Below are 55,565 nucleotides of genomic sequence, written 5' to 3'. Positions count from 1 at the left end.
GCGTCGTTCCCCGAGCTGAGGAAGACCCCGTTCCAGAGGTCCGACACCCGGTACGTGTACCCCTCCTTGACCCCCACCAGGCTGCTTCCCGCCCCGATGCCGGTCAGTTCGGAGTCGGCCACCGTGTGCCGTGCCCCGGGATCGTGGCGGGGCAGCGCGGTCAGCGCGAACAGCGCCTTGAGGGTGCTGGCCGGCGGCAGCCGCCGGTGCGCGTCCCGGGCGCCCAGGACCTCACCGGTCGAGGCGTCGGCCACCACCCACGCCAGGGCGGAGACCCACGGCACCGCCGGCGCCCCGGGCAGCGGCTGCACCTGCGTGCCCTGCCGGTGCAACCGGGCCGGATCGACGCCGGCCCCGCGGGCAGGCGGAGTCGGCTCGGCGGGCGCCGCCGCCGGGACGGGGGACGCGAACGCGGCGGGCAGGGCCACCGGGGGACGGGCGGCGGCCGGAGCGGCCGGAGCGGCGGCCGCCGGACCGGGCAGCACGAACAGCAGCGCCGCGGTCCCCGCGGCGGCATGACGAACAGCTGACGTGACGATCATTCAGTCACCGTAGGAAGCGGGCGCGGGCCCCGCAGATCGGAGTGCGCCGACCGGCGTAGCGGGTGCTTCCGCCGGGCGGCGCGTCGCTGGCCCGAGCGGGTGGAGCCGCCGCCCACCGGCCCGCGCGGACCGCTGTCGGTGCCCCGGGGCATTCTGGTGACGTGTCCTCACCCCCGTACCACGGCAACGACGTTCCGGCCCCGGCCCCCGGCGCGGCCCCCGGTGGCCCGGCCGCCCGCTCCGTACCGCACCCGGCGCGTGCCCCCAGCGCGCGCCCGGCGGCCGCGCCCGCCCAGCGCGCCGACCGGACGTCCCGCGCCGCCCCCGGCGGGCACATGATCGTCTGCGGGGACGACGCCCTCGCCCACCGCCTCGCGCGCGAACTGCACGAGGTGTACGGGGAGCGCGTCACCCTCCTCGTACCGGCGCGGCCCGACGCGCCCAGCGCGCCCGCCGCCCGCCCCGGCCGCGCGCTGTCCCTCTTCGGTCGGGTCACCGCCGCCGTCACCCGCACCACCACCGTCCCCGGAGCCGACGCCGCCGGGCCCGTGAGCCCGGAGTACGGCAGCGGACTCGGCGCCGAGGGCAGCCTGACGGTCGTCGAGAGCGCGGAGGCCGACGACCGGGCCCTGACGGACGCGGGCGCGGAGCGTGCCGCAGCCCTCGCCCTCGTGCACGAGGACGACGAGACGAACATCCGGGCCGCGCTCGTCGCCCGCCGTCTCAATCCCCGCCTGCGGCTGGTCATCCGGCTCTACAACCGCAAACTCGGCCAGCACCTCGAAACCCTCCTCGACCAGGCCGCCGCCGTCGCCGAACCGGGTCTCGACCCCGAGAAGCTCGACGCCGCGACCACCGTGCTCTCCGACGTCGACACGGCCGCCCCGGCCCTCGCCGCGGCGGCCGTCGCCGGCACCGGCAAGGTGGTGCAGGCGGGCGGCCTCCTCCTGCACGCGGTCGAGCGGACACCGTCCACCGAGGGCACGGCCCCCGACCGGGGTCTGTGCACCCTCGCCCTGCTCTCCGCCACGGCCCGCGACCCGGCCGGGTGGGAGGGTTCCGAACGCAGCGGCGACGAGGGGCCCCGCCTCCTGCCCGACGACCGCACCGTCGCCGAGTCCACCGGCCGTGTCACCGTCACCCTCGAAGCGGTCACCCCGGCGGGCAGCACCGCGGGCCCCGGGCGGCTCGCGGGCGCGGCGCTGCCCGTCGCCTCCCTCTTCTCCCGCCGCCTGCGCTGGTCCCTGGCGGGCGCCGCCGGCGCCGTCCTCGCCCTCGCGCTCGCCCTCACCGTGACCACCGGCGACCACCCGCTGCACGCCGCCTACCTGACCCTGCTCGACATCTTCGCCATCGGCGAGCCAGCCGTCGGCGAGGCGACCAGCCGTCAGGTCCTCCAGATCCTGTCGGGTTTCGTGGGGCTGCTCCTGCTGCCCGTGATCGTCGCCGCCGTCGTCGAGGGCCTCGGCACCTTCCGTACCGCGACCGCGCTGCGCCGCCCGCCGCGCGGTCTGTCCGGCCATGTCGTCCTCCTCGGCCTCGGCAAGGTCGGCACCCGCGTCCTCGCCCGGCTCCGGCGCCTCGGCATCCCCGTCGTGTGCGTCGAGTCCGACCCGGAGGCGCGCGGCATCGCCGTCGCGCGCCGGCTCCGGGTCCCCACCGTCATCGGCGACGTCACCGAGGAAGGCGTCCTGGAGGCCGCGCGCATCCCCCGCGCCCACGCCCTCCTCGCCCTCACCAGCGTCGACATCACCAACCTGGAGGCCGCGCTCTCCGCCCGTGCCCTCGCCCCCGACCTGCGGGTCGTGCTCCGCCTGTACGACGACGACTTCGCGACCGCCGTCTACCGCACCCTGCGCACCGCCCACCCCGGGGCCCTCACCCGCAGCCGCAGCGTCTCCCACCTGGCCGCCCCCGCCTTCGCCGGCGCCATGATGGGCCGCCGGATCCTGGGCGCGCTCCCCGTCGAGCGGCGGGTCCTCCTCTTCGCGGCCGTGGACGTCGCGGCCCACCCGCTCCTGGAGAACCGCAAGGTGGCCGACGCCTTCCATCCCGGTTCCTGGCGGGTCATCGCCATGGAGCACGCCGCCGGCACCCCCGCCGACGCGCCGCCGGACCGGAACCGGGCATGGCGCCTCGCCCGGGAGCGGGTCCTCGTCCCCGGCGACCGGGTGATCGTCGCGGCCACCCGCCGGGGCCTCGCCGAACTCCTGGGCCGCGGCCGGCCCGCTCCCGGCCCGGCCCCGGCCCCCGCTTCCGAGGGCCGGGAGCCGCGGGGAAGGTGACACCGGCTCCGCCACCGATCCAGCGGGGCACCGGGCCCCTGGCATCGCACCCGGCGGGAACGCCGGGCCCGTATGCACCGAACTCCGCCCGGACCCAGGCCTTCCGGTCGTACCATCCGACCATCCGGAGCCCTCGTGGTCCGTCCCCGGCCCGGTACGCCGACCGTCCGGTCCGTCCGGGCACACCGACCCCGTCAGGAGTCCCCGCCGTGAACGCACCGCACCGCACCTCCGCCGACCGGGCGCCGTACGTCCTGGACCCGGCGGGCGGCTGCCCCCACGCGGACAACGCCCGGCTGCTCGCCGGGGGCGCCGTCACCCCGGTCGTCCTGCCCGGCGGGATCGACGGCATGGCGGTGCTCGGCCACGACGCCCTGCGCGCCTTCCTCACCCACCCCGACGTGGCCAAGGGGGCTCGCCACTTCACCGCGCTCACCGAGGGCCGCATACCCGAGGGCTGGCCGCTGCGGACCTTCGCCACCGTGCCCGGCATGACCACCGCGGACGGTGCGGACCACCGACGCCTGCGCACCCTGGTCAGCGGAGCGTTCACCCCGCGGCGGGTCGAGGCCATGCGACCCCGGATCGAGGCGCTGACCGCACACCTCCTCGACCGGTTCGGCGAGGCCGCCCGGGCCGGCGGCGGCGTCGCCGACCTGCGCCGCCACTACGCCCTGCCGCTGCCCCTCGGCGTCATCTGCGAACTCCTCGGTGTCGACCCCGCCCACCAGGAACGGCTGCACGAGCTCTCCGGTCTCGTCGTCGCCACCGACACCGAGCCCGCCCGTGCCGTCGCCGCCAACCGCGACCTGACGGGCCTCCTCGCCGACATCGCCGACGCCAGGGCGCGGGAGCCCGGTGACGACCTCACCAGCGCCCTGCTCGCCGCACGGGACGAGGACGGCGACCGGCTCGACCGGCCGGAGCTGATCGGCACCCTGCTCCTGCTGATCGTCGCCGGCCACGAGACCACCCTCAACCTGGTCACCAACGCCGTCCGGGCGCTGTGCGCCCACCGGGACCAGCTCGCTCTGGTCAGGGAAGGGCGAGCCGGCTGGGCCGACGTGGTGGACGAAACCCTGCGCTGGGACAGCCCGGTGAGCTTCTTCCCGTTCCGCTACCCCACCCGGGACCTCATGCTCGACGGCACGCTCGTCCCCCGGGGCACTCCGGTCCTCGCCGGGTACGCGGCGGCGGGCCGGGACCCCGGGGCCCACGGCCCGGACGCCCACCGGTTCGACCTGACCCGCGCCGGACGGGGCGCACACCTCTCCCTCGGCCACGGCGCCCACTACTGCCTCGGCGCCCCGCTCGCCCGGCTGGAGGCCACCGTCGCCCTGAAAGCGCTGTTCACCCGCTTCCCGGATCTCGACCTCGCGGTCCCCGAGGCCCGGCTGCCCCGGCACGCCGGTTTCGTCGGCAACAGCGTCCGGGAACTCCCCGTCCGCCCGGGCGCCTGAGGACCACCGGGCCGCACGGCGACCGGGCCCGCCCACCCCTGCCCGGCCTCGGTCAGCCGGGCCGCCCCCACTCGGTGACGGGCGCGGCCCGCAGCGAGGAGACGAGCCGCAGCAGCCGGTCCTCGTTCCCCGCGAGGCCCGCCGCACGCAGCGCCTCGTCGGCCTCGGCCATCGGGTTGGCCAGCATCGCCGCCGCGTACGGCGCGAGCGACGGGTCGGTCAGCACGGCCTGCGTGGATTCGAGCAGCCGCAGGTACGCCTGGGCCGCGGCGCGCTCGGTGGCGGTGGTCGTGGTCATGTCGGGCTCCCTCTCGACGGATTGCCGCTCCCACCCTCTCGTACGGGTCTGACAATCGCCCTCAGCCACCGCCCTGGAGGTGTGTCACCAGCCGCTCCAGGAACACCCGCTGACCCGCGACGAGGAGCGGAGCCGCCGCCCGCGGGCCGAACCAGCCGACCCGGTCGACCTCGGGGAACTCCCGCGTCGCCCCGGACCGCGGCGGCCACTCCATCGAGAACGTGCCGGGGACGACCCGCTCCGGATCGAGGTCCCCCTCCACCGCCCACACGGTGACCGTCTTCCCGTTGCGCTGCCGGACCTCCCCGAGCGCGATCCACGGTCCGTCCGGCGCGGGCAGCCCCAGCTCCTCCTCGAACTCCCGTCGCGCCGCCGTCTCCGGCGCCTCCTCCGGCCCGTACTCGCCCTTCGGCACCGACCAGGCGGCCTCCTCCCGCGCCGCCCAGAACGGCCCGCCCATGTGTCCGATGAGCACCTCGACACCGCCGTCGGGCGTACGGCGGTAGACCAGCAGACCAGCACTGCGTTTGTCCGGCATGCCGTCAGTCTGGCCGAGGCTCCCGCGCCCCGGCGCGGGGACGCGCCCGCGCCGCTAGGCCGTGTCTTTTGGATCAGGCCGGATCAGGGAGCGGCGTCTGGCGCCGTGCATCGCAAGGCGGAGGAGGGAGTCCATGCGGAGCATCGGCGACCGACGACAACGCTGGGGGCACCTCCCGTGCCCGAAGGGCCACGGGGGAGGGGCGCGGTGCCAGGCGCCGCGAGCCCGGCAAGATCCAAAAGACACGGCCTAGGGCGGCCGGCCCGCCTCACTCCCCGGCGGAGACCACCACCGGACCGCCCTCCGGGTCGGCCCCACCGGTCCAGTGCGGGCCGAGGCGCACCGAACGCCACGGTACGAGACGGGCCGGGAGCCGCTCCCGGCGCAGCGGTACGCCCGCCTGAGAGACGCTCAGGACGGGCCGGTCCAGCGGACGCCCCACCCGGACCAGCAGCGGCACGGGCTCCGCGCCGAGCAGGCCCGGCACCACCCACCGCAGCGCCCCGGCGGCCTCCACCGGCACCTCGTCCGGCCCGGTGCGGGCACCCGCGAGCCGGTCGAGCACGGCCGCGGCGACGCTCCGCCCCTCCGCCGCGGCCACCCGCGCCGGCTCGACGCCGCGCAGCAGATCGCCGGCCGCGAAGACGCCCGGCACCGCCGTGCGGAACCGGCCGTCCACCAGGGGTCCCCGGCTGCCGGGCGCGAGCGGCACCCCGCCCCGCCGGGCGAGTTCGTGCTCCGGGATCCAGTCACCGGTGAACACGACGGTGTCGCACCGCAGAATCCCGGCCCGCCCGTCCCGCGCCCGCACGGCGACCCCGGTGAGCCGTCCCCGGCCGAGGAGTTCCGTGACGACGGTCTCCGCAAGAACCGGCACGCCACCGGTCCCGAGGGCCCGCGGCCCCTCGGTGACGACCGCCGCCACCTCCGCCCCGGCGGCGCGCAGGGCCAGCACCGCGTGCCGCGTCACCGGGTCGCCGCCGACGACCACCGCGCGCCGCCCGGCGAGGTCCCGGAGCCGTGCGGGCAGCGCCGCCGTCCGCTGGAGTTCGCCGGTGGTCATGACCCCGGCCGGGCGCGTGCCCGGCACGAGGCGGGCGCTGCGGGGCCGTTCCCGTGCCCCGGTCGCGAGGATCACGGCCCGGGCCCCCACCACCTCCGGTCCCCCCGGCGCGGTGACTTCCACCGCGAGCGTCCCCGTGGCGGGCCCGGCGCCGGCCCAGCCGGTGACGGAGGCCCGGGTCCTGATCGTGGCCCCGGCCCGCAGGGCGGCCCGCACGGCGCCGCGCGCGTACGCGGGCCCGTCCAGCGGCCGGCCCCGCGCGGCGGAGCCGAAACCGGGGTGCGCGCAGTGGCGCGGTGCACCGCCCGCGGTGCTCTCGCGCTCCAGGACCTCCACCCGCCCGGCGCCGGCGGCGGCCAGCCGCGCTGCGGCGGCGAGTCCCGCCGGACCGGCGCCCACCACGAGTACGTCGACCTGCCGGTTCACGGCGCCCCCGTCCCGTACCGCGCGAGGAGGACGCGCAGTTCCGCCCCGCAGTGGTTCCCCTGGCAGCGGCCCGCACGCGCGCGTGTGCGGCGGCGCAGCCCGTCGAGCCCGGCCGGCGGGATCGCCGAGGCGAACGCGTCCCGGATCTCGCCCCGGGTGACCCGCTCGCAGTGGCAGACGATCGTGCCGTACTCCGGGTCGCGGGCGACGAGACCGGCGTCCCGGTACGGGCGGGGGAAGGCCGCGCCCAGGTTCGGCATCCGCACCGGTGCGAGGGCCCGTTCGGGTCCCGGGTCGAGTCCGCAGTCGGCGAGGAGCCCGAGCACGTGCTCGGCGAGGGCGAGGGAGGAGGAGAGTCCGGTGGAGCGGATGCCGCCGGCCGTCACGTACCACTGCCGGGGGTGGGCCGCGCACCGGTAGTCCTCCTGGCCGGTGGCCGCACGCAGTCCCGCGTACACGGCCGTGACCTCCTCGTCCAGGAGCGCGGGCAGGACGCGGGCGCCCTGGGCGCGCAAGCCCGCGAGGCCCTCGGCGGTCGTGCCGGTGGCCGCCTTGTCGCCCAGGTCCTCGGCGGTGGGGCCGAGCAGGACGTTCCCGAAGACGGTCGGCGTGATCAGCACGCCCTTGCCGAGGCGGCCGGGCACGGGCAGCAGGATGTGCCGGACGAGGTCACGGGCGAGGGAGTCGAAGACGAGGAGCTGGCCGCGCCGCGGGGTGACCGTGAAGTCGTGGTGTCCGAGCAGGGCGTCGAAGGCGTCGGCGTGCAGGCCGCAGGCGTTCACCAGGTACCGGGCGCGCAGGGCCCCGCGCGGGGTGACGAGCCGGTGCCACGGCTCCCCGGGGACGACCCCGTCCACCCGGCAGTTCAGGTGCAGGTCCACACCGGAGCGGACGGCCTGGGTGGCGTAGGCGAGGGTGGTCGTCCAGGGGCAGATCACCGACTCGCCCGGTACGTCGAGGGCGGCGAGGGCCCCGGGTCCCAGGTGCGGTTCGCGCCGTCGCAGCTCGTCCCCGCCGATGACGCGGGTGCGGTGGTGGCCGTTGCGGGCGGCTTTCTCGGCGAGTCCCGGCAGCGCCGCCCGCTGGTCGTCGTCCCAGGCGACGAGCAGGGCGCCGAGAGGCTCGACGGGGATGCCGGACTCGCGCGCGTACGCGGTCAGCATCCGGTGCCCCTCGCGCACGAGCCGGGCTTCGAGTGTGCCGGGCGCGGCGTCGAAACCGGTGTGGAGGATGGCGGTGTTGGCCTTGGAGGTGCCCTCGCCGACGTCGTCGGCGGCCTCGACGAGCGCCACGCGCAGCGGGTGGCGGGCGAGGGCCCGGGCGACGGCGCAGCCGACGACTCCGGCGCCGACCACCACGACGTCGTACTCCGCGGCCGGGCCGGCGGGCAGTGGGCCGGTGCGCGTGACGCTCACGACGGGCCCTGCGCGAGGACGGCGGTGACGGCGGTGCGGAACCGGCCGAGCCGCTCGGCGGCCTCGTCGGGCCCGATCTCCGGCTCGTACACGGCGGCGGGCCGCCACTCCGGTACGGCCTCGTGGACGGTGAGCCCGGGCCGGGCGCCGATTCGGGCGACCGCGCCCACGCCGAGCGCGGTGGCGTCGGTCGCGGAGGCGACCTCCACGGGCCGTTGGAGCAGGTCGGCCTGGGTCTGCATGAGCAGCGCGGAGCGGGTCAGGCCCCCGTCGGCCCGCAGGGAGGTCAGCGGCGCCCCCCGCTCCCCGGCCACGGCCGAGGCGAGGAGCACGACCTGGGCGGCGATGCCCTCGCACAGGGCGCGGACGAGGTGGCCGGGCGTGGTGTCGAGCCCGAGCCCGGTGAGCGACCCGCGTGCGTCGCCCCGCCACCAGGGGGCGGCGAGGCCGGCGAGCGCGGGCACGAAGGTGACGCCGCCGGAGTCCGGCACGCCCCCGCCGACAAGGTCGATCTCCTCCGCCCCGGCGAGGACCCCGAGGTCGGTGAGCCAGCGCACGGCGGAGGCCACGGTGTACACCTGTCCGTCCAGGCAGTGCGTCACGTCGTCGCCGAGCCGCCAGGCGACGCAGCCGACCAGTCCTGACGTGCTCCGCCTGGGCTCCGGTCCGGTCTGCGCGAGGAGGAACGCTCCCGTGCCGTAGGTGCACTTGGCGGCGGCCGGGTCGGTGGCGCTCTGGGCGAGCAGGGCCGCCTGCTGGTCGACGAGCAGTCCGGTCAGCCGCAGCGGCGGGCCGAAGGCGGTGGTGGTGCCGACCGGGGTGTCGCAGCCGACCACGCGGGGGAGCCGCTCCCCGTCGAGCCCCCAGAGCCCGAGTGCCCGGTCCGACCAGGCGACCGTGTCGAGGTCGAGGAGCCCGGTGCGGCCCGCGGTCGCCGCGTCGGTGACGAAGGCGCCGGTGAGGCGGTGGACGAGCCAGGCGTCGCTGGTGGTGACGACCCCGGCCGTGGTGGCGTGGCGGCGGATCCAGGCCATCTTCGGCGCGGCGAAGTAGGGGTCGACCGGAAGACCGGTCACATGCGCCAACTCCGCGGCGTGGAAGGCCAGTTCCTCGCAGAGTCCGGCCGCCCTGCGGTCCTGCCAGACCAGGGCGTCGGTGAGCGGCTCGCCGGTCGCCGGGTCCCAGGCGAGGACCGTCTCGCCCTGGTTGGCGAGGCCCACGGCCTCGACCGGGGTGCCGGCCTCGGCGAGCGCCGCCCGGCCGGCGGTGACGACCGAGTCGTACAGCTCACGCGGGTCGACCTCGACCCGTCCACCCGCCAGGTAGCGGGGCCGTACGGGCGCCGTGCCCGTACCGATGACCCCCCGCTCCGGGCAGAGGACGAGCGCCTTGGTGCCCGAGGTGCCCTGGTCGACGGCGAGTACCGGGCCGCCCGTCATGCCGCTGCTCCCTCGTTCCGTCCGCTCGGTGATCATGCGGTCACCGAAAAGGGCCAGGGTGCCGCCGCCCGCCCCGGACGTCAAGAGCCGTCCGGGGAGCCTGTCAGGTCGTCCGCACGTCCGCTGACATCAAGTCAAATCCGGTCGCTGGCCGATAAGTTACGGTCACGCAGGAAAGTGGACCGGTCACGTCCAGTGCCCCCTATAGTGATCGCCGACCGACGGCCGGGACTGCCGCCGGGGGACTGACCACCCCCTCCACCGCACCGAGGAACCATGTCATCCACACCCCGCTCCACCCCCTGATGGCCGGTCACGGATTCCGGCCCGTCTACCACCCCGCGGGCCACGACCACGCCCTGCGCCACGCCGTCCAGGAGGTGCGCACCGGCCGCTGGGTGGCGATGGCCCGCCTTCTCGACGAGACCTCGGGATGGGACGCCTGGACCCGCCGCACCCAGGTCCTCGCCACCGTCGCCGCCGGCACCGACGTCGTCCACGCCTGGCGCACCGAGGAACCCGCGAACCTCGCCGCCGCCGTCATGGGCTGCCGCGTCGCCGTCGAACGCGCCGTCCGGGCCCATCGTTCCCGCCACGCCCGCGCCCGCGACCTCTGGCACGAGGCCCGCGCCGCCTGCCGGGAGACCGCCGACCACGTCCCCGCGGACCCCGTGCCGTGGATCGGCCTGCTCGCCCTTGCCGCCCTCGACATCCGCCGTGACCTGCCCGAACACCGGCTCGCACCGCCCGGCCCCATGCTCCCCCCGGGCCCCTGGGGACTCCTCGCCGAGGCGGAGAAACGCGACCCGCACAACCGCGAGGCGCACCACCGGATGCTCCAGTTCGTGTACGCGGGCAGCGGCGGCCCGCTGTCGGAGGCGGTCAACTACGCCCGCTGGGCGGAGGCCCAGGCCCCCGTCGGCTCCCCGCTGCACGCCCTGCCGCTCTACGTGCGCGTCGAGCGCTACCGCCGGGAGCGCGGACACGAGCGCGCCCTCGACCTCCACTGGGTCACCGAGGACGCCGTGCGCGACGCCCGCGGCGCCCTCGACGGCTGGTTCCTCTTCTGCGCCACCGAGGAGGCCTCCCAGCTCGACCTCAACCACCTCGCGCACGCCCTCTTCGGCGCCCTGCTCTTCTCCGACGCGGCCCGCGTCTTCCGGGCCCTCGGCCCCTACTACACGACGCTGCCCTGGGCCTACCGGACCGCGCGCCCCGACGACCGGGCCCTGGCCGAAGAGGTCTTCCTGCGCGCCCGCGCCCGCTGCCTCGGCGGGTGACCGGCGCCGGGGCCCGGCCCGTACGCGTACACCCCGCGCGCGTGCCGCCCCCGGGACCCCCGCCGTCCCTCCCGCGCCCCTGTCCCGTCCCCGTTCCGCCCCCGTCCCCGTCCCCGGAGGAACACGCCCCATGTCCCGCACCGCTCCCCACGACGCGATACGCACACCGGCACCCGCCCCGGACGAGGAGGCCCGGCTCCGCGAACTGGGCTACCAGCCCGTCCTCGCCCGGCGGATGGGCGGCTTCGGCAACTTCGCCATCAGCTTCTCCGTCATCTCCATCCTCTCCGGCTGCATGACGCTGTACGGCTTCGGCCTCGGCACGGGCGGTCCCGCCGTCATGCTGTGGGGCTGGGCCGGGGTCGGCCTCTTCGTCCTCTGCGTCGGCCTCGCCCTCGCCGAGGTCACCAGCGCCTACCCCACCTCCGGCGCGCTCTACTACATGGCGGACCGCCTCGGCGGACGCCGCTGGGGCTGGTACACCGGCTGGCTCAACCTGCTCGGTCTGCTCGGTGCCATCGCCGGCATCGACTACGGCGCGGCCCTCTTCACCGGAGCCTTCCTCAACCTCCAGTGGGGCTTCGAACCCACCCCCGGCTCCACCTTCCTCACCTTCCTGGTCATCCTGCTGCTCCACGCCGTCCTCAACCTCTTCGGCGTCCGGCTCGTCAGCGTCCTCAACTCCATCAGCGTCTGGTGGCACCTCGCCGGTGTCGCCGTGATCGTCGGCGCCCTCGCGATCGTCCCCGACCGGCACCAGTCCGCCGAGTTCGTCTTCACCGAGTTCGTCAACGACACCGGCTGGGCCAACCCGCTCTACGTCGCCGCGATCGGTCTGCTCCTCGCCCAGTACACCTTCTCCGGTTACGACGCCTCCGCCCACCTCTCCGAGGAGACCTCCAACGCCTCCGTCACCGCCGCCAAGGGCATCGTCCGCGCCATCTGGGTCTCCTGGATCGCCGGATTCGCCCTGCTCGCCGGGCTGACCTTCGCGATCCAGGACTACGCGGCCACCCAGAACAGCGCCACCGGGGTCCCGCCCGCCCAGATCCTCCTGGACGCGCTCGGCTCCGGCGGCGCCACCGCCCTGCTCCTCGTCGTGATCGTCGCCCAGCTGTTCTGCGGCAACGCGGAGGTCGCCGCCGCCAGCCGCATGGTCTTCGCCTTCAGCCGCGACAACGCGCTGCCCGGCTCCGCTCTCTGGCGCAAGGTCAGCACCCGCACCCAGACCCCGGTCCCGGCGGTCTGGCTCGCCGTCGCCGTCGCGGCGGTCCTCGCCCTGCCCTCGCTGTACTCGGCCACCGCCTACGGCGCGGTCACCGCGATCAACGTCATCGGCATCACCCCCGCCTACGCCATCCCGATCTACCTGCGGCTGCGCGCCGGTGACCGCTTCGTCCCCGGCCCCTGGAGCCTGGGCCGCTGGAGCAGGCCGATCGGCTGGACCGCCGTCGTCTGGGTCGGACTCGTCACCGTCCTGTTCTGCCTGCCGCAGAAGTCCCCGGTGACCGTCGACTCCATGAACTACGCCGTCATCGCGCTCGCCGCCGTCCTGCTCCTCGCCAGCGTCTGGTGGTACGTCGCCCGCCGTTCGTACGGCACGCCGACCACCTACGGCAGCGCCCGCGAGGAGTCGGAGATCGCGGAGAGCATCGTCTGACCGGCGGCCCCGTGCCCCTCAGGCGCTGAACTCGTAGGTCCAGGCCGCCGACCGCGCCGAGAAGTCGATGTCCGTGATCTCCAGGGCGTGCCCGTGCTGGTCGCTCACCACGCGGTGGACGAGCAGCCGGGCCCCCGCCCCCGCGGCCTCCGTGCCGGCTTCCCCGGCCGGTACGGGGCTGACGCCGACCGACTCCCGGTGGGTGAGCCGCAGCCCGGCCTGGTGCATCCAGTGGTAGAGGAGCCGCAGGTCGGGGCGGCGGTGCCGGTCCCTTCCCCGCCGGTAGCGGCCCAGTTGGGGGATCTCGGTGAGCGCGGGCCGGGAGAACCAGGACACCGCCCGCTGGAGCGGTGTGCCCTGCGCGCCGAGCACCACGTGGCGGTGGACGAGCGTCGCCTCGCCCGGGGCGAGCAGCAGCCGCCCGGCCAGGTGCGCGGGCGGCACCTCCCAGGTGAGGGTGGCCCGCACCTGTGCCCCCGTCGCCGGCGGCCCGCCGGGGAAGACGGGGCGGCGAGCCGCCAGGGCCGGGGCGGCGGTCACGGCCTCCTCGGGCGCGCCGGCCGCGAAGGTGCCCCGCCGGTCGGTGACGACGAGCCGCTCGTCACGCAGGAGCCGCAGGGCGCTCCGTACGGTCTGGCGGTTGACGTGATGCCGGCGGGCCAGGGTGCGCTCGGACGGCAGCCGGGTGCCGGGGGAGACGCGCGGCTGCGCGAGCTCCTCGCGCAGGGCGGCGGCGACCCGGAGATAGAGCGGCGCGTCCGCCACGGCCTGGGATTCGGGCTCGGCCATGAGAAACCCTCTCTTCGCTCTGCGTGATCGCGTGGAACGTGTGCGTCACCCTTCCTATCATTGGTCTAAACCAGTCCGCCAGGCTTGCCCGGGAGAGTGGCCGAAAGCGGCGGCGCGCGTCCCGGGGCGGGGGTCCGGGAGACGGCGGTCGGAGGCCGGACGACGGCGCCGGCCCCGGTCGGACGACCGGGGCCGACGCGGTTCGAAGCAAGGATCCCGGGACGTCCGGGGCGTCCCTCCGGACCTTCTCAGGCCCGGAGTTCGGCTAGGCGTCCCGGCGCAGCGGCGGCTCCGCCGGGGTCGGGTGGACGGGACCGAGGAGGACCGCACGCGCCACCCGTGGCGCGAACAGTGCCGTCAGCGGCTCCGCCAGGGTCAGGGCCCGGCGGAACGCCCCGCCGACCACCGGGTCGCCCGCCGCGCGCTCCTGGACCCGGCGCAGGTACCAGCCCACGGCCCGGTCGAGCGGCCCCGGCCGGGCGGCGTCACCGAGGGCTCCCGGCATCTTCTTGTCGGCGCCCGCCGAGATGTCCCACGCCTGCCGGGAGGCGCCGAGCAGCGCCTTCTGCACCGTCCGGGTGGTCGGGGTGCGGCGGGGGTCGGACAGGGCGCGGCGCAGGGCGACCGCGCTCATCGCGGCGACGGCCATGCCCTGCCCGTAGATCGGGTTGAAGGCGCAGAGCGCGTCGCCGGTGGCGAGGAACCCGGCCGGGCGGCGGCCCGGACGGTCGTACCGGCGGCGGACGTTGGCCGTCCGCCGGAAGCCGTGCACGGGCGAGACCGGTTCCGCCCGTGCGATCCACTCGCTGATCACCGGGTGCGGCAGCCGCTTCGCGTACTCCTCGAACCCGCTCTCGTCCGTGGGCGGTTCCTCACCGCGCAGCCCGGACAGGGTGACCAGGTGGTGCCCGTCCCCGAGGGGCAGGACGACCGCGCCGTAGGTCTGCGCCGGGCCCGGCACGATGTAGTAGCCGAGCGCGTCGGTGTCGAAATCGGCCGGCGCCTTGTAGACGCGGGTGCCGTAGGCGAGTCCGGTGTCGAGGGTCTCCTCGTGCGGGGCCTCCGCGCCGATGTCGGCGAGCCAGTCGGGAGCCTTGGTCGAGCGCCCGGAGGCGTCGACGACGAGGTCGGCCTCCAGGGTGCGGACCCCGGCGTCCGGCCCGGCGCCCCGCTCGCGCAGCCGGACGCCCCGGACCCGGCTCGCGTCACCGGTCAGCCCCACGGTCTCGGTGCCCTGGAGGAGTTCGACGCGCGGGTCGGCGAGGACCCGCTGCCGTACCAGCCACTCCAGCTGGGGGCGCGGCCCGCTGTAGAAGTGTGCGGTCGCCGGGGTGCGGCGGAACCAGCGGCCGGACTGCCACTGCACCATGTCCTCCGGTACGCCCACCTTGGGCGCGCCGAGTGCCCGCAGCTCGTCGGTGAAGCCGGGCAGCAGTTCGTCCAGGGCCTGCTGGCCGCCGGCGATCAGTACGTGGAGGTGCCGGCCCTGCGGTACGCCGGGGCGTGCCTCCGGTCCGTCCGGGACGCGGTCGCGCTCGACGACCGTCACCTTCTCGGCGTGCTCGGCGAGCACGCGTGCGGCCAGGAGTCCCGCGAGACTTCCCCCGATGACCACCGCGTGACGTGTCCCGCGGGTCCCCAAGTCGTCGGTCATTCCCGCCCTTTCGTGTCGTGGACTACGGCTGCCCAGTATCCACGGCGGTGCGGGCGGCGTCGCGGGCGCCGAGCCGGAGGTGCTCGATGTGGTACACGGCCTCGTCGAGGAGCTGGGCGACGTGGTTGTCGTAGAGGCTGTACTCGATGCGGCGGCCCTGGCGGACGCCGGTGACCAGGCCGAGCGCGCGCAGCAGCCGGAGCTGGTGGGAGACGGCGGACTGTTCCATCTCGACGGCCGCGGCCAGCTCGGTCACGCCGCACGGGCCCTGGCGGAGCTTGGTGAGGATCATCAGCCGCGAGGGCGTGGCCAGGGCCTGGAGGGTGGCGGCGATGGTCGCCGCGGACTCGGCGTCCAGCCGGGTGGCGGGGGTCGTCTGGCCGTTCGCTCCGTGTCCCATGGGCTCATCGTAGCGGCGCTCGTATGTCAATAAGTGAAGACCTCTTCATGTGTTCGGGTATGGTGGTGCCGTCCTCCTTCCCTCCCCGCCCCGAAAGAGGTCCCTTCCATGGCCGTCCCGGAGCTGGCCGCCGCGCAGGCCCCGCCGCCCGTCCGTACGCCCCCGCCGGCGCGGCGCACCCGCGCCACCGCACTGCCCGAGGTGCGCTGGGCGGCCCTGTCCGCCCTCGCCTTCCTCCTCGCCTTCCCGCTCGACCTCGCCGGCGCACCCGCCTGGGCCTGGGGTCCGCTCTACGCCGTCTGCTACGCCGCCGGCGGCTGGGAACCCGGACGGGAAGGCCTGCGCGCCCTGCGCGAACGGACCCTCGACGTCGACCTGCTCATGGTGGTCGCCGCCCTCGGTGCCGCCGCCATCGGCCAGTACCTCGACGGCGGTCTGCTCATCGTCATCTTCGCCGTCTCCGGAGCCCTGGAGGCGCTCGCCACTCGCCGCACCGCCGACTCCGTCCGCGGCCTGCTCGACCTCGCCCCCGCCACGGCCGTCCGCCTCACCCCCGCGGGGGAGGAGACCGTGGAGGCCGCCGCCCTCGCGGTCGGCGACACCGTGCTCGTACGCCCCGGTGAGCGCCTCCCCGCCGACGGCACCGTCCTGGACGGCGCCAGCGACGTCGACCAGGCGAGCATCACCGGCGAACCGCTGCCCGCCGCCAAGGCCCCCGGCGACGAGGTCTTCGCGGGCACCCTCAACGGCGCCGGGGCGCTCCGCGTCCGCGTCGGCAAGGACGCCTCCGCCTCGGTGATCGCCCGGATCGTCGCCCTCGTCGAGGAGGCGAGCGCCACCAAGGCCCCCACCCAGCTGTTCGTCGAGCGCGTCGAACAGCGCTACTCGGTCGGCGTCGTCGTCGCCACCCTCGCCGTCTTCGGCCTGCCCGTCCTCCTCGGCGGTGACGTCACCGAGGCCCTGCTCCGCGCCATGACCTTCATGATCGTGGCCTCGCCGTGCGCGGTCGTGCTCGCCACGATGCCGCCGCTGCTCTCCGCCATCGCCACCGCCGGACGCCACGGCGTCCTCGTCAAGTCGGCCGTCGTGATGGAGCGGCTCGGCGCCGCCGACCGCGTCGCCCTCGACAAGACCGGCACCCTGACCGAGGGGACGCCCCGGGTGACCGCCGTCCACGGCGACGAGAAGGCCCTCGCCCTCGCCGCGGCGGCCGAACTCCACAGCGAGCACCCGGTCGCCCGCGCCGTCGTCGCCGAGGCACGCGCCCGCGGCCTGCGCCTGCCCGAGGCGAGCGACTTCTCCTCCGAACCGGGCACGGGCGTACGGGCCGTGGTCGACGGGCGGGAGGTGCGGGTCCGCAGGGCGCCGGGCACCCACGCCGACACGGCCGTCGAGGTCCTCGTGGACGGTGCGCCCACCGCCGTCCTGGAGCTCTCCGACCGGCTGCGCGACGGCGCCCCGGAGGCGGTCCGTGCCCTCGCCCGGCTCACCGGCACGGCGCCCGCCCTGCTGACCGGCGACAACGCGGGCGCCGCCGGCCGCATCGCCGCCGAGACCGGCATCGCCGACGTCCGCGCCGGGCTCCTCCCGCACGAGAAGGCCGAAGCGGTACGGGAGTGGGAGCGGGCGGGCGCGAAGGTGCTGGTCGTCGGGGACGGGGTCAACGACGCGCCCGCCCTCGCCGCCGCCCACGCGGGCATCGCGATGGGTCGGGCCGGTTCCGACCTGGCCCTGGAGACCGCCGACGCGGTCGTCGTCCGCGACGAACTCGCGGCGATCCCCGCCGTGGTGGCCCTCTCCCGCCGCGCCCGCCGGCTGGTCGTGCAGAACCTGGTGATCGCCGGAGTCTGCATCGGAGTCCTGGTCGCCTGGGACCTCGCCGGCCACCTCCCGCTGCCCCTCGGTGTCGCGGGCCACGAGGGCTCGACGGTCCTCGTCGGCCTCAACGGCCTGCGGCTGCTGCGGGACGCCGCGTGGCGGAAGGCGGCGAAGGGGGAGGTGTGAGGCCGGGCCGTCCCGCCCCCTCCTTCGTGTGCGCGCCGGACCCTCTCCCGGGCCCGGCGCGTGGACGCGCCGCCGCCCGGTGCCCGGTGCCCGTCCGCTCAGCCCTCCGGCCGCAGCAGACCGCGCTCGTACGCCGCGACCAGGCGCTGCGGGACGCGGTGGACCACGCCGTCGACGGTGACGGGGACCAGCTGCGGGGTGGTGGCCTTCCACTGGGAGCGGCGGTGGCGGGTGTTGGAGCGGGACATCTTGCGCTTGGGTACGGCCATGGGAAACGGACCTCCGTCGTCGGGAACGTGGCGGTCACGCTACATGAAAATGATTTCCATGAACAACGGGGGTCCGGCTCAGGGCGCGGGCCGCTCCTCCTCCGGTCCCAGCTCCGCCAGGGCCCCGGTCAGCCACTCCACCCAGAACCGCTCCAGCTCGACCCCGCCCCGCAGCACGAGATGACGCAGCCGGTCCGGCTCCGACCCCCGCCGCTCCGGTGGGAAGTCCCGCTCCTCGATCGCCAGGTACTCCGCCAACTGCCCCTGGTGCAGGGAGAGGTGCCGTTCCAGCTCGGCCCGCAGGCCGGCGGAGCCCACCACGGCCGCCGCCCGCATGCGCAGCAGCAGTGCCGAGCGCATCGGCTTCGGGTCCTCCGCGCCGGCCACCCACGTGCTCAGTTCGGCGCGGCCCGCGGGCAGCACCTCGTACTCCTTGCGCTGCCCGCGCACCGGAACCGGAGCCGGCAGGGCCCGGATGTGCCCCGCCTGCTCCAGCTTCCCGAGCTCCCGGTAGATCTGCTGGTGCGTGGCCGACCAGAAGTAGCCGATCGATTTGTCGAAGCGGCGCGTCAGTTCGAGACCGGAGGACGGCTTCTCGAGCAGGGCGGTGAGGATCGCGTGCGGGAGGGACATGCTCGCATCCTAGGTTCGGCCGCCCCGCGCTCCGCGGACGGTTCACGGGCCGGCCGCCGGGGCCGGGGGTGGGTCACAGGGTGGCGGCGAGCCGCGTCCCCTGGTCGATCGCGCGCTTGGCGTCCAGCTCGGCGGCCACGTCGGCACCGCCGATGAGATGCGCCGTACGGCCCGCGGCCACCAGCTCCTCGTACAGGTCCCGCCTCGGCTCCTGCCCGGCGCAGAGCACCACCGTGTCGACCGGCAGCACCTGCGGCTCGCCGTCGATCGTCAGGTGCAGCCCCTCGTCGTCGATCCGCTCGTACGACGCGCCCGCCACCATCGCCACGCCCCGGTGCTTCAGCTCGGTGCGGTGGATCCAGCCGGTCGTCTTGCCGAGGCCCGCACCGACCTTGCTGGTCTTGCGCTGGAGCAGGTGCACCCGGCGCGGCGGGGCGCTCCGCTCGGGGGTGCGCAGTCCGCCCCGGTTCTCGTACGAGGTGTCGACGCCCCACTGGCGGAAGTAGGTCTCGGGGTCCTGGCTGGCGCCCTCCCCGCCGTCGGTGAGGAACTCGGCGACGTCGAAGCCGATGCCTCCCGCGCCGATGATCGCGACCCGCTCGCCGACCGGCGCGCCGTCCCGCAGCACGTCCAGGTAGCTGAGGACGCTCGGGTGGTCCTCGCCCGCGATGCCCGGGGAGCGCGGGGTGACGCCGGTGGCCACGACGACCTCGTCGTAGTCCGCGAGGTCACCGGCGGCGACGGGGGTGTTCAGGCGGACGTCCACACCGCGCTCGTCGAGCTGGACCCGGAAGTAGCGCAGGGTCTCGTCGAACTCCTCCTTGCCCGGCACCCGCTTGGCGATGTTCAGCTGGCCGCCGATCTCGGCGGCGGCGTCGAAGAGGGTGACCACGTGGCCGCGCTCGGCGGCGGAGACCGCGCAGGCGAGCCCGGCCGGGCCCGCGCCGACGACCGCGATCCGCTTCGCTCGCCGGGTGGGGGAGAGGACCAGCTCGGTCTCGTGGCAGGCACGCGGGTTGACCAGGCAGGAGGTGATCTTGAGGCTGAAGGTGTGGTCCAGGCAGGCCTGGTTGCAGCCGATGCAGGTGTTGATGGTGTCGGCGCGGCCGGCGGCGGCCTTGGCGACGAAGCCGGGGTCCGCGAGGAAGGGGCGGGCGAGCGAGACCAGGTCGGCCCGGCCCTCCGCGAGGATCTCCTCGGCGACCTCGGGGGTGTTGATGCGGTTGCTGGTGACCAGCGGCACGGAGACCGTCCCCATCAGCTTCTTCGTCACCCAGGTGTAGGCGCCGCGCGGCACCGACGTGGCGATGGTGGGGATGCGGGCCTCGTGCCAGCCGATGCCGGTGTTGATGAGGGTGGCGCCGGCCGCCTCGATCTCCTTCGCGAGCTGGACGACCTCCTCCAGGGTGGAGCCGCCGGGCACCAGGTCCAGCATGGAGAGGCGGTAGATCAGGATGAAGTCCGTGCCGACCCGCTCCCGGATCCGCCGCACGATCTCCAGCGGGAACCGGACGCGGTTCTCGTACGAACCGCCCCAGCGGTCGGTGCGCCGGTTCGTGGCGGCGGCGATGAACTCGTTGATCAGGTAACCCTCGGAGCCCATCACCTCGACGCCGTCGTAGCCGGCCTCCCGGGCGAGCTCGGCGCAGCGGACGTAGTCCTCGATCGTCTGCTCGACCTCGGCATCGGTCAGCTCGTTCGGTACGAAGGGGCTGATCGGGGCCTTGATCGCGCTCGGGGCGACCAGGCCGGGGTGGTAGGCGTAGCGGCCGAAGTGGAGGATCTGCATCGCGATGCGGCCCCCGGCCTCGTGCACGGCCCCGGTGATCAGCCGGTGCTCGGCCACCTCCTCGGCGGTGGTGAGCTTGGCCCCGCCGTCCCAGGGCCGGCCGGCCTCGTTGGGTGCGATGCCGCCGGTGACGATCAGGCCGGCGCCGCCGCGGGCGCGCTCGGCGTAGAAGGCGGCCATGCGCTCGAAACCGTGCTCCGCCTCCTCCAGGCCGACGTGCATCGACCCCATGATGACCCGGTTGGGCAGCGTGGTGAACCCCAGGTCGAGCGGGCTCAGCAGGTGGGGGTACGGGCTCATGGGGCTCCTCCTCGCGCGGTCGTCGTGCTCTGTTGTAGGCGAGCGGGAGGTGATTCTGCAACTAGTTGCAGAAGAATGCGGGCGTGATGTCCACTACTCCCCGGCCGGAGCAGGCGCGAGGACGGCGAAGGCCCCGGGCGCGTGGAGGCGCCCGGGGCCGCGGAACGGGGTGCCGCTCAGGAGGGGCCGGCGGCTCCCGGTGTGCCGGGGGCTCCCGGGGCGAGCGTGGCCGCCCAGGCGTCCAGCTCCTCCGGCGTACGCGGCTCCGGTGCGCCCGCCGGAAGCAGGCCCTGCGCCCGCAGCAGCCGTCCGACCGACGTGCCCCACGGCCGCCGCAGCCGGGCCGCGTCCAGGAGGTCGTGGTCCCCGAGCAGCCGGTCCACCGGCCCCGTCCGCAGTCCGCCGGGGGAGAGGACCGCCGCCTCGTCCGCCCACCGCAGCGCCAGGTCCACGTCGTGCGTGGCCATGACCACCGTCGTGCCGGCCTTCCGCAGCCCTTCCAGGGCGTCGAGCAGCCGTTCCTGGCCGTGCGGGTCGAGCCCCGCCGTCGGCTCGTCCATGATCAGGACGCGGGGCCGCATCGCCACCGCCCCCGCGATCGCCGCCCGCTTGCGCTGCCCGTACGACAGCAGGTGCGTCGGCCGGTCCGCGAGCGCCGTGATGTCGAGGGCCGCGAGCGCCCGCGCGACCCGCAGCCGCACCTCCTCCTCCGGCAGCCCCAGGTTCATCGGCCCGAACGACACGTCCTGCGCCACCGAGGCGGCGAACAGCTGGTCGTCCGGGTCCTGCACCACCAGCTGCACGGTGGTCCGCAGCCGCGTCAGCCCCTTCCGGTCGTACGCCACCTCCGTACCGTCCAGGAGCAGCGCGCCGCTCCCGCAGCGCAGGCCGCCGCTCAGCAGCCGCAGCAGCGTCGTCTTGCCGCTGCCGTTGCGGCCGAGCAGCGCGACGGCGCGCCCCTCCGCGACCGCGAAGTCCACGTCCGACAGGACGGCCGGGCCGTCCTCGTAGGCGAACCCCGCCCCCACCAGCTGCACCACGGGAGCAGACGCCGTCATGGCAGGAACCTTTCCAGTACGAGGGTGAGGGCGACCAGCCCGGACAGGAGCGCGCCCGTCGCGGCGAGGAACGGCCGGGAGACCGCCGCGGCCGGGACCAGGACCCGCAGGGTCCCGTCGTACCCGCGTCCGGCCAGTCCCGACTGGAGCCGGTGCGCCCGGTCGAAGGCGCGGACGAAGGCGGTCGCGCCGAGCCCGGCCAGCGAACGCCAGGCCGCCGCCCGGGTGGTGTGCCCGAGGCGGGCGGCCTGCGCCTGACGGATCTTCGCCAGCGCGTCCAGGAGCAGGAAGACGATCCGGTACATCACGAGCGCCACGTCCACGACCGGCGCCGGCACCCCGGCCCGCACCAGCCGGGGCAGGACGTCGGAGACGGGTGTCGTGAACGCGAACAGCAGTACCCCGAGGGACGCCGACGCGCTGCGCAGGAGCAGTTCGGCCGCGTGGACCGGGCCGTCCGGCGCGAGCGCCACGAACTGCCCCCCGCCCACCTGGAAGAGGAGCGGTACGGCCCCCGTGACGCAGAAGCCGAGCGGCACCCGGAAGGCCCGCCACAGCGCCCGGCCCGGCACACCCGCCGGACCCAGGAGGACGGCGAGGGTGGCCGCGCCCACGAGGACGGCGCCCGGCCACGGCGGCAGCGACACCGCGCACAGGGTGAGCCCGAAGCCGAGCAGCGCCTTCTCGGCGGGATGCCGGCGGCGCCAGCGACTGCTGTGCGCCGCCGCGTCGATCGGCAGCATGGGCGGTTACGTGTCCCCGCGCGAGGGGGGTACGGGCGGGCCGACCGTCCCTGCCCCGGACGCGGACGCGCTTCCTTCCCCGGCTCCGGCGCCGCGGGCTCCTCCAGGCGAGGCCCCGGCGTCCTCGGACACCGCCCCCAGAGCCCCGGAGGCCCCGGCGCCCGGAGCGGACGCCCGAGGCCCTCCGGGGCTCTGCGCCGGCGTCCCGCGCTCCGCGAGGGCCTCGCCCTGCCTCCGCCCGCGCCGCAGGCCGAAGTAGTACGCGAGGACACCGGCGCCCAGGGCCGCCTGGAGGGCGAACAGCGCCGACTCGACCTCACCGGACGGCGGCTCGTACAGCGGGGCGAACCAGGGCTCGTAGTCCGGCCGCAGCTCCGTGATCGCCGTCTCCGCCTCGGCGTCCGCCCCGGCGAAGGGCTCCTCCTTGTGGTCGCCGAGACCGAGGGCGAGCGGCAGCACCGCCAGGGCCACGACGACGAGCAGCAGCAGCGTGTTGATCTTCGCGTTCCGGCTCATCGGGCGTTCGCCCCCTCGGACGGCGCGGCGTCACCGGCGGCCCCGGCCGGCCGGGCGAGAACGCCGAGCCGGACCAGGTCGCCCTTGCTGGACTGCGCGAGGAGCCGCATCACGAGCACCGTGAGCAGGCCCTCGCTGACCGCCAGCGGGATCTGCGTCACCGCGAAGATGCCGCCGAACTTGGCCAGCGCACCCGTCACGCCGCTGCCGGGGTCGGGGAAGGCGAGGGCCAGCTGCACGCTGGTCACGCAGTACGTCGAGAGGTCCGCCACGAACGCGCCGGAGAACACGCTCACCATCAGCGGCGCCCCCGACCTGCGCAGCAGAAGGTACGTCCCGTACCCCGCCCACGGGCCGGCGACGGCCATGGAGAACGCGTTCGCGCCGAGGGTGGTCAGCCCACCGTGCGCCAGGAGCAGCGCCTGGAAGAGGAGCGTGAGGGTGCCGAGCACCGCCATGATCGGCGGGCGGAACAGGATGGCGCCGAGCCCCGTGCCGGTCGGGTGCGAACAACTGCCCGTCACCGAGGGAAGCTTCAGCGCGGACAGGACGAAGGTGAAGGCGCCGGAGGCGCCCAGCAGCAGGGTGGACTCGGGGTTGGACCGCACCTCGCGGGTCAGCGCGCGGACTCCGTGGACGACGAACGGTGCGGCCGCGACGCTCCAGGCGGCGGCGTGCACAGGGGGCAGGTACCCCTCGGCTATATGCATGGTTGGGAGACCCTCTCCAGCACCTCGTGGATGGACAACGCGCCTTGGCCGGTCTCCTGGCTGACGGTCATGCCGCCCGACTCCGCCTTCCCACACCCCGGCGGTCTCCCGCGGCGGTGCAGTGGCTTCCCCAGGGGGATGGAGCCGGACCTCCCGATCACAGTGGCGAGGGCCGCACCGGTACTGCACCGGTTTCCCGTACACCAAGGCGCTGTGACACTAGTGGGTTGACCAGGTGCATCACAACACGGCGGCCACCCGGCGCGTTCTCCCGCTCACTGCGCGCTGTCGTCGCACGCCCCCCGCGCACACCGGTTCCCGTCACTCCTTCCGGTACGTGTACGCCTCCGAGGCCGCCGCCGCGACCTCGTCCAGGCCGCCGCCCGCGCTCGCGGTCACCACGGCCGCGACGGCGCCCTCCACGAACGGCGCGTCGACCAGCCGGGCACCCTCGGGCAGTTCGCCGCCCTCCGCGAGCAGCGCCTTCACGGTGAGCACGGCGCTGCCCAGATCGACCAGGAGGGCCACCCCGGCGCCCCCGTCGACCGCCCGCGCCGCCTCGGCGATCAGCTCCGCGCTCGTGCCCAGACCCCCGTCCGGGGTGCCGCCGGCCGGCCGGACCGGAGCCGTGTCCCCGCCACCGGCGAGGCCCCGGGCCAGTTCGGCCACGGCCGCCGCCACCTCGGCACTGTGCGAGACCAGGACGATCCCGACCCGACCGGCGCTCATGCCGCCCCCTCCCCGTCCGTCGTCGTCCCGTCCCCGGTCTCCACGCGGGCCGTGGCGGCGAGCGCCGCGAACAGCAGCGCCGACGAGGCCGCGCCCGGGTCCTCGTGCCCGGCCGAGCGCTCGCCCAGGTAGCTGGCCCTGCCCTTGCGCGCCCGCAGCGGCACGGTTGCGGCGGCACCCTCACCGGCCCGGTCCCGCCCCGCCGCGAAGGACACCTTCAACCCCTCCACACCCGGCACGAGCGCGTCCAGCATCGTCTTGTCCCCCGGCGCCGCGCCACCCAGCCGGGAAACGGCCTCCACCCCCTCGCCCAGCGCCCCGGCGAACCGCTCCCGGGTCACCCGCGGATCGTCGCCGAGCGCCTTGCCCGCACGCCGCAGCAGCGTCCCGTACAGGGGCCCCGACGCGCCGCCGACCGTGGAGATCAACCGCGTCCCGGCCGCGACGAGCACCGCTCCCGGCGCCGTCGGCGGTTCCTCCTCCAGGGCCTTGCGCACGGCCGTGAAACCGCGCCGCAGATTGGCCCCGTGGTCGGCGTCACCGATGGCCGCGTCCAGCTCGGTCAGCCGGTCGGCCTCCCGCTCGACCGCCCCGGCCACCGCCTCCAGCCAGCGCACGAAGAACTCCGTGCCGTACGTTCCCGCCGTCTCCGTCATCCCGGTCCTCTCCCGTGTCTCCCTGCCGATGTGTCCGGCGGCCCCGGCTCACAGCCCCCAGCGGAGCGCGGCCGTCCGCACGGGCGCGTCCCACAGACGCAGCAGCTCCTCGTCCGCCTCGCACAGCGTCACCGAACAGCCGGCCATGTCCAGCGAGGTCACGTAGTTCCCCACCAGGGCCCGGGCGGCCGGCACTCCGCGCTCCCCGAGCACCCGCGCCACCTCCGCGTGGAAGCCGTACAGCTCCAGCAGGGGCGTCCCGCCCATGCCGTTGACCAGCGCCAGGACCGGGCCCGAGGGCCGCAGGTCGTCCAGAACGGCTTCGACGGCGACGTCGGCGATCTCCCGGGCCGTCATCATGGCCCGCCGCTCCCGGCCCGGCTCGCCGTGGATGCCCACGCCCAGCTCCAGTTCGCCGGGCGGCAGGTCGAAGGTCGGCGATCCCTTCGCCGGCGTGGTGCAGGCGCCGAGGGCCACCCCGAAGGAGCGGGACCGTTCGTTCACCCGCCGGGCCACCGCCTCGACCCGCTCCAGTGGCGCGCCCTCCTCGGCGGCGGCCCCGGCGATCTTCTCCACGAACAGCGTCGCGCCGGTGCCGCGCCGCCCCGCCGTGTACAGGCTGTCCGTGACCGCCACGTCGTCGTCGACGAGGACCCGGGCGATCCGCACACCCTCGTCCTGCGCGAGCTCGGCCGCCATCTCGAAGTTCAGCACGTCACCGGTGTAGTTCTTGACGACGAACAGCACCCCGGCGCCACTGTCGACGGCCGCCGCCGCCCGCACCATCTGATCGGGCACGGGCGAGGTGAACACCTCGCCCGGACACGCGGCGTCCAGCATCCCGGGGCCCACGAACCCCGCGTGCAGCGGCTCGTGCCCCGACCCGCCGCCCGACACCAGCGCCACCTTCCCGGCCACCGGCGCGTCCCGCCGCACCACCACCCTGCGCTCCACGTCCACGGTGAGCTCGGGATGCGCGGCGGCCATCCCCCGCAGGGCGTCGGCGACGACGGTCTCGGGGACGTTGATGAGCATCTTCACAGCGGTCTCCTCGGGCCTCGCGAGCCGGCGGCCCGCTCTCCTCCCGGTGGGGGGCGGGCCGTCCGGCCTGCTGGTCTGACGGTGTGCGGCTGGCGGTGGTGCGTGCTGCTCGAAGGCCGGTCCCGGCGGTGGCCGCCGGGGTGCCCCTGCCGAGTATCGGCCCTGCCGCCGCCGTGGTCACGTACGCGACGGGATCGTCCCCGGCCGGCGGCGTGCCGGCCGGGCCGCACCCCCGACGCGTGTCGGAGCCGTACGGTTCCGTGATCACGATCACCCTGGTTTCCGGCGTCCGGTGTCAACCGGGCGCCCCGCCCCCGGCGTATGCGGGGTGTTGTCGGAGATCCGGGAGAGCGCAGTTGACCGTCGAGGAGTTCGAAGAGTTCTACGCCCACGCGGTGGCGCGGCTCACGGGCCAGTTGTACGTGATGCTCGGCGACCTGCACGAGGCGCAGGACGTCGTGCAGGAGGCCTTCGTCAAGGGCTGGAGCCGCAGGCGCCAGCTCGACCGGGACGGGCAGCCGGAGGCGTGGATCCGGACGGTCGCGTGGCGGCTCGCGGTGAGCCGGTGGCGGTTCCGGCGGCGGACGACCGAGGCCTGGCGGCGCGGCGGGGCACCCCCGGTGGTGGCCGGGCCCGAACCGGACCACCTCGTCCTCGTCGAGGCCCTGCGCGGGCTGCCTCCTCAGCAGCGGCGCACGCTCACCCTCCACTACCTGTGCGATCTGAGCGTGGACCAGGTCGCCGGCGAGACCGGTCTGTCGACCGGCACCGTCAAGACGCACCTGGCGCGTGGCCGCGCGGCCCTCGCCCACCGGATCGACGACCCCCGTATCGAGCACGCGCCCCGTGAGGAGGCACCCGGTGCATGAGCCCCACGACCCGCTGCGGTCGCTGTTCCAGGAAGCCGCGGAGGCGGGACGCACCCGTGCCGCCCTCCCGCCCGCCGCGGAGATCTCCGCCCGGGGCCGCCGGGCTCACCGGCGCCGCCTCGCCGTCTGCGCGGCGGCGGCCTGCCTCCTGGTGGGCGGCGGGGCAGCGGCCCTCACCGCTCTGCTGCCGGGGGGCTCCGAGCCGGTCCTGCCCGCCACCAGCCCTTCGGTGAGCCGCCCCTCACCCCCGGCACCGGCCGGCACGACCCGGCCGCCCGCCACCGGCGCGACCACGGCCGCCACGACCTCGCCACCCCCCTCGCCACCCCGCACCACCGTGCCCGGCGGCATCCCCACGAGCACCGGCACGACCGCGTTCCCCACCCGTACCGGCGACCGCTGACCCCCACCCGGCCCCGCCCCGCGGGATCGCCCCGTCGCGGTCCCGTGCCCCACCACGCCCTGAGGAAAGAGAGACATGACCCTCATAGCCGGACATGCCCCGAGGGTGGAGGTGACTCCCGCCGCGCACCCGCCGCCGTCCCGGCCCCCCGCCCCGGGGCGGCGGTGGCGGCTCCCACGGCTCGACGCCGCCGACCGCGACGTCCTCCTGCTCTACCTCCTCACCCGCGCCGCCCTCGCCCTCGTCGCGTACTGCACCGCCTGGCTGTTCCCCCGCGACCCCGAGGCCCGGACGCCCGGCCGGCTCGTCGCCGTGGCCGAGCGGTGGGACTGGAACCACTACCTGCACATCGCCCGCGACGGCTACTTCCCCGACGACCCCGGGGCCCGCCCCGCCGAGGAGGACAACAGGGCGGCCTTCTTCCCCGGCTTCCCCCTCACACTGCGCCTCGCCCACCTCGCCGTGCCGGACTGGACCCTCGCCGGGCTCCTCATCTCACTCGTCGCCGGCGCCGTCGCCGTCGTGGCCCTCGCCCGCGTCGCCCGGCTCCACCTGCCGAGCGCCGCCGACGGCCGGCGCGCCGTCCTCCTGCTGCTCACCTCGCCCTGCGCCGTCTTCCTCGCCGTCGGCTACACGGAGGCCCTGTTCCTCGCCTTCGCCCTGCCCGCCTGGCTCGCCGCACTCCGCCGCGACTGGGGCGCCGCCGCCCTCCTGACCGCCTGCGCCACGACCGTGCGCGTCAGCGGCCTCTTCCTCGCCGCCGCGCTCGCCGTCCACTTCCTCCTCACCGCCCGTGCCGGCGGTGACCTGCGCCGCTGCCCCCTCCTCGCGCTCCCCGCCCTGCCCCCGCTGCTCTACTTCGGGTACCTCTACGCCCGCACCGGCGACCCCCTGGCGTGGAAACACGCCCAGGAACGCGGCTGGTACCGCGACTTCCACACCCCCTGGGAGTCCTGGGGCACCACCTGGGAGGCCGCCTTCGGCCACGCCCATCCCACCTCGTACGCCCTCCTGTGGCAGGCCGAACTCCTCGCCATGGTCACCGGGCTGCTCCTGGTCGCGTACCTCCTGCGCGCCCGCCGCCTGCCGGAGGCCTGCTACGTGGCACTCAGCCTGTGGGCGCTCGGCACCTCGTACTGGTACATGTCCGTCCCCCGCGCCGGCCTGCTCTGGTGGCCGCTGTGGATCGCCCTCGCCCGCGCGACCGTGGACCGCCCGCGCCTGTGGACCGCCGTGCTCTGCCTGTCCGCGCCCCTCTCCGTCGTCCTCGCGGTCACCTTCTTCTCCGGCCGCTGGGCGGGCTGACCACGGCGGACCCGGTGCGGTACGGGACGGCGGCCTGCGGTATGAAGGTCCGATGACGACGTGGCACGAAGGCCGACGGGTGAAGCTCGCGGCGGACCTCAGGCTGGCCGGGACGCTCCTGCCCGCCGGCGAGCAGCCGGAGGAGGCGGAGGCCCCCGCCGGGACGCTGTTCCTCGCGGCGGGCACGGAGGGCACCGTCGTACGGGCCGAGGAGCACCGGGCCGAGCCCGGCCCCGAGGTGCGCGAGTACGAGCGTCTCAAGGCCCTCCTCGACGACTTCGGGCACCAGATGCCCCCGGCGAGCAGGGAGCGGCTCGTGGCGGAGGTCGCGTCCCTGGAGCCCGCGTGGACCGCGCACCGGACGGCGGCGCGCCGGGTGACGGTCCGGGTCCGCCTCGACAACGGTTTCGTCCTCGGCGACGCCCGCGCGGATCTCTTCACCCCCGCCTGACGGCGGCCGGTGACCCCGTGCGCCGGGGCTCCGCCGGGAGGATCCTGGAAGGTACGGGAAAGGGGCCGCGCGCCCGTGGGCCGCGGCCCGGCGTGAGGAGGCAGACCATGACACGGCACCTCGAGTGGACGGTCGGCCTGGATCTGGTCGAGGAAGGCGGCAGGACCAGGGCGGAGGCCCGGCTCGACACCGGCACCTCGACCCTCACCGGCCACGGCTCCGCCCGCTGCAACCCGGCGGACGCGGACGTGCCGGTGATCGGGGACGACCTCGCCGCGGGCCGGGCGATGAAGGACCTGGCCGGCAAGCTCATGCGGGAGGCCGACCGGGAGATGGAGGCGGTGGGAGCCGGGACGCTCCCGCGGCGCACCGGCCCGGGGTACGGCTGGCCCGAGGCCGTCACCTGAGTCCGGCCGCCCGAACCCGGTCATCGAACCCGCGCGCCCTCGTCCGGGCCCCGGCACCGGGCCGGCCGCGCCGGGTCACCCGGGCCCGCGCGCACCGGCGCCCGGCGCCGGGGCCGGCGCACGCCCGCGCGGGTGGGCGGCACGCCGTCACGTCCCGCCCATGGCCTCCTCGTACACCAGCCGGTCCACGACCTCCACGACGCCGTCCACCGACTCGCACAGCCGGACCAGGATCGGTCCCAGGGCCGGGCGCGCCAGGGTGCCGCTCAGGGTCACCCGGCCCTCGTCCACGTCGATGTGCACGGCGGCGGGGGAGAGGCGCAGGATGCGGACGACGACGTCCTCCCGGATCTCCTCCTGGATCGAGCGGTCCCGCCGCAGGAACAGCTGGAGGAGGTCGCTCCGGCTGAGGACGCCGATGAGCCGGCCGTCCGCGTCGACCACGGGCAGTCGCTTCACCCGGTGCCGTTCCATCAGCCGGGCCGCCTCGACGGCCGTCCAGGAGGGCCGGGCGGTGACGACGGGGCTGGTCATCATGGCCTCCGCCGTGCTGGGACCGTCCTTGGCGGTGTGCCGGCGCAGCAGGTCGGCCTCGGAGACCACGCCGACGGGCCGGTTCTCCTCGTCCACGACCGGCACCGCGGTGATCCCGTACTCGTCGAGGAGCCGCGCGATCTCCTTGAACGGGGTCCCGCGCTGCACCGCCACGGCGGTCGGCGTCATCAGGTCCGCGACACTGCGGTGCCTCATCGTCCGTTCCGTCCCTTCTGGGTTCCGGACCCCATGATCCCGCACGGCGGCCGGTCCGGAGGTATGGGGGCGGTAAGGCGTGGCCGGACGAGGACTTGTGGGCTTGTCATGGACATGCCTACTCTCCGGTACGTCGCCGTCGCGAGAGGGAAGAAGGACCCCCATGCCCGATCCCCGCACGCCCGCCCACCTCCACCCCGGCCGGCCCCGCCGCGCCTCCCGCGTCCGCCGGGCCGGCGGCCTGCTCGCCGCCGCCCTCGCCCTCCTCGCCGCCTCCGGCGGCACCGGGGCCGCCACCCCCGCACCCGCCCCGGCCGCCCTGCGCGAGGTGATGTTCGTCGGCAACAACTGGGACGGCACCGCCGACGTCATCGCCGCCCGCGGCGACTTCCACCGGATCGGCCGCGTGAACGTCATCCCCGACAAGGAGGAGCGGCTCCGCGAGATCTACCTCGACCCCGTCAAGCTCGCCTTCTTCCTCGGCGTCCGCCACGGGCCCGGCGAGGGCCACGACCAGTTCGTGGACGACATGTACGCGACCCCCGACGGCGGCTCCATGGTCGTCTCCCGCCCCAGCTTCGCCGACGTCGTCTCCCTCGACCTGCGCACCGGCCGCGTCAACTGGCGCTTCCCCGTCGCCGGTCACCGCTCCGACCACATGGCCGTCTCGCCCGACGGCACCCGCGTCGCCGTCTCCGCCTCGACCGCCAACACCGTCCACGTCCTCGACATCGAGACCGGACGCCAGGTCGGCTCCTTCGCCACCGGTGACAAGCCGCACGAGAACGTCTTCACCTCCGACGGGCTGCTCTGGAACATGTCCATCGGTGAGGTCACCACCGCTCTGGACGCCCCCTGGCTCGACTGGACCAAGGGCGACCGGCGCATCACCGTCGTGGACGCGCGCACCTTCGAGACGGTCCGGGTCATCGACATGCGCTCCCGTCTCGACGCCTTCGGACGCTCGGACCTCTCCGACGCCGTCCGGCCGGTGGCCTTCACCCCGGACGAGCAGAAGCTCTACTTCCAGGTCTCCTTCCTGGGCGGCTTCCTGGAGTACGACCTCGCCACCGACCGGATCACCCGCCTGAAGAACCTCCCCGGCGGCCCGGCGACCGACCCCGACCGCACCACCTGGGTCAACGACTCGCGCCACCACGGCCTCTCCATCAGCCCCGACGGCAGCAAGCTCTGTGTCGCCGGGACCATGGACGACTACGCCACCGTCGTCGACCGCGCCACCCTCCAGGAGGGCCCGCTCGTCCCCGCCGCCAAGCCCTACTGGGCCACCGTCAGTGGCGACGGCCGGTCCTGCGTGATCTCCGAGAGCGGCTCCGACCGGGTCTCCGCCATCGACTTCGCCACGGGCCGGCGCGTGGCCACGGTCGAGGTCGGCGACCACCCCCAGCGGGTGCGCCTCGCGCGTGTGCCGGCCGACTGGACCGGCCCCTCGGCCGGCTGAGCCGGCCGCACGGTTCCGCGCGGCCGGGGCCGGCCGGACTCCCCGGAGTCCGGCCGGCCCCCTCCACCGCGCCGTCACGACCTGCGTACGGTCACCTCGTGCAGCGAGTAGCCCCAGTCGGTGGCGCGCCGCACGCCCTGGATCCGGACGTACCGGGCCGGCTGCGAGGCGAACTCCGCCGTGTCGTACCCGCCGTCGCCCGCCTCCGTCGACCAGGCCGTCCGCCAGGTACCGCCGTCCTCCGACAGCTCGATCCGGTACGCGCGCGCGTGCGCCCGCTCCCAGTCGAGCGTGACCTTGCCGACCCGGTGCACCGCGCCGAGGTCCACCCGCAGCCACTGGTCGTCCGACCACTCGCTGGCCCAGCGGGTGCCGGTGTCGCCGTCGACGGCCAGGCCCGGCGCGAAGCCGGTGAACGGGTTCCACCACTGCGTGGTGCTCGCCGTCACCGGCCGGCCGGCGGCCAGGTCGAGGCCGGGCTCGTGGTCCTCCGTCGCCTTCCACGTCCGCAGGTACGACTCCGCGCCGAGCGCCAGCTCGTCCACGACCGCCCGGCCGCCGTCGGTGAGCCGGATCTGCTCGATCCAGTCCGGTACGAGACCGTTGTGCGCCGCCCCGTCCGTGTTGAGGTCCCAGGTCCGCTCACCGGTGACCTGCCGGTCCAGGACCGAACCGCCGTCGACGCTGCGGAAGGGGTACGTCACCGCGTTCGGGGCGCCCGCGCCGACCGGGCCCGGCCAGCCGCCGACCCCGTTCATGTCCGTGCCGTAGCCGAAGCCGACCCCGTACCTCCGGCGCAGCTCCGCCTTCTGCGCGGCCTCCCCGACGAACCCCTGGGCACCGTGCATGTACGAGGCGGCGAAGCCGCCGAGACGGTAGAGCCGCTCCGTCCAGTCCAGGTCCATCCAGCTGTGGCTGGACAGGACCCCGGGGTACTCCTCGGCCTCCAGGATGTCCAGCGCCCGCCCCGCGGCCTTGACGCTCATGTGGTCCAGCTCCAGCATCATGCCGCGGTCGATCATGCCCCTGAGGGCGTACTCGCCGAGCCGCGTCAGACCGCGGGTGTTGCACCGGGCGTCGGCGGCGTACGCGGGGACGCTCACACCGGGCGGCAGCTTCGCCGCCATCGCCGGGGGCGCGGTCAGACCGATCGGGTTGTCCTGCTGCGGGCCGGAGCACTTCTCCGTGGCCCAGAAGGTGCCCGTGGACAGGAACTGCCCGATGTTGACCGCCACTCCGGTCGTTCCGCTGTCGAAACGGACCCCGCAGAGCGCGTTGTCGAACTTGTGGCAGAGGAACATGCTGCGCACGCCGAGCGCGTGCAGCTCGTCCAGCCCACGGTCGATGTCCGCCCGGTCGCACTGCGCCACGTCGAGGACCTGCTTGCAGCCGAACGGCTCCGAGGTCTCCACCCCCAGGACGACCGCCAGCTTGCCCTGCTCCACCACCGAGCGTGCCTGCGCGGCGTCCGTGACGATCCGGAACCAGCCCTTGCCGGGGCCGCCGTACATCCGGTCGACGTACTCCTGCATCTCGTAGGTCCTGCGGGCCTGCAGCCGGATCGACTCCATCTCGTCACAGCCGCGGTCCCGGGGCAGCAGCGAGCAGATCAGGCCGTTGGTCACCAGGTCGTTGACGAGGACCCGCTGCCCGCCGCGCCAGGCGCGCTCGACCCACGCGTAGTAGTTCTGCTGGTGGCTCAGGGAGTCGTGCGCGGGCCAGTCCGCGAAGGTCGGCCAGCCGACGGGGTCGTGGTGGCCGTCACCACCCGTCAGATTCTCGAAGATGGCGCCCGAGCCGTCCGGGTAGTGCTCCGGACAGTCCTTCAGGGCGTCGGCGACACCCGCGTCGGAGAACGGCTTGCCGCAGATCATGCGGCCGCCGAACCCCTCGTTGGACATGAGGTGGTTGTGCGCGTCGACGAAGCCGCGCACCCTGCCCTGCGCGTCGGTGCCCCGGAACGGCGCGCCCGTCACGTTCACGCCGGAGTCCGGCGCGGGGCGGGAGGCGGGCTCCCACCAGGCGGTGCCCGCGTCGGCGGCGGGGACGGGGGCGGAGCCGAACAGGACGGCCGCGAGAGCCAGGAGGAGGGGGACGAGAACGTATCCGCGTGCTCTGTGTGTCGTGAGTCGCGTCATGAGCTGCGATGCCTCCGGTCGGTGGGGGTGTACCGGGCGCCCCGAGGATCGCGGTGCGGGTGGAACGAGTCAAGAGTCCGGGACGGACGACCTGCTGAAGACCGCGCCCGGATCCCGGGCGCCCGGATGCGCACGCGGTGCCCGGCCGTCCGGCCCGGCGACCCGGCCGAGCGGCACGCCCCGGCGGCTCACCTCCCGGCGGGAGACCCGCCTCAGCCCTCGATGAGCCGCACGAGCTGATCGGCCGTCAGTTCCAGCAGTTCCTCGGCCGCCCGCTCGTCGCCCAGGACCAGGAACTGCAGCGTCAGCCCGTCGATCGACGCCGCCAGGCAGCGCGCGATCACCCCCACCGGCACCCGCGGCTCCACCCCGACGACCGCCGTCACCTGCTCGACCAGCGACGCCGCCGAGACCACGTACCGCTCGTACTGGGCCCGCGCCAGATCCTCGAACCCGGGCTCGCGCAAGGCGTACTGGGTCAGGTCGTAGGTCAGCATGTGCTCGCCCGGACGGGCCGTCACGTCGTCCCAGTACGTCCGCAGCGCGCCCCGCACGGTCTCGCGCAGCGTGGCCCTCGGCTCGACCGCCGCCATCACCCGCGTCACGTACGAGCCCGTGATCGTCTCGATCGCGGCCTCCAGGAGTGCCTGCTTGGAGTCGAAGCAGTAGTGGAAGACGCTGAGCGAGACCCCCGCCTCGGCGCAGATCGACCGCGTGGTCGTCCGGGCGACCCCGTCCCGGGCCATCGCCCTGATCGCCGCCTCGACCAGCTGCCTGCGTCGTTCGGCCGACGGCATCCGCGCCATGGTTCGTTCCTCCTCGGGTCCGGCGCCGTCAGGGTAGCCGGGGGCCGGAGCGGCCCCACGGGCGGTACGGGCGGTACGGGCGCGGGCGGCGGGGCCGGTCCCGGGTGGCGTTCCCGGCCCGACGGCGGGTCAGGCCCCGGCGCGCCCGGTCTCGGGCGGCAGATCCAGCACCTCGCGCAGGGCGGCCACCGCGTGGGCGCGGTGTTCGTCCAGCCACCGGACCGCCGCCTCCTCGTCACCGTTGACCAGCGCGGAGATCACGGCCCGGTGCTCGCGCACCGCCTGCTTCCGGTGCGGCGGTTCGGCGTAGTACAGCGAGCGGTAAGCGTCGGTCGCGTCCCACAGGGTGGCGATGAGCCGCACGAGGCGCGGCATCCCGGAGGCCTCGATCAGGGTGAAGTGGAAGCGCCGGTTCGCGGCGGCCATCGCGGTCACGTCACCGGCCCCGGCCGCCGCCTCCACCTCCCGCTGGATCCGTTCGAGCGCGGCGATCGTCCCGTCGGGCATCCGGACGGCGGCCTTGCGGACGGCCTCCGTCTCCAGGAGCTGCCGGATGCGGTAGATCTCCTCCAGGTCAGCCAGGGACAGCTCGGCGACGAAGTAGCCGCGGTGTATGCGGTGGACGACGAGGCCCTCGGCCTCCAGCGCCTTCAGCGCCTCGCGCAGGGGGACCCGGCTCACGTCGAGGCGCGCGGCGAGCGCGTCCTGCCGGATCGGCGCGCCGGGGCGGAGCTCCCCGCTGGTGATGGCGCGCCGCAGCTCCTCCAGCACGAACTGCTGGGCCGTCGGGGGCCGCCGCCTCTCCACCGCGCCGCTCATCGTCTCCGACCTTTCCGTTCCGTCGCTCCCCGGCCCGCGGGCCACCGCCGCCGGTCCGGACCATCTTCCTACGGGTCAGCCGGTGCGCGGCGGCCGTCCCAGCTCGGCGAGGACCGCCCCGGTGTGCTCGCCGAGGCGCGGCGGGGCGGCCCGGTAGGACGGCGGGGTCGCACCGAACCGGATCGGATGGGCCACCTGGCCCGGGCCGGCCGCGGACGGCGGAACGTGGGCGTCGAGCCCCAGCCGGTCGGCGAGCGCGAACGCGGCGGCGAGGTCGTTGATCGGCCCGCACGGCACCCCGGCGGCCGTCAGCTCCTCGCACCACGCGTCGGCCGTCCGCGTCCCGAGCGGCCCCGCCAGCGCCGCCACCAGTTCCTCCCGGTGCGCCACCCTGGCCGTGTTGGTCGCGAACCGCTCGTCCCCGGCCAGCTCCGGCCGGCCGAGCCGCTCGCACAGTGCCCGGAACTGCCGGTCCGTGCCGACCGCCAGGACCAGCGGCCGGTCCCGGGCCTCGAACACCTCGTACGGGGCGATGCTCGGGTGCCGGTTGCCCAGGGCGCGCGGCACGACGCCGGCGCCCAGGTACGCGGCGGCCTGGTTGGTCAGCGCCGAGAGCAGCGAACCGAGCAGGGACACCTCCACACGCTGGCCCTCACCCGTCCGCTCGCGGTGGCGCAGGGCCGCCAGGATCCCGAGCCCCGCGTGCAGACCGGTGACGACGTCCACGAGCGCGACCCCCGCCTTCGTACCGGGACCGCCCGGTTCACCGGTGACGCTCATCAGGCCGCCCATGGCCTGCACCAGCAGGTCGTAGCCCGGCAGCCGGGCGCCCTCGGCGGTGCCGAAGCCGGTCACCGAGCAGTAGACGAGCCCCGGATTGGTCCTGCGGACCTCCTCGTGGCCGAGGCCGAGCCGCTCCATCGTGCCGGGGCGGAAGTTCTCCACCAGGACGTCCGCGCGGTCCACGATCGCCCGCGCCGCCGCCAGGTCCTCCGGGTCCGTCAGATCGAGCGACACCGAGCGCTTGTTCCGGTTGACCCCGAGGAAGTACGTGGCCTCGCCGTCCGCGAACGGCGGTCCCCACGCGCGCGTGTCGTCGCCCGAACCGGGACGCTCGATCTTGATCACGTCCGCGCCGAGATCGGCCAGGAGCATCGTCATGTACGGCCCGGCGAGAACCCTCCCGAAATCGGCGACGACGATTCCGGACAGCGCGCCGGCGGTCGGGTCCGGCGGGTCTGCGGGGGCCATGGTGTCTCCTTCGCCGACGGTCAGGGGGAAGATCGGATCCCGTCGGACGCTAGGGCCGGCTTGGCGGATTTTCAATACTGGATCCAAAATCCGATCTCCCGCTACGCTTCCGCTCGCCGCGTTGCACCCTCACACCGTCGCCGCCAGGAGGCCGCCTGTGAACTCGCCGAAGTCACCGAAGCCGTCGCCGTCCGCGCCCGTCCACCCCTTCGACCTGCTCGCCGTCGACGGACTGCTCACCGACGAGGAACGCGAGATCCGCGCCACCGTGCGCGCCGTCGCCGACCGCGAACTGCGCCCCCACGTCGCCGAATGGTTCGAGAAGGGCGAGATCCCGGCCCGCGAACTCGCCCGCGCCCTCGGGGGCGTCGGCGTCCTCGGCATGCACCTGGAGGGCTACGGCTGCGCGGGCACCAACTCCGTCGCGTACGGCCTGGCCTGCCTGGAGCTGGAGGCCGTCGACTCCGGCCTGCGCTCCCTGGTCTCCGTCCAGGGCTCCCTCGCCATGTACGCCATCTGGAAGTACGGCTCCGAGGAGCAGAAGCAGCGGTGGCTGCCGCGGATGGCGGCCGGCGAGTACATCGGCTGTTTCGGCCTGACCGAGCCCGACGCGGGCTCCGACCCCGGCGCCATGCGGACCACCGCCAAGCGCGACGGTTCCGACTGGGTGCTCAACGGCACCAAGATGTGGATCACCAACGGCTCGGTGGCCGATGTCGCCGTCGTCTGGGCCCGCACCGAGGACGGCGTCCGCGGCTTCCTCGTCCCGGCCGGCACCCCCGGCTTCAGCGCCCCCGAGATCCGCATGAAGCTGTCGCTGCGGGCGAGCGTCACCAGCGAACTGGTCCTGGACGGCGTCCGCCTGCCGGCCGACGCCGTGCTCCCCGGCGCCCGTGGCCTCTCCGGTCCGCTCGGCTGCCTCAACGAGGCCCGGTTCGGCATCGTCTTCGGTGCCCTCGGCGCCGCCCGCGACTGTCTGGAGACGGCGATCTCCTACGCCCGCGACCGGGTCGTCTTCGCCCGCTCGCTCGCCTCCTACCAGCTCACCCAGCAGAAGCTCGCCGACATGTCCGTCGAGCTCGGCAAGGGCATGCTCCTCGCCCTCCACCTCGGCCGCCTCAAGGACGCCGGAACCCTGACCCCCGAGCAGGTCAGCGTCGGCAAGCTCAACAACGTGCGCGAGGCCATCGCCGTCGCCCGCGAGTGCCGCACCATCCTCGGCGCGAACGGCATCACCCTGGAGTACCCGGTGCTCCGGCACGCCAACAACCTGGAGTCGGTCCTCACCTACGAGGGCACCAGCGAGGTCCACTCCCTCGTCATCGGCAAGGCGCTCACCGGCGAACAGGCCTTCCGCTGACGCGCGGCGGTCCGCCGGCGCCGGGGGGGGGGGGCCCCCCCCCCCCCCCCCCCCCCCCCGGGCGGCGGCCCCCCCCCCCCCCCCCCCCGCGCCCCCCCCCCCCCCCCCCCCCCCCCCCCCCGGGGGGGGGCCCCCCGGGGGCGGGGGGGGCGGCCCCCCCGCCCCCCCCCCACGGCACGGTGCGGCCTCAGACGGCCGTGACCCGGGCCAGGAAGGCGTCGAGGTTGCCCATCGTGCGGGCCACCCGCTCCTCGATCGACAGCGTCTCGTCGTGGCGCTTGCCCCCGCGCAGCCTCGGCTGCCGCTTGCCCCGGATGTACAGCGAGCAGGCGAGGTCGGCGCAGACGTAGATGCCGACCGTGTTCCCCTCCCGCCCCCGGCCGCCGGCCAGCGGCGCGGCGAGCAGGGCGACCCCGGAGGAGGCGTGCGCGGTCAGGCACACCTGGCACAGGCTCGTCTTCACGGCACTGGTCCGCCCCACGGCCGGGACGCGCAGGGTCACGCCCAGTGGGCCGTCCTCACGGGGGACCACCAGGTGCGCCCGCAGCGGCGCGCCGGGGTCGACCCAGCCGAGGAAGTCCAGGTCCTGCCAGGGGAGTTCGGCGAAGTCCAGCGGCAGCTTGAGCCGCGCGGCCTCGCCCTTCGTGCAGTTCACGAAGGACGAACGGATCTGTTTGTCGGTCAATGGTTCCACTCGTTGGACCGTACACGGACCTGCCGGAGGCGGCATCCGAATAACCGGACGCGCGCCCCACCCGCCCCGGCCGCCTCACGCCACCCAGTCCGGCAGGGCCGGGTCCGCGAAGCGCCCCGGCGCCCCGTCGAGCGCCGCCGCGAGCCGCTCGGCGGCCGGCTCGTACACCTCCTCGGCCAGCGTGTACGGGATCCGCAGCCGGTGCTCGTGCGTCCCCGGGTCCACGCCGAACCGCGCCCCGCCCTCCACCCGCACCCCGTGGCGGAGCGCGCGGGCGGACAGCGCGGAGGCGACCGGCCGCCCCAGGTCGATCCAGAGGCACATCCCGCCCGGCGGCACCGTCCACCGCCACTCGGGCACGTGCCGCGCCAGAGCGGCGGTCAGAGCCTCACGCCGCCGCCGGAGTTCCGCGATCCGCTCCGGCAGGATCGTGCCGAGCCGGTCCATCAGAGCCACCGCCACCAGCTGATCCAGCACCGAACCGGCCAGATCGGCGGTGATCCGCACCCGGGCCAGCTCGGTCACCACGCCGGCCGCCGCCCGTACCCAGCCGACCCGCAGCCCGCCCCAGCAGCTCTTGCTCAGGGAACCGACGGAGACGATCTGCTCCCCGTCGCCCCCGCCGACGCCCGAGGCGAACGGCCGGGGCGCGGGCACGTCCAGTGCCATGTCGGTGAGCGTCTCGTCCACGACGAGCCACGTCCGCGTGGCGCGCGCCGCCCGGGCCACCTCCCGCCGCTGCTCCTGAGGCATCAGCCGCCCGGTCGGATTGTGGAAGTCCGGGATCAGGTACGCGAGCCGCGGCGCGGTCTGCCGCAGCGCCGCCTCGACCAGCCCGGTGTCCCAGCCGTGCTCGGTCACCGGCACCGGCGTGACCCGCAGGCCCCGGCCGCGCATCGCGTCGAGCGCGTTGGCGTACGAGGGGTTCTCGGCCAGCACCCGGTCGCCCGGCCGCCCGAGGAGGGCCAGCACCAGCGAGAGGGCCTGCTGGGCGCCGGTGGTCACGAGGATCTGCTCCGGCCGGGTGGGCAGACCGCGCGCCGTGTACCGCTCGGCGACGGCGGCGCGCAGCGCCGGCAGGCCGTACGGGTGATAGCCCTGGGTCCTGGCGTAGCGGGGGAGCTCGGCGGTGGCGGCCGCGAGCGCGGCGGCCAGTTCGGCGGCGGGCGCCTCCGGGGCGGCGAGGGCCAGGTCGATGGTGGCCGTGCCCTCGCCGTGGAAGGAGCCGAGCGACGTCGGGGCCTGCCCCTCGGGCAGGGCGGTCCACGTGCCGGCGCCCCGGCGGCTGTGCGCGTACCCGCTCTCCCGCAGCAGGTCGTACGCCCCCGTCACCGTCGTCCGGCTCACCGCGAGCACCCCGGCGAGCTCCCGCTCGGCGGGCAGCCGCAGGCGGAGTGCCACCCGGCCGTCGAGGAGCGCCTCGCGGACCGCCCGCGCGAGCTCGCGGTAGCCGAACCGGCCCTCGGGGGGCGGGGTCAGGAGGGACGCGAGCTGGCGGCCCGTCAGCGTCCGGTCCGCGGTGTGGACCACTCGGGCCTCTGCCATGCCAATCACTCCTCATTGGCTCTGCTGTCCGGGCCAATAAGGCTACAGACTCCTGTCCAGTGGCCTGGTGGCCGCCCACCGGCGGCCCGCGTACGGCGCGTTCGACGCGCCGGCGGAGGGCCGACAGCGAAGGAGACCGCGATGACCGCCCACTTCACCGACCGCGACGAGCGCCTGTGGCAGCGACGCGCCGAGGAGCGCCCGGCCCGACCTTGGGCGGTACGCGCCTGGGTCCGCCGTCTGCGGGCCACGGCCGCCACGGGCCGCCGCCCGACCGGCACCGCCGCCGTGCGCCCGGCCCGCCCGCACGTGTGGGAGCCGCTGTGACCCCGGCCGGGTCGTCGTCGGGGTGAGCGGCTCACTCGCCTCCCTGGCCGCCCGGTCTCGGCGCGGCGGCGCGCCCGGGGCTCACGGCGTGCCCGCGGACCCGTCCGGTGCGGCGCGGGGTCCTGGCCCGGGCGGCCTGCCCCGTCCTCCTCGTTCCCGGCCCCGCCCTGCGCCCCACCCCGGCGCCCGGTCCCGTACCCCCGTCCCGGTTCCGTCCGGTGCGGGGGTACGGGCCGCCGCCCCGGGTGACGGGCCTCGGCGGCCGGGGTTCACACCAGGCGGCCGGCGGGCCCCGGCGCCGGGGGTGAGTCGGTCGTGGACTCCGCCGGGGATTCGGTCGACGGCGCCGTCGACGGGACCACGGCCGGCGCCGACCGGTCCGTCGTGTCCCCCGGTGAGTCGGTGACCGGGCCGGACGGCGGGGACGCGGGACCGTCCGACGCTGGGTCGGAGGGTGGGTCGGAGGGCGGATCCGACGGCGGATCGGAGGGCGGTGAGGACGGAGGCGAGGACGGCGGGTCCGGGGACGTCGGCGTCGACGTCGACGGGGAATCGGTCGCGGGCGACGACGGGGAGTCCGTCCCCGGGGACGTGGGCGGCGTGGACACCGAGGGTGTCGGCCGGGGCGGCGGGGGCGTCGGCCGGTCGCGCTCCCCGGTGTCCCCCTGCTTGCGGGCGAACCAGCCCTCGTCGACAGGGTCGTACACGACGAAGACCTTGACCACGGTGGTCGCCGGCGCCACCACCACGACCTGCGAGGAGTTGAAGCCCTGCCACGGCGTGCCCATCGTGCGCGGGGCCCGCTGGGCCACCGGGTCCGTCAGCGGATTGCCGCAGGCGCAGCGCACCCTGGGCATCCCGCGGCCGTCCACGAGCACCGCCGTGCCGGTCTGGAGGATCGCCTGGTACGAGGTGGCGGCGCCGTCCCGGAAGCCGTGGTTCGTCACCCGGGTGTCCACGCGCAGGTTCAGCGGAGTGAGGGACCGCAGGTACGACGGGACGTCGTCCGGCCGGATGCCGAGGACCTTGGCGAAGGCCGTGTTCTTGGCGGGTTCGTCGGCCAGGAACCGGATCTGCCGCTCCACGTCGCAGCTCGCCACGGACCGCGTTCCGCCGTACAGGCCGGGCGCCGCACCCGACACCCGCGGGGTGCCCGCCTCGGCCGAGGCCGTACGGGGCGGCAGCGAGGCCGGCGCGGAGGAGGCGCCGTCCGTGCGGGCGGTGGAGGGGGTGAACGGATCCGGGCCGGTCGCCGCGGCGTTCTGCAGGAAGACCTCACCCCCGCCGGACCGGGCGGTGTCACCCGAACCGTCCGGCCTGTTGGTGAGCACCACGGCGAGCGCGGCGACGGCGACCAGGACGGCGGTCACCGAGGCGACCTTCGGGACGGAGCGCCACCAGGGGCCGCCGCCCTTGCCGCCGTCGGCCGGGGAACTGCCCGACGGTCCGCCCGGCGGCGGGCCGCCGTCCGGGGGGCCGCCACCGCCCGGACCGCTCCGGCCGCCACCGCCGCTCGGTGGTCCGGGCGGCGGGGGTGGACCGGCGGAACCGGTGGAACCCGGGCGGGCGCCGGGACCGGAGAGGGGGCCGGAGGGCGGGCCTGCGGGCGGCCCCGACGGGGGGCCGGACGGCGGGTGGGAAGTCACGTTTTTCCCTTTCTTCCGTTCCGCGCCCATTGTGTGCGCGGAACGGACGCCCCCCGCAAGCGGAGCGCCCCCACCCGGCACGCGTCAGGTGAGGGGAGACCGCCGCCCGTCACCGGTCGGACGCGGCCCGGCGGCGCGCGGACCCCACCGGTACTAGCGTGGGCGGCGTGCGCAAGCGGCTCCCCACCCCCACGCCCCGGCCGACGTCCGCGACGACCGGAGGCCACCTCGTCCGCATGGCCGCGCAGGCCCTCGCGGCCGTGGCCGCCGGACTCCTCGCCATGGCGGTCACCGCGGCGCTCGGCCTCCGGGCCGCCGGCGCCGCCGACCTGCCCGGCGGGTTCCCCGCCGTCCTCGCCGCGGTCGTCGTCATGGCCGCCGGCGGCGCCGTCGAACTCTCCGGCGACGCCGGCGCCCTGGCCGGAACCCGCGCCGAACTCACCGCCATGCCCCTCACCGTCACCCTCGTCGGCGCGCTCGTCACCGGCGCCCTCTTCCTGCGGCCCCTGCGCCACCACGCCGTGACACCCGTCCGTGAACTCCTCGTCCGCGCCGCCTGCACCGTCGTCCTGTGGCTGCTCGCCCTCACCGGCCTCACCGCCCTCGCCCGCCACGACTTCCGCCTCACGCTCCCCGGCGGCCCCGAGGACAGCCCCCTCGCCGACCTCTTCGGCGAACTCCTGGACGCCGCGAACCCCACCGTCGGCTTCCGCGCCGACCTCGGCCCGACCCTCTTCCACGGACTCCTGTGGATCCTCGGCGTCCTCCTGCTCGCCCTCCTGGTCTCCCGCGCCGCCCCCCTGCCCGCCCGCCTCCTGCGCCATCAGGAGGCCGTGCGGCCCGCGGCCTCCGCGATGCTCCTGCTGCTCCTCGCGTACGTCCTCCTGGGCCTCGTCGTCGGCCTGGTCGTCGCCGCCACCCGGGGCCACGCCGCCCAGACGTTCGCCGTCCTCCTGCTCGGCCTGCCCAACATCACCTGGCTCGCGCTCGGCGTGGGCATCGGCGGCGCCTGGGAGGGGAAGGCCGAGGGGCCGTTCGGCCTGCCCATGCCCCAGGTCCTCGACGCCGTCCTCCGCTCCGGCGGCGACGGGCGGAACGGCCTGTCCACGGTCGACCTGTCCTCGCTCGCCGCGCAGGACGGCCGCGCCTGGTGGCTCCTGCCCGTCGCCGCCGTGCTGCTCCTCGCCGCCGCGTTCGTGGCGGCCGTCCGCTCGCCCGCCCGCGTACGGCTCTGGCAGCACGCCCTGCACCTCGGCGTCGCCTTCGCCCTGACCCTCCTGGTCACCGCGCCGCTCACCCTCGTGGAAGCCCGCTTCGGCCTCTCGATCCTCGGCATCGGCGAACTCGACTCCCTCGGGGGCGAGGTCCTGCTGCGCCCCCACGTCTGGCGGACCGTCGGGCTCGCCCTGCTCTGGGGCCTCGTCGAGGGCCTGCTCGGCGGCCTCCTCGCCTCCCGCGTGCGCCGCAAGGGTGAAGTCCCCGCCACCGCCTCCTGACCCCGCCCCCGCATCGAGTCCCCCTACACCTCGCGGAAGACCGGCCGCGCCCACGCGGGCGGCGCTGGCGGCGGGCCCACCGGTCCCCCCGAGGAGCCGGAACCACTCCGTCCCGGCCCCCACCGCGTCGCGCCGGCGCCCGACAGCAGGGCGGCCCGCAGCTCCGCGACGAACTCCAGGCAGGTCCCGTACCGCTCCTCGGGCGTCTTCGCGAGCGCCCGCGCGAACACCGCGTCGGCCGCGCCCGCGAGACCCGGCCGCAACTCGGAGAGCGGCGGCGGCGGATCGTACTGCTGCGCCCACAGCACCGCCCAGTCGGTGTCCCGCCGGAACGGCGGCGCCCCCGCCAGCGTCTCGAAGACCACGCACGCCAGCCCGTACACGTCGCACCGGCCGTCGACCGGTTTCCCCGAGATCTGCTCCGGCGCCACGTAGTCGAGCGTGCCCACGAACTCGCCCACCGTCGTGAACCCGGTCAGCGACAGCGACTTCTTCGTCAGCCCGAAGTCGGTCAGGTACACGTGCTCCGGGTGGTCGCCGTCCGTGCCTTCCGCCACCAGGATGTTGCCCGGCTTCACGTCCCGGTGGACCAGGTCGTGCGCGTGCGCCGCGTCCAGCGCCGACGCCACCTGCGCCGCGATCCGGCCCGCCTTCGCCGGCGGCAGCGGCCCCTCGCGGCCGAGCAGCGCCGCCAGGTCCTGCCCGGCCACGTACCGCATCGCGATGTACAGGACCCCTTCCGTCTCCCCGGCGTCGAAGACCGGCACGATGTGCGGGTGGTCGATGGAGGCCGCGACCCGCGACTCGTGCGCGAACCTCTTCCGGAAGGTGTCGTTGCGGGCCAGCTCGGGCGCGAGCAGTTTCAGCGCCACCGTCCGGTCGAGCCGGAGGTCGTGCGCCCGGTAGACGACCGCCATGCCGCCGCGCCCGATCTCGCCCTCCACCCGGTAGCCCGCCACCTCCCGGCCGAGCAGCCCGGAGGGCCGGCCCGCCGGAAGCTCCGCCTCCCGGTCGCCGCCCGTCACGGACCCTCACCCGCCGGGTCGGACGGCCGGTGCACGACCTGTGTGGGCGGGGGCGCCACCGCCCCGCCCAGCCCGGGCACCACCCGCGTCGGCTCGTGGCCGGCCGCCCCCGTGTCCCGTTCGCCGGGACGGCCCTCCGCCGCCTCGCCGTCCTCGTCGCCGTCCGGGACCGGCGCCCGCCGAGGGGCCGCCGACACCGCGTACGTACGGAGACCGGAGCCGTCGCAGTACACCCAGCGCTCGTGCTCGGCGTCGTACAGCCACACCGACTCGCCGTCCACGACCATCCCCACCCGCAGCCCGCGCGTGCGCCGCCGGAACGTCTCGCCGTCCAGGCGGCCCGCCGCCAGCTCCTCCGCCGCCCGCCGGTAGCGGCCGAGCGCGTCCTCGGCGCGGGCGATCAGCGGCCGGGGATCGGCGGTCCGCGCCGCCGCCCGGCCGGCCGCCGGCGGATCGGCGGGCACCGCGACGAGCAGCCGGGCGTCCACCCAGGCCGTCCAGCCGTTCGAGCACACCACCCGCCCCCAGTCACCGCTGCGCTCCACCAGCTCCACCGGCAGGAACGCGTCGAGCGGCACCGTCGGCAGCGCCGGATCCGGCGCCTCCCAGGCGGCGAGCCCGTCCCGGGGCACGACGTGGCTCGGCCGGAAGTCCGGCAGGAGGTCGGGTACGGGAACGCTCACGGGACCACCTTCCTACCGGCGCCGCATGACGACCGGTTCGTGCCGCCGCAGCAGCCGGGCCACCAGCAGCCCGAGGACGAGACAGAGCACCGCCAGGACGCCCATGTCGAACAGCCAGGCCTCCGCCGTGTGGCGCATGAGCGGGTCGGACGTCTTCTCGCCCGGCACGGTCCTGCCGATGTCGACGGTCGCGCCCATCGCCGCGAACGCCCAGCGGGACGGCACCAGCCAGGCCAGCTGCTCCAGGCCGGGTGTGCCGCGCACGGTGAGGAGGGCGCCGCAGAACACGACCTGCACGATGGCGAGGAGGACGAGCAGCGGCATCGTCACCTCCTCCTTGCGCACGAGAGCCGAGACGAGCAGGCCCAGCATCATCGCGGTGAAGGCGAGGAACGCGACCGCGAGCGTGATCTCCACGAGCGGGGGCAGCAGGACCCCCTTCCCGCCGGGGACGTTCAGGGGCACGCCGACCAGGGCGACCAGGGTGAGCACGACCGCCTGGACGACGGTGACCGCGCCGAGGACGACCACCTTGGAGGCGAGGTAGGCGGAGCGGGAGAGGCCGACGGCTCTCTCGCGCCGGTAGATCGTGCGTTCCTTGACCAGCTCGCGGACGGCGTTCGCGGCGCCCGTGAGGACACCGCCCACACAGAGGATGAGCAGGACGTTCAGGGTCGACTCGGGGTTGAGCCGGCCCTCCGACAGGGCGCGGGCCATCGCCCCCATCACGAACGGCAGCGCGATCATGATGGCGAGGAAGGTCCGGTCGGCGGCGAGCGCCGCCGCGTACCGGCGGACGAGGGTGCGGAGCTGGGAACCCCAGCTCTGCGCCTTCGGCGGCGGCGCCGGCTCCCCGGCCGCCGGAAGCCCCGCCCCGGACCCGGCTCCCGCGCCCCGCGCGGGCAGGGGCACGTCCGCGCGGGCCGTGGCCTCGGCGATGTAGCGCCGGTGGACGGGGGAGGAGCGGTACGTCCCCGCCCAGTCGCGTCCCCGGTCGTTCTCGAAGGCCTCGAAGGCCTCCGGCCACTGGGTGAACCCGAAGAAGCCGAGCGCCTCGCCGGGCGGCCCGTAGTAGGCGACCCGGCCGCCCGGCGCGAGCACGAGCAGACGGTCGCACACGTCCAGGCTCAGCACGCTGTGGGTCACCACGACGACGGTGCGTCCGTCGTCGGCGAGGCCGCGCAGCATGTGCATCACGGAGCGGTCCATTCCCGGGTCGAGACCGGAGGTGGGCTCGTCCAGGAACAGCAGGGAGGGTTTCGTGAGCAGTTCGAGGGCGACGCTCACGCGCTTGCGCTGGCCGCCCGAGAGGCTGTGGATGGGCTGGCCGGCGCGTTCGGTGAGGCCCAGCTCCCGGATCACCTCGTCCACGCGGTCGCGCCGCTCGGCGGGTGCGGTGTCCTCCGGGAAGCGGAGTTCGGCCGCGTATCCGAGGGCCCGGCGCACGCTCAGCTGGAGGTGCAGGATGTCGTCCTGCGGGACGAGCCCGATGCGCTGCCGCAGCTCGGCGTAGTCCCGGTACAGGTCGCGGCCGTCGTACAGGACCGTGCCCCGGTCGGCGGGGCGCTGTCCGGTCAGGGCGTTGAGGAGCGTGGACTTGCCGGCGCCGGACGGGCCGACGACCGCCAGCAGGCACTTCTCGCCCACCGGGAACGACACCTCGTCGAGCAGGGTCTTGCGGCCGTGGTCGACGGTGACGGAGAGCGCCTGCACGTCGAGGGAGACCTCGCCGCTGTCGGTGAACTCGACGAGCTGCCCGCCGATCAGGCAGAACGCGCAGTGGCCGATGCCGACGATGTCGTCGGGGGTGACCCGGGCGTCCGCGACCGGCCGCCCGTTGAGGAAGGTGCCGTTGTGACTGCCGAGGTCGTGGATCCCGTACGTGCCGTCGGGGTGGGCGCGCAGCTCGGCGTGGTGACGGGAGACGACGAGATCGGCGACGACCACGTCGTTGTCGGGCGAGCGGCCGATGCGGACGCTGTGGGCCGGGAGCGGCCGGACGGAGGTCGGCTGCCGGAAGGTGCCGGTCGCGGCGGGATGCGCGACGGAGGGCGGCCGGTACGCCTCCGGCCCGGGCGCGGGGGCCTGCGGTGCGTGGGACGCCGGTACGGGGCCGGGCGCGGGGTCCGCGAAGGGCGCGGCGGCGGGTGCCCCGGGGGTCGGGGGCACCGGGGGTTCGGGGGCCGGCGGCACCGGAGGCGGGGGCGGCGGGGGTTCGGGAGCCGGCGGTACCGGCGGCGGGGTGGGCTCCCGGGCGCCCACGGGCTCCGGACCGGGCTCCGGCTCCGGAGGCGGAGCGGGATCGGCGAGGACCGCCAGGGGGCCGTCGTCCGGGTGCCCGAACCGCACGGCCGTCCCGGGCCCGACCGCCCATGGCGCGTCCAGACGCCGCCCGTCCGCGTAGGTGCCGTTCGTACTGCCCTCGTCGGTCAGGGTCCACCGGCCCCCCGCGGCGCGGAGCACCGCGTGGTGCCAGGACGCCCGCGCGTCCGAGAGCACGATGTCACTGGTGGGGTCGCGCCCGATGCGATAGACGCGGCTCGGGTTCATCAGCGTCGCGTCCCCGTCGATCTCGAGGACCAGGGCGGGTGCGGCGGGCGCGCCGGGCCGCTGTCCCATGAGGGAAATCCTATCCGCCGCAGCCGATCCGCGCCCGGCCTGGAGGCGCGGGTAAGGTGGGCGCCTCCGGCGCGGGGAGGCGGCGGAGGCCGCGCGGGAGCGGCCCGGACACGGGAGGGGACCACGATGCCGAAGGGAGTCACCGGCCGGCGCCCCCGGACGCGTGCGGCCCTCCTGAAGGCCGCCCTGGAGACCTTCGCCGAGCACGGCTTCCACGCCACGACGATCGAGCAGGTCTGCGAGCGCGCCGGCTACACCCGGGGCGCGTACTACTCGAACTTCGCCAGCAAGGAGGAGCTCTTCCTCGCCCTCTTCGACGAGCACGGCGAGCGGATCGTCCGGCGGCTCGCCGAGGCGATCGACGCGCTCGGTCCCGAGGAGCACACGGTCGCGCGGATCGCCGAACTCGCCGCCCGGGTCGAGCCGGAGGAACGCGACTGGTACCTCGTCAGCACCGAGTTCACCCTGCACGCCGTCCGCGACCCCCAGGCCGCCTGGGTCCTCGCCCGCCACGACGAGCGGCTGCGCGCCGAGATCGCCCGCGGCCTCGCCCTGGTCCTGCGCCGCGCCGGACGCGCGCTCACCGTGGACGCCGACCGGTTCGCCCGCCTGATCGTCGCCCTGCGCGAGGGCGGTCTCGCCCAGAGCTACGTGGAACCGGACGCCCTTCCCCCCGGCAGCCTGGAGCGGGAGTTCCTGCCCGCGCTCCTGGAGGCCTCGACCAGGGACCTGCCGGACGGGTCCGCGCGGGAACCGGACGAGCGCTGACCGGCGGCGGCGGGGCCCGGCTCCGGGGCGGGTCCGGCCTTGCGGCGCGCCGGGGCACCTGACTACCGTCGGCTCCGGACGCGGGTGGCAAGCGCTTTCCCGCCCCGCTCGCCCCGCCCCTCTGCCCCGCCCAGGACCGGAGAACGCCGCGTGCCCCTGCCCCCCGCCGACGTCCTGATCTTCACCCGCACCGCCGGTTACCGTCACGACTCGATCCCGCACGGGGCCGCCGCCCTCACCGAACTGGCGGCCGGGCTCGGCCTCACGGCCGACGTCACCGAGGACCCGGCGGCCTTCCGCCCCGACGGGCTCGCCCACCGCGCCGCCGTCGTCCTGCTCTCCACCACCGGCACCGTCCTCTCCGACGAGGGCCGCACCGCCTTCGAGGCCTACCTGCGCGCCGGGGGCGCCCTCCTCGCCGTCCACGCGGCGGCCAACGCCGAACCGGACTGGCCCTTCTACGGCGCACTCCTCGGCACCCGTTTCGCCGGCCACCCGGAGATCCAGCCCGGGCGCGTCCTCGTGGAAGCCCCCGCCCACCCGGCCACCGTCCCGCTCCCGGCCGCCTGGACCTGGACCGACGAGTGGTACGACTTCACCTCCGATCCCCGGTCCAGCGGCGTCCGCGTCCTCGCCCGCGCGGACGAGTCCGCCTACCGGGGCGGCACCCACGGCGCCGACCACCCGCTCGTCTGGTCGCGGCGGATCGACCGGGGCCGCTTCCTCTTCACGGCGCTCGGACACGCCCCGGAGGCGTACCACGACCCCGCCTTCCGCGCCCACCTGTCGGGCGCCCTCGCCTGGCTGACCGGAGCCGCGCCGGAAGCCGAGGCCCCACCGCCCCCGCCGGTCGCGGGCTGAGCACCGGGTCACCCCACCGCACCGCCCCTGTTGCGTACGGGCCTCCGGCGCGGGAGGTTGCCGGTGGGGGCACGCGGGGGCGAGGGCGGAAGGAGAACAGGTCATGGGCATCGCCACCGTCAACCCCGCGACCGGCGAGACGCTGCGCACCTACGAGGCCCACGGGCCCGACGAGGTGGAGCGGCGCGTCGCCGCCGCGCACGAGGCGTTCCGCCAGTACCGCACCACCTCGTTCGCGGAGCGCGCCCGGCTGCTGCGCGCCGCGGCGGCACTCCTCGACGAGGACACCGAGGACATCGCCCGCACCATGACGGTCGAGATGGGCAAGCCGATCGTCGCCGCCCGCGCCGAGGCCGCCAAATGCGCCAAGGCCATGCGCTGGTACGCCCAGCACGCCGAGGCGCTGCTCGCCGACGAGCACCCGGGCGAGCACGACGTGCAGGACTCGGGCGCCGACCGGGCCCGCGTCCACTACCGTCCGCTCGGGCCGATCCTCGCCGTCATGCCGTGGAACTTCCCGCTCTGGCAGGTGATCCGGTTCGCCGCGCCCGCGCTCATGGCCGGCAACACCGGCCTGCTCAAGCACGCGTCCAACGTGCCGAGGACCGCGCTCTACCTCGGTGACCTCTTCCGCCGCGCCGGATATCCCGACGGCTGCTTCCAGACGCTGCTCATCGGCTCCCGTGAGGTGGAGGGGGTGCTGCGGGACCCGAGGGTCGTGGCGGCCACCCTCACCGGCAGCGAACCGGCCGGCCGGGCCGTCGCCGCCGTCGCCGGCGAGGAGATCAAGAAGACCGTCCTGGAACTCGGCGGCAGCGACCCGTACATCGTCATGCCCTCCGCCGACGTCGTACGGGCCGTCAAGACCGCCGTCACCGCCCGCGTCCAGAACAACGGCCAGTCCTGCATCGCCGCCAAGCGGTTCATCGTCCATCAGGACGTCTACGACGACTTCGTGGAGCGCTTCACGGCCGCGATGAACGCCCTCACCGTCGGCGACCCGCTCGACGAGGCGACCGACGTCGGCCCGCTCGCCACCGAGCGCGGCCGGGCCGACCTGGAGGAGCTCGTCGACGACGCCGTACGGCGCGGTGCCACCGCCCTGTGCGGCGGGCGGCGCCCCGACGAGCCCGCCCTGCGGGACGGCTGGTACTACCGGCCGACCGTCCTCACCGGCATCACGCCGGAGATGCGGATCCACCACGAGGAGGCCTTCGGCCCGGTCGCCACCGTCTACGCCGTCCGGGACGCCGACGAGGCCGTGGCCGTCGCCAACGACTCGCCCTTCGGGCTGAGTTCCAACGTCTGGACCCGCAAGGACGAGGAGATCACCCTCTTCGTCCGCGACCTGGAGGCGGGCGGCGTCTTCGTCAACGGCATGACCGCCTCCCACCCTGCGCTGCCCTTCGGCGGGATCAAGCGCTCGGGGTACGGCCGCGAACTCGCGGGCCACGGCATCCGCGAGTTCTGCAACGCGACCACGGTCTGGCAGCGCGCCTGACCCGGGAGCCCGGCGCCCACCACCGTCCCCGCGGCCTGCGGAGGGTCCTCTCAGCCCCGGGTCCAGTCGAGGAGCCGGTCGGCCCGCCAGGTGGTGATCACGCGCTCGGCGGGCACACCGCACTCCTCCGCGCGGGCGCAGCCGAGGATCTGCCACGCCAGCTGGCCAGGCGCGTGGGCGTCGGTGTCCACGGCGAAGTGCACCCCCGCCTCCACGGCGAGCCGCAGCAGCCGGCGCGGCGGATCCAGCCGCTCCGGGCGGCTGTTGATCTCCACCGCCGTCCCCGATTCGGCACAGGCCGCGAAGACCCGCTCCGCGTCGAACTCCGACTCGGGGCGCAGCCGTCCGCCGGCCACCAGCCGCCCCGTGCAGTGGCCGAGCACGTCGAGCAGCGGATTGCGCACCGCGCGCTCCATCCGGCGGGTCATCGACCGCGCGTCCATCCGCAGCTTCGAGTGCACCGAACCGACCACCACGTCCAGCCGGTCGAGCAGCTCCGGCTCCTGGTCGAGGGAGCCGTCGTCCAGGATGTCGACCTCGATGCCGGTGAGCAGCCGGAACGGCGCCCACTCCTCGTTCAGCCTCTCGACGACGTCCAGTTGCTCCCGCAGCCGGTCCGGCGAAAGGCCCCGGGCCACCGTCAGCCGCGGCGAATGATCGGTGAGCACCGCCCACTCGTGCCCGAGGCCCGCCGCCGTACGCCCCATCGCCTCGATCGTCGCCCCACCGTCCGACCAGTCCGAATGCAGGTGACAGTCCCCGCGCTGCGCCGCCCGCAGCGTCTCGCCGGTCTCCGGCCGCTCACCGGTGCCCAGCGACTCCTCCAACTCTGCCTCCAGCCGCGCCAGATACTCCGGCACGCGGCCCTCCAGCGCCTCGCGCACCACCGCCGCCGTCTTCGGGCCGATGCCCTTCACCGACTCCAGCGTGCCCGCCCGCGCGCGCCGCGCGGCCTCTCCCTCCGGCAGGACGGCGAGCGCCGCCGCGGCCGTACGGAAGGCGCGCGCCCGGTAACCCGGCGCGCCACCGCGCTCCAGCAGGAACGCGATCCGGTTCAGAGCGGCCACGGGGTCCACGGCGGCTCACTCCCGTCCCGGTACGGACACGTCGGCCACCACCGCCGCGGGCGGCCCGATCTCGCACCAGACGGCCTTGCCCTCGCCGCGCGGCTCGACCCCCCAGCGGGAGGCCAGCGCGTCCAGCAGCATCAGGCCCCGCCCGGAGGTCGCCGCCTCGCCCGGGGTACGCCGCCGGGGCCACGCGCTCGACCGGTCCTGCACCGACAGGCGGACCCGCCGCACCGGCTCGGGCAGCACCTCCAGGGTGAGGACCGCGCCCCCCTCGGTGTGCAGCAGCACGTTCACCAACAGCTCCCCGGTCAACAGCTCGGCGTCGTCGGCCAGTTCCGGCATCCCCCAGTCGCGCAGCGCCTGACCGACCGCCGACCGCGCGTCGGAGAGCCCCGCGGGGTCGGCCTGATGGATGTACTGGTGGATGCGCGGGGCCCGCGGAGTGCCCGGGTCCGGGCTGCGCCGCAGCACCAGCAGGGCCACGTCGTCGCCCGCGCCCCACCGCTCCCACAGCCGGTCCGAGAGGTGGTCGGCGAGCGCCTCGGCCTGCGGCGGCCCGCTGCTCATGGCCTCCGACAGGGCGGCGAGCCCCGCCGCGATGTCCGTACCCGGCTGCTCGACGAGCCCGTCCGTACAGAGCACCAGGGTCTCCCCGGGCACGAGGTCGAGCCGGGTCTCCGGGAACTCCTCGTCCCCGAAGTACGTCGCGAGGCCGAGCGGCAGCCCGCCCCGCAGCTTGGGCTGCCCCACGCGGCCGTCCGTGTGGCGGATCAGCGGGCCCAGGTGCCCCGCCCGCACCGCCCGTACGGTCCCGCTCGCCAGATCCACCTGGGCGTAGGTGCAGGTCGCGAAGCGGTTGGTGTCCAGCTCCGCGAGGAACCGGGAGGCCCGCGCCAGCACCGTCGACGGGGCGTGCCCCTCGCCCGCGTACGCCCGCAGCGCGATCCGCAGCTGGCCCATGATGGCGGCGGCGTGCGTGTCGTGCCCCTGCACGTCACCGACGACGATCCCGACGCGGCTGCGGGGCAGCGAGATGACGTCGTACCAGTCGCCGCCGACCTGCCGTCCGCTCCACGCGGCGTGGTACCGCACGGCGATCTCGCCGCCCGTGATCTCCGGGATGCGGCGCGGCAGCATCGTCTCCTGAAGGCCCGTGGCGAGCTCCCGCTCCTCGTCGAAGAGGATCGCCCGCTGGAGCGACTGGGCGACGATCGCCGCGAGCCCGAGGGCGAGGATCCGCTCGTCGGCGGTGAACTCGCTGCGCCCCCGGTAGAACAGGGCCATGCCCCCCAGCGAGCGGGCCTGCGCCACCAGCGGCAGATAGCAGGCGGAGCGGAACTTCAGCCGCTCGATGTACGGGGCCAGTTCCGGGAAGTCCCGCCCGAGGGACGGGAAGGACGACACGAAGCGGGGCCGTCCGCTCAGCACCGTCTCGGCGAGCGGCAGCCCCCGGTCCAGGCGGCGGGTGCGGAAGACGTTCAGGGCGTCGAGCGAATCACCGCTGAGCGCGATCACGTTCAGCGAGCCGTTCTCGACCAGCCCGAGCGCCAGCCCGTCGGCGCCGAGCCGCGCCAGACCCCCCGGACCGGTCAGGGCGGCCGTCACGTCGTCCACGGTCACCGCCCGCGACAGCGCCTGCGTGGTCCGCTCGACGATGCTCGTCTGGTGTTCGCGCCGTCGCTCCAGCTCCTGCACGAAGGCCGAGTGCGTCACCTCGGCGGTGGTGTCCCGGACGATGCCGACGACCCGCCGCGCGCGCCCGTCCGGCGACCGCAGGATCCGGGCCTGCACATGCGTCCAATGGGGTGTCCCGTCCTCCTGCGGGATCGGGAAGTGCGCGGTGTACGAGGAGGAGCCTCCCGTCAGGGCGGTACGCACCACCGCGTCCAGCCGGACCCGCTCCTCCGGCGCCAGCCGGGCGACGAGGGTCACGGGGCGGCCGTCGAAGGCGTCCGGGCCCAGCCCGAAGACCAGCAGCCCGGACTCGTCGACGTCGATGGTGCCCGAGTCGAGATCCCAGTCGAAGCTGCCGGTCCGGTTCATGGCGAGCCACTCGGTGGGCCCGATCTCGCCCCCGTGAGTACGCCGGTCGTCTTCGGTCATCCTCCTCATTGTCGAACCGGCACCCCTCCCACGCCATGGCGATGACACGGCGTGGCGCCGTTCGTGTCGATTCCGTGGCCGGCGGCGGTACGGGAGGGGAGCGGGGGACGGGAGGTGGCCAGGCACGGCGGGGCGCCGCGCCCGTTCCTGCCCGGGAACGCCGCTCACCGCCCCGGGTCGGGGCACCCGGTGCGGACTCCGGCCCCGGGGCAGAATGGGCCGGTGCAGCCCTCCCGCCGCCTCCCGTACCGCGTCCTCGGCCCCGGCCAGGCCCTCCGTGCCGACGGCACGGAGGCCACCCTCAGTGGCGCGCGGCTCCGGGCGCTGCTCGCCGCACTCGCCGCCGCGGGCGGTCGCGCGGTCGGCCCCGGGACGCTCGTCGCGCAGGTGTGGGGCGAGGACGACGACGCCGGGGTCAGGGACCGCGTTCCGGCGCTCCAGGCCCTCGTCGGCCGTCTCCGCCGCGCACTCGGCCACGGCGCCGTCGCCTCCGGGCCCGGCGGTTACCGGCTGGTCGCGGAGCGCGCGGACATCGACCTGCACCGGTTCGAGGATCTCGCCGCCGAAGGGGCGACCGCCCTCGCGGGCGGCGACCCGGAGCGGGCCGCCGCGCTCCTGGACGAGGCCCTCGGTCTCTGGCGGGGCCCCGCCCTCGCCGACCTCCCCGGCCGGGACACCGACCCCCTCGCCGTACGCCTCGACCAGCGGCACACGCAGGCGCGGCGCGACCGGCTCGCCGCCGACCTGGCCCTGGGCCGGGCCGCCGGCGTCCTGGCCCCGCTCGCCGCCCTCTGCGCGGCCCACCCGCTGGACGAACCCCTCCACGCCCTGCGCATCCGGGCCCTGCGCGCCGCCGGACGGCCCGCCGAGGCCCTCGCCGCGTACGAGGAGGCGCGCGCCACCCTCGCGGACCGGCTCGGTACGGACCCCGGCCCCGCACTCCGCGCCCTGCACGGCGAACTCCTCGCGGGCACGCCCGGCCCCGCCGCCGACGAACCCCACGTGACGGCTCCCCGTCCCCTGCCCGCGCGGCTGACCTCCTTCATCGGCCGGGACGGGGAACTCGCCGCGGTCACCGCCCTGTCCCGGGACCACCGCCTGGTCACCCTCACGGGCCCCGGCGGGGTCGGCAAGACCCGGCTCGCGCTGGAGGCCGCCGACACGTGCGAAGGGCCGGTGCACCTCGCCGAGCTCGCCTCCGTCCGCGAGGAGTCCGCCGTCGCCGACGCCGTGCTCACCGCCCTCGGCGGCCGGGAGACACAGCTCTGGAACCGGCCGCCCCTTCCCGAGTCCGGCCCCGAGGGCGGTCTCGCGCGGCTCGTGGAGCACTGCGCCGGGCGCCGGATGCTGCTTCTGCTGGACAACTGCGAGCACGTGGTCGGCGCCGCCGCCGTACTCGTCCAGACCCTCCTGTCCCGGTGTCCGGGGGTGCGGGTGCTGGCGACGAGTCGGGAGCCGTTGGGGGTGCCGGGGGAGGTGGTGCGGCCGGTGGGGCCGTTGGCGCGGGAG

At 75.6% G+C, this 55,565-nt stretch carries 50 protein-coding genes and 1 riboswitch (1 of these 51 running past the window's edge); of the genes, 18 read left to right on the top strand and 32 right to left on the bottom strand.

Features of this window, described 5'->3' with window-relative positions; genetic code table 11:
• Window positions 1-542: the beginning of a D-alanyl-D-alanine carboxypeptidase family protein gene (locus ACFY60_RS14955; protein ID WP_388615352.1), read on the bottom strand. It extends 778 nt beyond the left edge of the window; only the first 542 of its 1,320 coding nucleotides appear in the window; its start codon is at window positions 540-542; its stop codon lies beyond the left edge, outside the window.
• Between the two features lie 335 nt (window positions 543-877).
• Here ACFY60_RS14955 and ACFY60_RS14950 point away from each other — a divergent pair, with 335 nt between their 5' ends.
• Window positions 878-2,827: a potassium channel family protein gene (locus ACFY60_RS14950; RefSeq protein WP_388615679.1), complete on the top strand. Its 1,950-nt coding sequence runs from the start codon at window positions 878-880 to the stop codon at window positions 2,825-2,827.
• Window positions 2,828-3,036: 209 nt separating this feature from the next.
• The gene (locus ACFY60_RS14945; protein ID WP_388615350.1) at window positions 3,037-4,287 is read left to right on the top strand and encodes a cytochrome P450; all 1,251 of its coding nucleotides are present in this window, start codon (window positions 3,037-3,039) and stop codon (window positions 4,285-4,287) included.
• A gap of 52 nt (window positions 4,288-4,339) precedes the next feature.
• Here the strand turns inward: ACFY60_RS14945 and ACFY60_RS14940 are convergent, their stop codons facing one another.
• The 5 genes from ACFY60_RS14940 to ACFY60_RS14920 form a co-directional block, all read right to left on the bottom strand.
• Window positions 4,340-4,585, bottom strand: coding sequence for a hypothetical protein (locus tag ACFY60_RS14940; RefSeq protein ID WP_309052307.1), 246 nt, complete (start codon window positions 4,583-4,585; stop codon window positions 4,340-4,342).
• Between the two features lie 61 nt (window positions 4,586-4,646).
• Window positions 4,647-5,123 (bottom strand): NUDIX domain-containing protein, encoded by a 477-nt coding sequence (locus ACFY60_RS14935; protein WP_388615348.1) that lies wholly within the window; start codon window positions 5,121-5,123, stop codon window positions 4,647-4,649.
• A 268-nt stretch (window positions 5,124-5,391) separates the two neighbouring features.
• Window positions 5,392-6,612 carry an FAD-dependent oxidoreductase gene (locus ACFY60_RS14930; RefSeq protein WP_388615346.1) on the bottom strand — a complete coding sequence of 407 codons (1,221 nt, stop codon included), beginning with the start codon at window positions 6,610-6,612 and terminating at the stop codon, window positions 5,392-5,394.
• On the bottom strand, window positions 6,609-8,027 hold the full coding sequence (locus ACFY60_RS14925) for an FAD-dependent oxidoreductase (RefSeq protein WP_388615344.1): 1,419 nt from the start codon (window positions 8,025-8,027) through the stop codon (window positions 6,609-6,611). Before ACFY60_RS14925 ends, ACFY60_RS14930 begins: the two co-directional genes overlap by 4 nt.
• A complete protein-coding gene (locus tag ACFY60_RS14920) occupies window positions 8,024-9,466 on the bottom strand; it encodes an FGGY family carbohydrate kinase (RefSeq protein ID WP_388615676.1) in 1,443 nt (480 codons plus the stop codon). Before ACFY60_RS14920 ends, ACFY60_RS14925 begins: the two co-directional genes overlap by 4 nt.
• Window positions 9,467-9,771: 305 nt before the next feature.
• Here ACFY60_RS14920 and ACFY60_RS14915 point away from each other — a divergent pair, with 305 nt between their 5' ends.
• Complete coding sequence (locus ACFY60_RS14915) at window positions 9,772-10,746, top strand: hypothetical protein (protein WP_388615341.1); 975 nt, start codon at window positions 9,772-9,774, stop codon at window positions 10,744-10,746.
• A gap of 130 nt (window positions 10,747-10,876) precedes the next feature.
• Complete coding sequence (locus ACFY60_RS14910; RefSeq protein WP_388615339.1) at window positions 10,877-12,406, top strand: amino acid permease; 1,530 nt, start codon at window positions 10,877-10,879, stop codon at window positions 12,404-12,406.
• Window positions 12,407-12,424: 18 nt separating this feature from the next.
• Here ACFY60_RS14910 and ACFY60_RS14905 read toward each other — a convergent pair whose 3' ends face one another.
• From ACFY60_RS14905 to ACFY60_RS14895, 3 genes are all read right to left on the bottom strand, one after another.
• The gene (locus ACFY60_RS14905; protein ID WP_388615338.1) at window positions 12,425-13,195 is read right to left on the bottom strand and encodes a GntR family transcriptional regulator; all 771 of its coding nucleotides are present in this window, start codon (window positions 13,193-13,195) and stop codon (window positions 12,425-12,427) included.
• Between the two features lie 265 nt (window positions 13,196-13,460).
• The gene (locus ACFY60_RS14900; RefSeq protein WP_388615335.1) at window positions 13,461-14,849 is read right to left on the bottom strand and encodes an FAD-dependent oxidoreductase; all 1,389 of its coding nucleotides are present in this window, start codon (window positions 14,847-14,849) and stop codon (window positions 13,461-13,463) included.
• A 22-nt stretch (window positions 14,850-14,871) separates the two neighbouring features.
• Window positions 14,872-15,249 (bottom strand): ArsR/SmtB family transcription factor, encoded by a 378-nt coding sequence (locus ACFY60_RS14895; RefSeq protein WP_388615332.1) that lies wholly within the window; start codon window positions 15,247-15,249, stop codon window positions 14,872-14,874.
• Between the two features lie 108 nt (window positions 15,250-15,357).
• On the opposite strand from ACFY60_RS14895, the gene ACFY60_RS14890 reads away from it, so the two are divergent.
• A complete protein-coding gene (locus ACFY60_RS14890; protein WP_388615330.1) occupies window positions 15,358-17,253 on the top strand; it encodes a heavy metal translocating P-type ATPase in 1,896 nt (631 codons plus the stop codon).
• A gap of 98 nt (window positions 17,254-17,351) precedes the next feature.
• On the opposite strand, the gene rpmF is transcribed toward ACFY60_RS14890, so the two are convergent.
• From rpmF to dhaK, 10 genes are all read right to left on the bottom strand, one after another.
• The gene (gene rpmF / locus ACFY60_RS14885; RefSeq protein WP_388615327.1) at window positions 17,352-17,522 is read right to left on the bottom strand and encodes a 50S ribosomal protein L32; all 171 of its coding nucleotides are present in this window, start codon (window positions 17,520-17,522) and stop codon (window positions 17,352-17,354) included.
• 78 nt (window positions 17,523-17,600) lie between these two features.
• Window positions 17,601-18,155 carry a PadR family transcriptional regulator gene (locus ACFY60_RS14880; protein WP_388615324.1) on the bottom strand — a complete coding sequence of 185 codons (555 nt, stop codon included), beginning with the start codon at window positions 18,153-18,155 and terminating at the stop codon, window positions 17,601-17,603.
• Window positions 18,156-18,228: 73 nt separating this feature from the next.
• The gene (locus ACFY60_RS14875) at window positions 18,229-20,244 is read right to left on the bottom strand and encodes an FAD-dependent oxidoreductase (RefSeq protein WP_388615321.1); all 2,016 of its coding nucleotides are present in this window, start codon (window positions 20,242-20,244) and stop codon (window positions 18,229-18,231) included.
• A gap of 176 nt (window positions 20,245-20,420) precedes the next feature.
• Window positions 20,421-21,302, bottom strand: a complete 882-nt coding sequence (locus ACFY60_RS14870; protein WP_388615319.1) for an energy-coupling factor ABC transporter ATP-binding protein — start codon at window positions 21,300-21,302, stop codon at window positions 20,421-20,423.
• Window positions 21,299-22,045: a cobalt ECF transporter T component CbiQ gene (gene cbiQ, locus ACFY60_RS14865; protein ID WP_388615316.1), complete on the bottom strand. Its 747-nt coding sequence runs from the start codon at window positions 22,043-22,045 to the stop codon at window positions 21,299-21,301. The genes ACFY60_RS14870 and cbiQ overlap by 4 nt, the downstream gene beginning before the upstream one ends.
• Window positions 22,046-22,051: 6 nt before the next feature.
• Window positions 22,052-22,561 (bottom strand): energy-coupling factor ABC transporter substrate-binding protein, encoded by a 510-nt coding sequence (locus ACFY60_RS14860; protein WP_388615313.1) that lies wholly within the window; start codon window positions 22,559-22,561, stop codon window positions 22,052-22,054.
• Window positions 22,558-23,271, bottom strand: coding sequence for an energy-coupling factor ABC transporter permease (locus ACFY60_RS14855; protein ID WP_388615310.1), 714 nt, complete (start codon window positions 23,269-23,271; stop codon window positions 22,558-22,560). Before ACFY60_RS14855 ends, ACFY60_RS14860 begins: the two co-directional genes overlap by 4 nt.
• 28 nt (window positions 23,272-23,299) lie before the next feature.
• A riboswitch (cobalamin riboswitch) is annotated at window positions 23,300-23,522 on the bottom strand.
• 70 nt (window positions 23,523-23,592) lie between these two features.
• Window positions 23,593-24,000 (bottom strand): PTS-dependent dihydroxyacetone kinase phosphotransferase subunit DhaM, encoded by a 408-nt coding sequence (locus ACFY60_RS14850; RefSeq protein WP_388615308.1) that lies wholly within the window; start codon window positions 23,998-24,000, stop codon window positions 23,593-23,595.
• On the bottom strand, window positions 23,997-24,656 hold the full coding sequence (dhaL, locus tag ACFY60_RS14845; protein WP_388615305.1) for a dihydroxyacetone kinase subunit DhaL: 660 nt from the start codon (window positions 24,654-24,656) through the stop codon (window positions 23,997-23,999). The genes ACFY60_RS14850 and dhaL overlap by 4 nt, the downstream gene beginning before the upstream one ends.
• Before the next feature lie 48 nt (window positions 24,657-24,704).
• Complete coding sequence (dhaK, locus tag ACFY60_RS14840) at window positions 24,705-25,697, bottom strand: dihydroxyacetone kinase subunit DhaK (protein ID WP_388615302.1); 993 nt, start codon at window positions 25,695-25,697, stop codon at window positions 24,705-24,707.
• 356 nt (window positions 25,698-26,053) lie between these two features.
• On the opposite strand from dhaK, the gene ACFY60_RS14835 reads away from it, so the two are divergent.
• The 5 genes from ACFY60_RS14835 to ACFY60_RS14815 all read left to right on the top strand — a co-directional run bounded on the left by ACFY60_RS14835 (window position 26,054) and on the right by ACFY60_RS14815 (window position 29,132).
• A complete protein-coding gene (locus ACFY60_RS14835) occupies window positions 26,054-26,566 on the top strand; it encodes a SigE family RNA polymerase sigma factor (RefSeq protein ID WP_388615300.1) in 513 nt (170 codons plus the stop codon).
• Entirely contained in the window at window positions 26,559-26,969 is a 411-nt protein-coding gene (locus ACFY60_RS14830; protein ID WP_388615298.1) for a hypothetical protein, read from the top strand. Before ACFY60_RS14835 ends, ACFY60_RS14830 begins: the two co-directional genes overlap by 8 nt.
• Window positions 26,970-27,044: 75 nt before the next feature.
• Window positions 27,045-28,274, top strand: a complete 1,230-nt coding sequence (locus ACFY60_RS14825) for a mannosyltransferase family protein (protein WP_388615296.1) — start codon at window positions 27,045-27,047, stop codon at window positions 28,272-28,274.
• A 52-nt stretch (window positions 28,275-28,326) separates the two neighbouring features.
• Window positions 28,327-28,725 (top strand): hypothetical protein, encoded by a 399-nt coding sequence (locus ACFY60_RS14820; RefSeq protein WP_388615294.1) that lies wholly within the window; start codon window positions 28,327-28,329, stop codon window positions 28,723-28,725.
• A 107-nt stretch (window positions 28,726-28,832) separates the two neighbouring features.
• A complete protein-coding gene (locus ACFY60_RS14815; protein WP_388615293.1) occupies window positions 28,833-29,132 on the top strand; it encodes a DUF1876 domain-containing protein in 300 nt (99 codons plus the stop codon).
• A gap of 147 nt (window positions 29,133-29,279) precedes the next feature.
• On the opposite strand, the gene ACFY60_RS14810 is transcribed toward ACFY60_RS14815, so the two are convergent.
• A complete protein-coding gene (locus tag ACFY60_RS14810; RefSeq protein ID WP_388615291.1) occupies window positions 29,280-29,882 on the bottom strand; it encodes a CBS domain-containing protein in 603 nt (200 codons plus the stop codon).
• Between the two features lie 163 nt (window positions 29,883-30,045).
• On the opposite strand from ACFY60_RS14810, the gene ACFY60_RS14805 reads away from it, so the two are divergent.
• Entirely contained in the window at window positions 30,046-31,344 is a 1,299-nt protein-coding gene (locus ACFY60_RS14805) for a YncE family protein (RefSeq protein ID WP_388615289.1), read from the top strand.
• Between the two features lie 74 nt (window positions 31,345-31,418).
• Here the strand turns inward: ACFY60_RS14805 and ACFY60_RS14800 are convergent, their stop codons facing one another.
• The 4 genes from ACFY60_RS14800 to ACFY60_RS14785 all read right to left on the bottom strand — a co-directional run bounded on the left by ACFY60_RS14800 (window position 31,419) and on the right by ACFY60_RS14785 (window position 36,358).
• Window positions 31,419-33,482, bottom strand: a complete 2,064-nt coding sequence (locus tag ACFY60_RS14800) for a discoidin domain-containing protein (RefSeq protein WP_388615287.1) — start codon at window positions 33,480-33,482, stop codon at window positions 31,419-31,421.
• A 212-nt stretch (window positions 33,483-33,694) separates the two neighbouring features.
• Window positions 33,695-34,288: a TetR/AcrR family transcriptional regulator gene (locus tag ACFY60_RS14795; protein WP_388615285.1), complete on the bottom strand. Its 594-nt coding sequence runs from the start codon at window positions 34,286-34,288 to the stop codon at window positions 33,695-33,697.
• A gap of 129 nt (window positions 34,289-34,417) precedes the next feature.
• A complete protein-coding gene (locus tag ACFY60_RS14790) occupies window positions 34,418-35,107 on the bottom strand; it encodes a GntR family transcriptional regulator (RefSeq protein WP_388615283.1) in 690 nt (229 codons plus the stop codon).
• Window positions 35,108-35,182: 75 nt separating this feature from the next.
• Complete coding sequence (locus ACFY60_RS14785) at window positions 35,183-36,358, bottom strand: CaiB/BaiF CoA transferase family protein (RefSeq protein WP_388615280.1); 1,176 nt, start codon at window positions 36,356-36,358, stop codon at window positions 35,183-35,185.
• Window positions 36,359-36,515: 157 nt separating this feature from the next.
• Between ACFY60_RS14785 and ACFY60_RS14780 the strand changes: the two genes are divergently transcribed.
• The gene (locus ACFY60_RS14780) at window positions 36,516-37,718 is read left to right on the top strand and encodes an acyl-CoA dehydrogenase family protein (RefSeq protein ID WP_388615277.1); all 1,203 of its coding nucleotides are present in this window, start codon (window positions 36,516-36,518) and stop codon (window positions 37,716-37,718) included.
• Window positions 37,719-37,905: 187 nt separating this feature from the next.
• On the opposite strand, the gene ACFY60_RS14775 is transcribed toward ACFY60_RS14780, so the two are convergent.
• Both ACFY60_RS14775 and ACFY60_RS14770 read right to left on the bottom strand, forming a co-directional pair.
• A complete protein-coding gene (locus ACFY60_RS14775) occupies window positions 37,906-38,412 on the bottom strand; it encodes an FBP domain-containing protein (RefSeq protein ID WP_388615275.1) in 507 nt (168 codons plus the stop codon).
• 75 nt (window positions 38,413-38,487) lie between these two features.
• The gene (locus ACFY60_RS14770) at window positions 38,488-39,957 is read right to left on the bottom strand and encodes a PLP-dependent aminotransferase family protein (RefSeq protein ID WP_388615272.1); all 1,470 of its coding nucleotides are present in this window, start codon (window positions 39,955-39,957) and stop codon (window positions 38,488-38,490) included.
• 141 nt (window positions 39,958-40,098) lie between these two features.
• On the opposite strand from ACFY60_RS14770, the gene ACFY60_RS14765 reads away from it, so the two are divergent.
• Window positions 40,099-40,284, top strand: coding sequence for a hypothetical protein (locus tag ACFY60_RS14765; protein ID WP_388615271.1), 186 nt, complete (start codon window positions 40,099-40,101; stop codon window positions 40,282-40,284).
• A gap of 269 nt (window positions 40,285-40,553) precedes the next feature.
• Here the strand turns inward: ACFY60_RS14765 and ACFY60_RS14760 are convergent, their stop codons facing one another.
• Window positions 40,554-41,960, bottom strand: coding sequence for a DUF6777 domain-containing protein (locus ACFY60_RS14760; protein ID WP_388615268.1), 1,407 nt, complete (start codon window positions 41,958-41,960; stop codon window positions 40,554-40,556).
• 206 nt (window positions 41,961-42,166) lie between these two features.
• Here ACFY60_RS14760 and ACFY60_RS14755 point away from each other — a divergent pair, with 206 nt between their 5' ends.
• The gene (locus ACFY60_RS14755) at window positions 42,167-43,426 is read left to right on the top strand and encodes a streptophobe family protein (protein ID WP_388615674.1); all 1,260 of its coding nucleotides are present in this window, start codon (window positions 42,167-42,169) and stop codon (window positions 43,424-43,426) included.
• Window positions 43,427-43,449: 23 nt separating this feature from the next.
• On the opposite strand, the gene ACFY60_RS14750 is transcribed toward ACFY60_RS14755, so the two are convergent.
• Genes ACFY60_RS14750 through ACFY60_RS14740 form a run of 3 tightly spaced genes read right to left on the bottom strand, consistent with a single transcriptional unit; the run spans window position 43,450 to window position 47,753 of the window.
• Window positions 43,450-44,451 (bottom strand): serine/threonine-protein kinase, encoded by a 1,002-nt coding sequence (locus ACFY60_RS14750; RefSeq protein WP_388615266.1) that lies wholly within the window; start codon window positions 44,449-44,451, stop codon window positions 43,450-43,452.
• Window positions 44,448-45,134, bottom strand: coding sequence for a hypothetical protein (locus ACFY60_RS14745; RefSeq protein WP_388615263.1), 687 nt, complete (start codon window positions 45,132-45,134; stop codon window positions 44,448-44,450). The genes ACFY60_RS14750 and ACFY60_RS14745 overlap by 4 nt, the downstream gene beginning before the upstream one ends.
• Before the next feature lie 12 nt (window positions 45,135-45,146).
• Complete coding sequence (locus ACFY60_RS14740) at window positions 45,147-47,753, bottom strand: FHA domain-containing protein (protein WP_388615260.1); 2,607 nt, start codon at window positions 47,751-47,753, stop codon at window positions 45,147-45,149.
• A 126-nt stretch (window positions 47,754-47,879) separates the two neighbouring features.
• Between ACFY60_RS14740 and ACFY60_RS14735 the strand changes: the two genes are divergently transcribed.
• The 3 genes from ACFY60_RS14735 to ACFY60_RS14725 all read left to right on the top strand — a co-directional run bounded on the left by ACFY60_RS14735 (window position 47,880) and on the right by ACFY60_RS14725 (window position 50,883).
• Window positions 47,880-48,521: a TetR/AcrR family transcriptional regulator gene (locus ACFY60_RS14735; RefSeq protein ID WP_388615257.1), complete on the top strand. Its 642-nt coding sequence runs from the start codon at window positions 47,880-47,882 to the stop codon at window positions 48,519-48,521.
• A 156-nt stretch (window positions 48,522-48,677) separates the two neighbouring features.
• The gene (locus ACFY60_RS14730) at window positions 48,678-49,382 is read left to right on the top strand and encodes a ThuA domain-containing protein (protein WP_388615671.1); all 705 of its coding nucleotides are present in this window, start codon (window positions 48,678-48,680) and stop codon (window positions 49,380-49,382) included.
• A gap of 103 nt (window positions 49,383-49,485) precedes the next feature.
• The gene (locus tag ACFY60_RS14725; protein WP_388615254.1) at window positions 49,486-50,883 is read left to right on the top strand and encodes an NADP-dependent succinic semialdehyde dehydrogenase; all 1,398 of its coding nucleotides are present in this window, start codon (window positions 49,486-49,488) and stop codon (window positions 50,881-50,883) included.
• A gap of 50 nt (window positions 50,884-50,933) precedes the next feature.
• Here the strand turns inward: ACFY60_RS14725 and ACFY60_RS14720 are convergent, their stop codons facing one another.
• Together ACFY60_RS14720 and ACFY60_RS14715 are read right to left on the bottom strand one after the other, a co-directional pair.
• On the bottom strand, window positions 50,934-51,959 hold the full coding sequence (locus tag ACFY60_RS14720) for a PHP domain-containing protein (protein WP_388615251.1): 1,026 nt from the start codon (window positions 51,957-51,959) through the stop codon (window positions 50,934-50,936).
• A gap of 6 nt (window positions 51,960-51,965) precedes the next feature.
• Window positions 51,966-54,056 carry a SpoIIE family protein phosphatase gene (locus tag ACFY60_RS14715; protein ID WP_388615248.1) on the bottom strand — a complete coding sequence of 697 codons (2,091 nt, stop codon included), beginning with the start codon at window positions 54,054-54,056 and terminating at the stop codon, window positions 51,966-51,968.
• Window positions 54,057-54,278: 222 nt separating this feature from the next.
• Between ACFY60_RS14715 and ACFY60_RS14710 the strand changes: the two genes are divergently transcribed.
• On the top strand, window positions 54,279-55,565 hold a 1,287-nt coding region (locus ACFY60_RS14710; protein WP_388615245.1), incomplete at its 3' end, for a BTAD domain-containing putative transcriptional regulator.

Source organism: Streptomyces sp. NPDC012827 (assembly GCF_042900905.1).
GTDB lineage: Bacteria > Actinomycetota > Actinomycetes > Streptomycetales > Streptomycetaceae > Streptomyces > Streptomyces gulbargensis.
The sequence above is the reverse complement of the archived record's forward strand: the minus strand, read 5'-3'. Positions and strand labels throughout refer to the sequence as shown.

What these genes read in the sequence shown, in the direction of transcription:
- ACFY60_RS14715 (WP_388615248.1), bottom strand. Translation starts at nt 54,056, where the DNA reads ATGACCGAAGACGACCGGCGTACTCACGGGGGCGAGATCGGGCCCACC.
- ACFY60_RS14725 (WP_388615254.1), top strand. Translation starts at nt 49,486, where the DNA reads ATGGGCATCGCCACCGTCAACCCCGCGACCGGCGAGACGCTGCGCACC.
- ACFY60_RS14855 (WP_388615310.1), bottom strand. Translation starts at nt 23,271, where the DNA reads ATGCATATAGCCGAGGGGTACCTGCCCCCTGTGCACGCCGCCGCCTGG.
- ACFY60_RS14825 (WP_388615296.1), top strand. Translation starts at nt 27,045, where the DNA reads ATGACCCTCATAGCCGGACATGCCCCGAGGGTGGAGGTGACTCCCGCC.
- ACFY60_RS14940 (WP_309052307.1), bottom strand. Translation starts at nt 4,585, where the DNA reads ATGACCACGACCACCGCCACCGAGCGCGCCGCGGCCCAGGCGTACCTG.
- ACFY60_RS14760 (WP_388615268.1), bottom strand. Translation starts at nt 41,960, where the DNA reads ATGGGCGCGGAACGGAAGAAAGGGAAAAACGTGACTTCCCACCCGCCG.
- ACFY60_RS14870 (WP_388615319.1), bottom strand. Translation starts at nt 21,302, where the DNA reads ATGACGGCGTCTGCTCCCGTGGTGCAGCTGGTGGGGGCGGGGTTCGCC.
- ACFY60_RS14785 (WP_388615280.1), bottom strand. Translation starts at nt 36,358, where the DNA reads ATGGCCCCCGCAGACCCGCCGGACCCGACCGCCGGCGCGCTGTCCGGA.
- rpmF (WP_388615327.1), bottom strand. Translation starts at nt 17,522, where the DNA reads ATGGCCGTACCCAAGCGCAAGATGTCCCGCTCCAACACCCGCCACCGC.
- ACFY60_RS14900 (WP_388615335.1), bottom strand. Translation starts at nt 14,849, where the DNA reads ATGACCGACGACTTGGGGACCCGCGGGACACGTCACGCGGTGGTCATC.
- ACFY60_RS14820 (WP_388615294.1), top strand. Translation starts at nt 28,327, where the DNA reads ATGACGACGTGGCACGAAGGCCGACGGGTGAAGCTCGCGGCGGACCTC.
- ACFY60_RS14935 (WP_388615348.1), bottom strand. Translation starts at nt 5,123, where the DNA reads ATGCCGGACAAACGCAGTGCTGGTCTGCTGGTCTACCGCCGTACGCCC.
- ACFY60_RS14770 (WP_388615272.1), bottom strand. Translation starts at nt 39,957, where the DNA reads ATGGCAGAGGCCCGAGTGGTCCACACCGCGGACCGGACGCTGACGGGC.
- ACFY60_RS14850 (WP_388615308.1), bottom strand. Translation starts at nt 24,000, where the DNA reads ATGAGCGCCGGTCGGGTCGGGATCGTCCTGGTCTCGCACAGTGCCGAG.
- ACFY60_RS14800 (WP_388615287.1), bottom strand. Translation starts at nt 33,482, where the DNA reads ATGACGCGACTCACGACACACAGAGCACGCGGATACGTTCTCGTCCCC.
- ACFY60_RS14860 (WP_388615313.1), bottom strand. Translation starts at nt 22,561, where the DNA reads ATGAGCCGGAACGCGAAGATCAACACGCTGCTGCTGCTCGTCGTCGTG.
- ACFY60_RS14875 (WP_388615321.1), bottom strand. Translation starts at nt 20,244, where the DNA reads ATGAGCCCGTACCCCCACCTGCTGAGCCCGCTCGACCTGGGGTTCACC.
- ACFY60_RS14880 (WP_388615324.1), bottom strand. Translation starts at nt 18,155, where the DNA reads ATGTCCCTCCCGCACGCGATCCTCACCGCCCTGCTCGAGAAGCCGTCC.
- ACFY60_RS14915 (WP_388615341.1), top strand. Translation starts at nt 9,772, where the DNA reads ATGGCCGGTCACGGATTCCGGCCCGTCTACCACCCCGCGGGCCACGAC.
- ACFY60_RS14920 (WP_388615676.1), bottom strand. Translation starts at nt 9,466, where the DNA reads ATGACGGGCGGCCCGGTACTCGCCGTCGACCAGGGCACCTCGGGCACC.
- ACFY60_RS14810 (WP_388615291.1), bottom strand. Translation starts at nt 29,882, where the DNA reads ATGAGGCACCGCAGTGTCGCGGACCTGATGACGCCGACCGCCGTGGCG.
- ACFY60_RS14910 (WP_388615339.1), top strand. Translation starts at nt 10,877, where the DNA reads ATGTCCCGCACCGCTCCCCACGACGCGATACGCACACCGGCACCCGCC.
- ACFY60_RS14805 (WP_388615289.1), top strand. Translation starts at nt 30,046, where the DNA reads ATGCCCGATCCCCGCACGCCCGCCCACCTCCACCCCGGCCGGCCCCGC.
- ACFY60_RS14735 (WP_388615257.1), top strand. Translation starts at nt 47,880, where the DNA reads ATGCCGAAGGGAGTCACCGGCCGGCGCCCCCGGACGCGTGCGGCCCTC.
- ACFY60_RS14815 (WP_388615293.1), top strand. Translation starts at nt 28,833, where the DNA reads ATGACACGGCACCTCGAGTGGACGGTCGGCCTGGATCTGGTCGAGGAA.
- ACFY60_RS14795 (WP_388615285.1), bottom strand. Translation starts at nt 34,288, where the DNA reads ATGGCGCGGATGCCGTCGGCCGAACGACGCAGGCAGCTGGTCGAGGCG.
- ACFY60_RS14790 (WP_388615283.1), bottom strand. Translation starts at nt 35,107, where the DNA reads ATGAGCGGCGCGGTGGAGAGGCGGCGGCCCCCGACGGCCCAGCAGTTC.
- ACFY60_RS14905 (WP_388615338.1), bottom strand. Translation starts at nt 13,195, where the DNA reads ATGGCCGAGCCCGAATCCCAGGCCGTGGCGGACGCGCCGCTCTATCTC.
- ACFY60_RS14740 (WP_388615260.1), bottom strand. Translation starts at nt 47,753, where the DNA reads ATGGGACAGCGGCCCGGCGCGCCCGCCGCACCCGCCCTGGTCCTCGAG.
- ACFY60_RS14890 (WP_388615330.1), top strand. Translation starts at nt 15,358, where the DNA reads ATGGCCGTCCCGGAGCTGGCCGCCGCGCAGGCCCCGCCGCCCGTCCGT.
- ACFY60_RS14765 (WP_388615271.1), top strand. Translation starts at nt 40,099, where the DNA reads ATGACCGCCCACTTCACCGACCGCGACGAGCGCCTGTGGCAGCGACGC.
- ACFY60_RS14755 (WP_388615674.1), top strand. Translation starts at nt 42,167, where the DNA reads ATGGCCGCGCAGGCCCTCGCGGCCGTGGCCGCCGGACTCCTCGCCATG.
- ACFY60_RS14895 (WP_388615332.1), bottom strand. Translation starts at nt 15,249, where the DNA reads ATGGGACACGGAGCGAACGGCCAGACGACCCCCGCCACCCGGCTGGAC.
- ACFY60_RS14950 (WP_388615679.1), top strand. Translation starts at nt 878, where the DNA reads ATGATCGTCTGCGGGGACGACGCCCTCGCCCACCGCCTCGCGCGCGAA.
- cbiQ (WP_388615316.1), bottom strand. Translation starts at nt 22,045, where the DNA reads ATGCTGCCGATCGACGCGGCGGCGCACAGCAGTCGCTGGCGCCGCCGG.
- dhaL (WP_388615305.1), bottom strand. Translation starts at nt 24,656, where the DNA reads ATGACGGAGACGGCGGGAACGTACGGCACGGAGTTCTTCGTGCGCTGG.